Origin of the sequence: Cytobacillus sp. T106, assembly GCF_040492155.1 — a bacterium.
Taxonomy (GTDB): Bacteria; Bacillota; Bacilli; order Bacillales; family Cytobacillaceae; genus Bacillus_AB; species Bacillus_AB infantis.
In genome coordinates, this window is the sequence record NZ_JBEUMK010000006.1 from 171,655 (window position 1) to 226,691 (window position 55,037).

The 55,037-nt window shown below is 45.3% G+C and carries 64 protein-coding genes and 2 riboswitches (1 of these 66 running past the window's edge); of the genes, 56 read left to right on the top strand and 8 right to left on the bottom strand.

All coding sequences use genetic code 11. From position 1 onward, the window contains the following. The 18 genes from ABU165_RS13460 to ABU165_RS13545 form a co-directional block, all read left to right on the top strand. Nucleotides 1-600, top strand: partial view of an MFS transporter gene (locus tag ABU165_RS13460; RefSeq protein ID WP_318060414.1) — the 3' portion only. It extends 588 nt beyond the left edge of the window; 600 of the gene's 1,188 nt are visible here — the last part of the coding sequence; the start codon falls outside the window, past its left edge; it ends in the stop codon at nt 598-600. Between the two features lie 74 nt (nt 601-674). Then, nucleotides 675-1,064 (top strand): CidA/LrgA family protein, encoded by a 390-nt coding sequence (locus ABU165_RS13465; RefSeq protein WP_224950687.1) that lies wholly within the window; start codon nt 675-677, stop codon nt 1,062-1,064. Next, nucleotides 1,042-1,734 (top strand): LrgB family protein, encoded by a 693-nt coding sequence (locus ABU165_RS13470; protein ID WP_318060350.1) that lies wholly within the window; start codon nt 1,042-1,044, stop codon nt 1,732-1,734. The genes ABU165_RS13465 and ABU165_RS13470 overlap by 23 nt, the downstream gene beginning before the upstream one ends. A gap of 75 nt (nt 1,735-1,809) precedes the next feature. Next, nucleotides 1,810-2,013 carry a ChaB family protein gene (locus ABU165_RS13475; RefSeq protein WP_009793247.1) on the top strand — a complete coding sequence of 68 codons (204 nt, stop codon included), beginning with the start codon at nt 1,810-1,812 and terminating at the stop codon, nt 2,011-2,013. Between the two features lie 102 nt (nt 2,014-2,115). Further along, complete coding sequence (locus tag ABU165_RS13480) at nt 2,116-2,547, top strand: DUF4362 domain-containing protein (RefSeq protein WP_318060349.1); 432 nt, start codon at nt 2,116-2,118, stop codon at nt 2,545-2,547. Nucleotides 2,548-2,634: 87 nt separating this feature from the next. Further along, a complete protein-coding gene (locus tag ABU165_RS13485; protein ID WP_318060348.1) occupies nt 2,635-4,215 on the top strand; it encodes an ATP-binding protein in 1,581 nt (526 codons plus the stop codon). A gap of 14 nt (nt 4,216-4,229) precedes the next feature. Beyond that, nucleotides 4,230-4,907, top strand: a complete 678-nt coding sequence (locus ABU165_RS13490; protein WP_094767739.1) for a response regulator — start codon at nt 4,230-4,232, stop codon at nt 4,905-4,907. A 201-nt stretch (nt 4,908-5,108) separates the two neighbouring features. Continuing rightward, nucleotides 5,109-6,113, top strand: coding sequence for a tripartite tricarboxylate transporter substrate binding protein (locus tag ABU165_RS13495; protein ID WP_129612614.1), 1,005 nt, complete (start codon nt 5,109-5,111; stop codon nt 6,111-6,113). Nucleotides 6,114-6,127: 14 nt separating this feature from the next. Next, complete coding sequence (locus tag ABU165_RS13500) at nt 6,128-6,586, top strand: tripartite tricarboxylate transporter TctB family protein (RefSeq protein WP_318060347.1); 459 nt, start codon at nt 6,128-6,130, stop codon at nt 6,584-6,586. Between the two features lie 12 nt (nt 6,587-6,598). After that, complete coding sequence (locus tag ABU165_RS13505) at nt 6,599-8,107, top strand: tripartite tricarboxylate transporter permease (protein WP_318060346.1); 1,509 nt, start codon at nt 6,599-6,601, stop codon at nt 8,105-8,107. Nucleotides 8,108-8,309: 202 nt separating this feature from the next. Beyond that, nucleotides 8,310-8,579 (top strand): 30S ribosomal protein S14, encoded by a 270-nt coding sequence (gene rpsN, locus ABU165_RS13510; RefSeq protein ID WP_148949286.1) that lies wholly within the window; start codon nt 8,310-8,312, stop codon nt 8,577-8,579. Nucleotides 8,580-8,624: 45 nt separating this feature from the next. Further along, complete coding sequence (locus ABU165_RS13515) at nt 8,625-8,966, top strand: hypothetical protein (protein ID WP_148949287.1); 342 nt, start codon at nt 8,625-8,627, stop codon at nt 8,964-8,966. A gap of 321 nt (nt 8,967-9,287) precedes the next feature. Continuing rightward, nucleotides 9,288-11,063, top strand: a complete 1,776-nt coding sequence (ggt, locus tag ABU165_RS13520) for a gamma-glutamyltransferase (protein ID WP_094767736.1) — start codon at nt 9,288-9,290, stop codon at nt 11,061-11,063. A gap of 64 nt (nt 11,064-11,127) precedes the next feature. After that, a complete protein-coding gene (locus tag ABU165_RS13525) occupies nt 11,128-11,424 on the top strand; it encodes a hypothetical protein (RefSeq protein WP_248138751.1) in 297 nt (98 codons plus the stop codon). A gap of 832 nt (nt 11,425-12,256) precedes the next feature. After that, the gene (locus ABU165_RS13530; protein ID WP_022544008.1) at nt 12,257-13,123 is read left to right on the top strand and encodes an ABC transporter permease subunit; all 867 of its coding nucleotides are present in this window, start codon (nt 12,257-12,259) and stop codon (nt 13,121-13,123) included. Next, on the top strand, nt 13,120-14,031 hold the full coding sequence (locus tag ABU165_RS13535) for an ABC transporter permease (protein ID WP_009793263.1): 912 nt from the start codon (nt 13,120-13,122) through the stop codon (nt 14,029-14,031). The genes ABU165_RS13530 and ABU165_RS13535 overlap by 4 nt, the downstream gene beginning before the upstream one ends. 114 nt (nt 14,032-14,145) lie before the next feature. Next, on the top strand, nt 14,146-14,724 hold the full coding sequence (locus tag ABU165_RS13540; protein WP_224950674.1) for a TetR/AcrR family transcriptional regulator: 579 nt from the start codon (nt 14,146-14,148) through the stop codon (nt 14,722-14,724). Nucleotides 14,725-14,754: 30 nt separating this feature from the next. Continuing rightward, a complete protein-coding gene (locus ABU165_RS13545; RefSeq protein ID WP_396349976.1) occupies nt 14,755-16,215 on the top strand; it encodes a DHA2 family efflux MFS transporter permease subunit in 1,461 nt (486 codons plus the stop codon). Between the two features lie 209 nt (nt 16,216-16,424). Here ABU165_RS13545 and ABU165_RS13550 read toward each other — a convergent pair whose 3' ends face one another. Next, nucleotides 16,425-16,673 (bottom strand): YueH family protein, encoded by a 249-nt coding sequence (locus ABU165_RS13550; RefSeq protein WP_101548457.1) that lies wholly within the window; start codon nt 16,671-16,673, stop codon nt 16,425-16,427. 158 nt (nt 16,674-16,831) lie between these two features. Here ABU165_RS13550 and ABU165_RS13555 point away from each other — a divergent pair, with 158 nt between their 5' ends. From ABU165_RS13555 to ABU165_RS13565, 3 genes are all read left to right on the top strand, one after another. Further along, nucleotides 16,832-17,080, top strand: a complete 249-nt coding sequence (locus ABU165_RS13555; protein ID WP_009793267.1) for a hypothetical protein — start codon at nt 16,832-16,834, stop codon at nt 17,078-17,080. A gap of 2 nt (nt 17,081-17,082) precedes the next feature. Next, on the top strand, nt 17,083-17,358 hold the full coding sequence (locus ABU165_RS13560; protein ID WP_353762668.1) for a hypothetical protein: 276 nt from the start codon (nt 17,083-17,085) through the stop codon (nt 17,356-17,358). Nucleotides 17,359-17,471: 113 nt separating this feature from the next. Continuing rightward, nucleotides 17,472-17,669, top strand: a complete 198-nt coding sequence (locus ABU165_RS13565; RefSeq protein WP_318060345.1) for a hypothetical protein — start codon at nt 17,472-17,474, stop codon at nt 17,667-17,669. Between the two features lies 1 nt (nt 17,670). Here the strand turns inward: ABU165_RS13565 and ABU165_RS13570 are convergent, their stop codons facing one another. Continuing rightward, nucleotides 17,671-17,898: a hypothetical protein gene (locus ABU165_RS13570; RefSeq protein WP_318060344.1), complete on the bottom strand. Its 228-nt coding sequence runs from the start codon at nt 17,896-17,898 to the stop codon at nt 17,671-17,673. Between the two features lie 82 nt (nt 17,899-17,980). Between ABU165_RS13570 and ABU165_RS13575 the strand changes: the two genes are divergently transcribed. From ABU165_RS13575 to ABU165_RS13590, 4 genes are all read left to right on the top strand, one after another. Continuing rightward, nucleotides 17,981-18,379 carry a hypothetical protein gene (locus ABU165_RS13575; RefSeq protein WP_009793271.1) on the top strand — a complete coding sequence of 133 codons (399 nt, stop codon included), beginning with the start codon at nt 17,981-17,983 and terminating at the stop codon, nt 18,377-18,379. Beyond that, nucleotides 18,379-18,711: a hypothetical protein gene (locus tag ABU165_RS13580; protein ID WP_009793272.1), complete on the top strand. Its 333-nt coding sequence runs from the start codon at nt 18,379-18,381 to the stop codon at nt 18,709-18,711. Before ABU165_RS13575 ends, ABU165_RS13580 begins: the two co-directional genes overlap by 1 nt. Before the next feature lie 84 nt (nt 18,712-18,795). Next, nucleotides 18,796-19,545, top strand: coding sequence for a hypothetical protein (locus tag ABU165_RS13585; RefSeq protein ID WP_318060413.1), 750 nt, complete (start codon nt 18,796-18,798; stop codon nt 19,543-19,545). A gap of 32 nt (nt 19,546-19,577) precedes the next feature. Beyond that, on the top strand, nt 19,578-20,045 hold the full coding sequence (locus ABU165_RS13590) for a GNAT family N-acetyltransferase (protein WP_353762669.1): 468 nt from the start codon (nt 19,578-19,580) through the stop codon (nt 20,043-20,045). A 56-nt stretch (nt 20,046-20,101) separates the two neighbouring features. Here ABU165_RS13590 and asnA read toward each other — a convergent pair whose 3' ends face one another. Next, entirely contained in the window at nt 20,102-21,085 is a 984-nt protein-coding gene (gene asnA, locus ABU165_RS13595) for an aspartate--ammonia ligase (protein ID WP_318060412.1), read from the bottom strand. Between the two features lie 215 nt (nt 21,086-21,300). On the opposite strand from asnA, the gene ABU165_RS13600 reads away from it, so the two are divergent. Further along, nucleotides 21,301-22,146 (top strand): manganese catalase, encoded by an 846-nt coding sequence (locus ABU165_RS13600; RefSeq protein WP_094767729.1) that lies wholly within the window; start codon nt 21,301-21,303, stop codon nt 22,144-22,146. Between the two features lie 74 nt (nt 22,147-22,220). Here ABU165_RS13600 and ABU165_RS13605 read toward each other — a convergent pair whose 3' ends face one another. Beyond that, nucleotides 22,221-22,487, bottom strand: a complete 267-nt coding sequence (locus ABU165_RS13605) for a hypothetical protein (protein WP_022544003.1) — start codon at nt 22,485-22,487, stop codon at nt 22,221-22,223. 222 nt (nt 22,488-22,709) lie between these two features. Here ABU165_RS13605 and ABU165_RS13610 point away from each other — a divergent pair, with 222 nt between their 5' ends. The 14 genes from ABU165_RS13610 to ABU165_RS13675 all read left to right on the top strand — a co-directional run bounded on the left by ABU165_RS13610 (nt 22,710) and on the right by ABU165_RS13675 (nt 33,793). Beyond that, nucleotides 22,710-23,315, top strand: coding sequence for a DedA family protein (locus tag ABU165_RS13610; protein ID WP_009793279.1), 606 nt, complete (start codon nt 22,710-22,712; stop codon nt 23,313-23,315). 56 nt (nt 23,316-23,371) lie between these two features. Then, a riboswitch (TPP riboswitch) is annotated at nt 23,372-23,482 on the top strand. A 236-nt stretch (nt 23,483-23,718) separates the two neighbouring features. Continuing rightward, a riboswitch (TPP riboswitch) is annotated at nt 23,719-23,829 on the top strand. Between the two features lie 78 nt (nt 23,830-23,907). Beyond that, nucleotides 23,908-24,459, top strand: coding sequence for an energy coupling factor transporter S component ThiW (thiW, locus tag ABU165_RS13615; protein ID WP_009793281.1), 552 nt, complete (start codon nt 23,908-23,910; stop codon nt 24,457-24,459). Then, complete coding sequence (locus ABU165_RS13620) at nt 24,425-25,780, top strand: solute carrier family 23 protein (RefSeq protein ID WP_318060342.1); 1,356 nt, start codon at nt 24,425-24,427, stop codon at nt 25,778-25,780. The genes thiW and ABU165_RS13620 overlap by 35 nt, the downstream gene beginning before the upstream one ends. Next, a complete protein-coding gene (locus tag ABU165_RS13625) occupies nt 25,743-26,846 on the top strand; it encodes a LuxE/PaaK family acyltransferase (RefSeq protein WP_009793283.1) in 1,104 nt (367 codons plus the stop codon). Before ABU165_RS13620 ends, ABU165_RS13625 begins: the two co-directional genes overlap by 38 nt. Next, complete coding sequence (locus tag ABU165_RS13630) at nt 26,809-28,302, top strand: acyl-CoA reductase (RefSeq protein ID WP_318060341.1); 1,494 nt, start codon at nt 26,809-26,811, stop codon at nt 28,300-28,302. The genes ABU165_RS13625 and ABU165_RS13630 overlap by 38 nt, the downstream gene beginning before the upstream one ends. Nucleotides 28,303-28,313: 11 nt before the next feature. Beyond that, nucleotides 28,314-29,084 carry a 3-oxoacyl-ACP reductase gene (locus tag ABU165_RS13635; RefSeq protein ID WP_009793285.1) on the top strand — a complete coding sequence of 257 codons (771 nt, stop codon included), beginning with the start codon at nt 28,314-28,316 and terminating at the stop codon, nt 29,082-29,084. A gap of 74 nt (nt 29,085-29,158) precedes the next feature. After that, nucleotides 29,159-29,422 (top strand): hypothetical protein, encoded by a 264-nt coding sequence (locus ABU165_RS13640; RefSeq protein WP_009793286.1) that lies wholly within the window; start codon nt 29,159-29,161, stop codon nt 29,420-29,422. A gap of 15 nt (nt 29,423-29,437) precedes the next feature. Further along, nucleotides 29,438-29,599, top strand: a complete 162-nt coding sequence (locus ABU165_RS13645) for a hypothetical protein (RefSeq protein WP_022544001.1) — start codon at nt 29,438-29,440, stop codon at nt 29,597-29,599. 349 nt (nt 29,600-29,948) lie between these two features. Further along, nucleotides 29,949-31,310: an MATE family efflux transporter gene (locus tag ABU165_RS13650; protein ID WP_009793289.1), complete on the top strand. Its 1,362-nt coding sequence runs from the start codon at nt 29,949-29,951 to the stop codon at nt 31,308-31,310. Between the two features lie 14 nt (nt 31,311-31,324). Beyond that, on the top strand, nt 31,325-31,534 hold the full coding sequence (locus tag ABU165_RS13655; RefSeq protein WP_318060340.1) for a hypothetical protein: 210 nt from the start codon (nt 31,325-31,327) through the stop codon (nt 31,532-31,534). A 14-nt stretch (nt 31,535-31,548) separates the two neighbouring features. Continuing rightward, a complete protein-coding gene (locus ABU165_RS13660; RefSeq protein WP_318060339.1) occupies nt 31,549-31,824 on the top strand; it encodes a GNAT family N-acetyltransferase in 276 nt (91 codons plus the stop codon). 234 nt (nt 31,825-32,058) lie between these two features. Beyond that, entirely contained in the window at nt 32,059-32,328 is a 270-nt protein-coding gene (locus tag ABU165_RS13665) for a hypothetical protein (protein ID WP_050767296.1), read from the top strand. A gap of 118 nt (nt 32,329-32,446) precedes the next feature. Next, nucleotides 32,447-33,067, top strand: coding sequence for a YdcF family protein (locus ABU165_RS13670; RefSeq protein WP_318060338.1), 621 nt, complete (start codon nt 32,447-32,449; stop codon nt 33,065-33,067). Nucleotides 33,068-33,082: 15 nt separating this feature from the next. Continuing rightward, nucleotides 33,083-33,793 (top strand): Type 1 glutamine amidotransferase-like domain-containing protein, encoded by a 711-nt coding sequence (locus ABU165_RS13675; RefSeq protein WP_035402266.1) that lies wholly within the window; start codon nt 33,083-33,085, stop codon nt 33,791-33,793. 305 nt (nt 33,794-34,098) lie between these two features. On the opposite strand, the gene ABU165_RS13680 is transcribed toward ABU165_RS13675, so the two are convergent. Beyond that, nucleotides 34,099-34,689 (bottom strand): YhcN/YlaJ family sporulation lipoprotein, encoded by a 591-nt coding sequence (locus ABU165_RS13680; protein ID WP_318060337.1) that lies wholly within the window; start codon nt 34,687-34,689, stop codon nt 34,099-34,101. Nucleotides 34,690-34,858: 169 nt separating this feature from the next. On the opposite strand from ABU165_RS13680, the gene ABU165_RS13685 reads away from it, so the two are divergent. The 6 genes from ABU165_RS13685 (at nt 34,859) to ABU165_RS13710 (ending at nt 41,276) form a co-directional block, all read left to right on the top strand. Beyond that, nucleotides 34,859-35,071, top strand: coding sequence for a helix-turn-helix transcriptional regulator (locus tag ABU165_RS13685; RefSeq protein ID WP_009793295.1), 213 nt, complete (start codon nt 34,859-34,861; stop codon nt 35,069-35,071). Further along, on the top strand, nt 35,068-35,538 hold the full coding sequence (locus ABU165_RS13690) for a hypothetical protein (RefSeq protein ID WP_094767719.1): 471 nt from the start codon (nt 35,068-35,070) through the stop codon (nt 35,536-35,538). The genes ABU165_RS13685 and ABU165_RS13690 overlap by 4 nt, the downstream gene beginning before the upstream one ends. 129 nt (nt 35,539-35,667) lie before the next feature. Then, the gene (locus ABU165_RS13695) at nt 35,668-36,234 is read left to right on the top strand and encodes an RNA polymerase sigma factor (RefSeq protein WP_318060336.1); all 567 of its coding nucleotides are present in this window, start codon (nt 35,668-35,670) and stop codon (nt 36,232-36,234) included. Then, nucleotides 36,212-37,816: a DUF4179 domain-containing protein gene (locus ABU165_RS13700; RefSeq protein ID WP_318060335.1), complete on the top strand. Its 1,605-nt coding sequence runs from the start codon at nt 36,212-36,214 to the stop codon at nt 37,814-37,816. The genes ABU165_RS13695 and ABU165_RS13700 overlap by 23 nt, the downstream gene beginning before the upstream one ends. Nucleotides 37,817-38,352: 536 nt before the next feature. Further along, nucleotides 38,353-39,612 (top strand): hypothetical protein, encoded by a 1,260-nt coding sequence (locus ABU165_RS13705; RefSeq protein ID WP_318060334.1) that lies wholly within the window; start codon nt 38,353-38,355, stop codon nt 39,610-39,612. Between the two features lie 1,418 nt (nt 39,613-41,030). Continuing rightward, nucleotides 41,031-41,276, top strand: a complete 246-nt coding sequence (locus ABU165_RS13710) for a hypothetical protein (protein WP_318060332.1) — start codon at nt 41,031-41,033, stop codon at nt 41,274-41,276. Between the two features lie 97 nt (nt 41,277-41,373). Here ABU165_RS13710 and ABU165_RS13715 read toward each other — a convergent pair whose 3' ends face one another. Continuing rightward, the gene (locus tag ABU165_RS13715; RefSeq protein WP_009793305.1) at nt 41,374-41,718 is read right to left on the bottom strand and encodes a YlbF/YmcA family competence regulator; all 345 of its coding nucleotides are present in this window, start codon (nt 41,716-41,718) and stop codon (nt 41,374-41,376) included. Between the two features lie 141 nt (nt 41,719-41,859). On the opposite strand from ABU165_RS13715, the gene ABU165_RS13720 reads away from it, so the two are divergent. The 4 genes from ABU165_RS13720 (at nt 41,860) to ABU165_RS13735 (ending at nt 46,446) form a co-directional block, all read left to right on the top strand. Continuing rightward, nucleotides 41,860-42,693, top strand: coding sequence for an alpha/beta fold hydrolase (locus tag ABU165_RS13720; RefSeq protein ID WP_318060331.1), 834 nt, complete (start codon nt 41,860-41,862; stop codon nt 42,691-42,693). After that, entirely contained in the window at nt 42,693-43,577 is an 885-nt protein-coding gene (locus ABU165_RS13725; protein ID WP_318060330.1) for a GNAT family N-acetyltransferase, read from the top strand. Before ABU165_RS13720 ends, ABU165_RS13725 begins: the two co-directional genes overlap by 1 nt. A gap of 13 nt (nt 43,578-43,590) precedes the next feature. Continuing rightward, entirely contained in the window at nt 43,591-44,601 is a 1,011-nt protein-coding gene (locus ABU165_RS13730; protein ID WP_318060329.1) for an SDR family oxidoreductase, read from the top strand. Between the two features lie 156 nt (nt 44,602-44,757). Beyond that, the gene (locus tag ABU165_RS13735) at nt 44,758-46,446 is read left to right on the top strand and encodes a methyl-accepting chemotaxis protein (RefSeq protein ID WP_129612630.1); all 1,689 of its coding nucleotides are present in this window, start codon (nt 44,758-44,760) and stop codon (nt 46,444-46,446) included. Between the two features lie 37 nt (nt 46,447-46,483). Here the strand turns inward: ABU165_RS13735 and ABU165_RS13740 are convergent, their stop codons facing one another. Beyond that, nucleotides 46,484-46,819 carry a hypothetical protein gene (locus ABU165_RS13740; RefSeq protein WP_009793310.1) on the bottom strand — a complete coding sequence of 112 codons (336 nt, stop codon included), beginning with the start codon at nt 46,817-46,819 and terminating at the stop codon, nt 46,484-46,486. Between the two features lie 850 nt (nt 46,820-47,669). Here ABU165_RS13740 and ABU165_RS13745 point away from each other — a divergent pair. From ABU165_RS13745 to ABU165_RS13760, 4 genes are read left to right on the top strand one after another with little or no spacing between them, the layout of a single operon-like run. Continuing rightward, nucleotides 47,670-48,386, top strand: a complete 717-nt coding sequence (locus ABU165_RS13745; RefSeq protein WP_129612633.1) for a response regulator transcription factor — start codon at nt 47,670-47,672, stop codon at nt 48,384-48,386. Further along, nucleotides 48,376-49,851, top strand: a complete 1,476-nt coding sequence (locus ABU165_RS13750; RefSeq protein ID WP_129612634.1) for a HAMP domain-containing sensor histidine kinase — start codon at nt 48,376-48,378, stop codon at nt 49,849-49,851. The genes ABU165_RS13745 and ABU165_RS13750 overlap by 11 nt, the downstream gene beginning before the upstream one ends. Continuing rightward, the gene (locus tag ABU165_RS13755) at nt 49,841-50,902 is read left to right on the top strand and encodes a LolA family protein (protein WP_009793314.1); all 1,062 of its coding nucleotides are present in this window, start codon (nt 49,841-49,843) and stop codon (nt 50,900-50,902) included. The genes ABU165_RS13750 and ABU165_RS13755 overlap by 11 nt, the downstream gene beginning before the upstream one ends. Nucleotides 50,903-50,914: 12 nt before the next feature. After that, on the top strand, nt 50,915-52,618 hold the full coding sequence (locus ABU165_RS13760) for a M56 family metallopeptidase (protein ID WP_129612635.1): 1,704 nt from the start codon (nt 50,915-50,917) through the stop codon (nt 52,616-52,618). A gap of 57 nt (nt 52,619-52,675) precedes the next feature. On the opposite strand, the gene ABU165_RS13765 is transcribed toward ABU165_RS13760, so the two are convergent. Continuing rightward, nucleotides 52,676-53,449, bottom strand: a complete 774-nt coding sequence (locus ABU165_RS13765) for a class I SAM-dependent methyltransferase (protein ID WP_318060327.1) — start codon at nt 53,447-53,449, stop codon at nt 52,676-52,678. A gap of 157 nt (nt 53,450-53,606) precedes the next feature. Between ABU165_RS13765 and ABU165_RS13770 the strand changes: the two genes are divergently transcribed. Both ABU165_RS13770 and ABU165_RS13775 read left to right on the top strand, forming a co-directional pair. Further along, nucleotides 53,607-53,921, top strand: coding sequence for a PadR family transcriptional regulator (locus ABU165_RS13770; RefSeq protein WP_022543992.1), 315 nt, complete (start codon nt 53,607-53,609; stop codon nt 53,919-53,921). A gap of 12 nt (nt 53,922-53,933) precedes the next feature. Further along, a complete protein-coding gene (locus ABU165_RS13775; RefSeq protein WP_009793318.1) occupies nt 53,934-54,563 on the top strand; it encodes a DUF2812 domain-containing protein in 630 nt (209 codons plus the stop codon). Nucleotides 54,564-55,037 lie beyond the last annotated feature (474 nt).

The window sequence follows — 55,037 nt, forward strand, 5'->3', positions numbered from 1 at the left end:
GCAGCAGCAGGGAAAAAGATGAAGCTGTCGGACTTCTTTGAACGGAAGACAGTGCCCATCGGATTCGTTGCTTTTACATTATCTTTTGTCTATTCGAGCGTCATTTCCTTCATCTCGGTGTATGCGAGAGAGCTGGACCTCGTCCAGGCAGCAAGCTATTTCTTTGTCGTTTATGCCGCAGCGTTATTGCTTTCCCGCCCATTTACCGGAAGATGGTTTGATCAGTTCGGTGAAAATAAAGTGATTTATCCGTGCATCCTCTTCTTTGGAATCGGCGTCTGGATGCTGAGTCAGGCATCATCAAGCTTCCAGCTCCTGCTTTCAGGAGCATTTGTCGGCATCGGTTTTGGCACGCTGGTGTCGTGTTTTCAAACCATTGCAGTGGAATCGGCTCCCGCAGGCAGAAAGGGGACGGCAACCGCGACTTTCTTTGTCTTTTTTGACGGAGGCTTTGCCATTGGCTCTTTTATCCTCGGAACTGCTGCGGCCCATTCAGGCTACAGCTATATTTACATGATAGGAACAGTGATTGTCTTGATTGCTGCAGTCCTTTACTTGATCCTCCATGGAAGGAAAGCCGTCCGACGGCTGAATGTATAGAATAAAATTCTAAGCAATTTTGCACTTTTTCCTCTATTATGGATAGTAGATTATCTAGTGGGGGAAGGGTTAGAATGGTGAAAAATGCACTTATCTTTTTATGGCAGCTTTTTTTGCTGTGGATGATTTACGCCGTTTCAGATTTTATCATTGAAATTCTTCACCTGCCCCTTCCTGCAAGCGTACTTGGCATGATGATTTTATTCATCCTCCTGCTGACCGGTGCCGTAAAGGTAAGCCAGATCGAAAAGGGGGCAGCATTCCTAAACCGGCACCTGGCTTTCTTTTTTATCCCGATAGCTGTCGGGCTGATGAGTTACGGGGGACTGATTCGGACGAGCGGCTGGCAGCTTCTCATAATGATTATCGGCAGTACCGTCATCGGGCTAATCATAACTTCCGGCCTGGCAGCTTATTTTTCAGGGAAGGGGGCGGAAAAGGGTGAGCGGGATCACACTCATTAGCATCCTTTTGACGATCATCGTCTATATCGGGGCAAAGGCGCTTTCTGCCCGGCTGCTTTCCCCATTTGCCACGCCTGTTTTTACAGCTACACTTATCATGATCCTTCTGCTGCTTGCCGGAAGGATTACGTATGAAGAATACACGCCGGCTAAAAATATCATGACCTTCATGCTTGGTCCTGCCACTGTCGCTCTTGCCGTTCCTCTGTATCATAACCGGAGGGTGATCAGGGAAAGATTAATGCCTGCTGTCATCGGTCTTACAGCTGGAACCTTATCGACCATCACATCGGCCGTACTGCTGGCAAAAGTGCTTGGTCTCCCGGAAAAAATCCAGGCGACCTCTGCCGTGAAAGCGATCACGACTCCGGTCGCAATCGAAGCTGCCAAAATAATCGGAGGTGACCCGCCGCTTGCAGCTGTTTTCGTCATCTCGGCCGGTATCTTTGGGGCTGTCATGGGCTCTGTTATTCTATCTTTTCTAAGAATCAGCGATCCTTTCGCTAGAGGGCTTGGCATCGGAACAGTGGCCCACGGGATCGGCACAAGCCAGGCAGCAATAGAAGACCCTGTGCAGGGAGCAGTCTCCAGCGCAGCCATGGGTTTCTCGGCTATTCTTACTTCTTTGGTCATTCCATGGTTTTATCCGTTCCTCCAGTTCCTGCTATGATTTCAACTTCTGGTGTTTAAGAAAATGCCATTCAGGAAAAATACCTAACAGGACAAGAGAAGAGGAGGAATCACTATGCCATACGATAAACTAAGCGAACTGCCGGATTCCGTCAAAGACAATCTGCCGCATCACGCCCAGGAAATCTTCAAGGAAGCCTTCAACTCAGCAAGTGAAGAATACGACGAAGAAGAAACAGCCTTCAAGGTGGCGTGGAGTGCGGTGAAGAAAAAGTATGAGAAAGACGATGATGATAACTGGGTGGAGAAGGAAGAATAGGAAAGAGGCTTGATCCTGGTGACAGGGTCGAGCTTTTTTCATTTAATAGACAAGCTTTCAAATGGTATAATCTGAGATAATATATATTTGGAGGGCTGCTTTTTGAAAAAACTCTTCCCCCTTTACATATTGGTTTCTCTCATCCTCCTGGCCTGCCAAACCCAGGAGGAACCTGCACCTAAACTCCCAGACTACAAGCCTTCAGAAGATGATATTGTCTCCATGCACGGAGAAATCCAGAACCTGGACCGGTTTAATTCCTTTATCGTCCATGTACAGCAAGGGCGTAAAGATACCATCAGGGTGGTAAGTTATACAGAAGAAGGCGCCCCGATCCTTCATGATCTTGAATATGATGGGCAAGTCATTCATTCTATTCTTGATACACGAAGAGATGGTTTTGGAGCGGGAATGATTGAAGAAAGAGAATGCAAGTCTGTTGATATAGAAAAAGGGAAAAAGCAGTCAAATTATACCCTTACCGGCTGCGGGTTGAAAAAAGAAGATTACAGTATTTTGATAATCTCGAAATAAAGCGAGTCCAGTTTTCACCAATACATATGACACTCTATTTGAAATTGACTATTATAATAGAAGACAAACAGTTCGGGGTGCCAGCTTATGAGAAAAAAGAAAGCGGTTACGATGCGCACGAAGATTATCGTATTGATTGTATGGCTAATAGCGGGAGTCATTGTGCTTTTGTCCGGGCTATACGCTTATGTAGAATTTGAACAGACAGAGGAAAGTATGGGCAAGCAGGCCCTTTATGTGGCGCTGGCGGTTTCTCATATGCCTGGGGTAAGGGACGCTTTTGGAGAGGATAATCCCTCAGAAAAAATCCAGCCGCTGGCAGAGAGAATCAGGGAGGATATTGATGCTGAATTTATCGTTATAGGAAATGCGGACAGCATTCGCTATTCACATCCGGATGCCGGAAAGATTGGCGGGCGGATGGTTGGTGAAGATAATGAGCGGGCCCTCGAACAGGGAGAAGCATATGTGTCAAAAGCTACTGGGACGCTTGGACCTTCAATTAGAGGGAAGGCGCCAATAGTGGATGACAATGGGGATATTGCAGGCATAGTATCAGTAGGTTTCCTGATGGATGATATCGAGGAGGAGGCTTTAAGCAGGCTGAAGAAAATCGGGCTCATCTCTTTTGGAGCCATTCTCCTTGGAGTAGCAGGAGGGACACTGCTTGCTAGAGATATCCGGAAAGATATGATGGGTCTGGAGCCGCATGAAATTGCCTCCTTATACCATGAAAGGAGTGCAATCCTTGATTCGGTGAAAGAAGGGATCATTGCTGTGAATCGTTATGGTGTCATCACGATGATGAATCCATCTGCCCGGCGGATTCTCGCTCTAGATGAAGACGGAGTAAATAAGAGAATCGCTGATGTTATCAAGGGGACGGGCATGAATAAGGTTTTGGAAACAGGTGTGCCCGAAAAAGATGTGGAAGTACTCCTCGAGGAAAAACCAGTCGTTGTGAACCGGACGCCTATCGTTGAGAACGATGAGGTTATTGGGGCGGTCGCCAGCTTCAGGGACAAAACCGAAATTAATGAGATGCTTAATACTTTATCAGAAGTGAGGCAATATTCTGAGGACCTTCGCGCCCAGACGCATGAATTTACAAATAAATTATATGTGCTGTCCGGCATGATGCAGCTGGGTCAGTATGAGGAAGCGGTCCGTATGATTCAGGAGGAATCAGGTGCCCATGATCAGCAAAATCACATTCTGTTCGAGCAGATCAGGGACAGCAGCCTGCAGGCAGTCCTGCTGGGAAAATTGGCGAAAGCCTCTGAAAAGAAGGTAAGCTTTACGATTGATGACAGCTCGGCGGTTGAACCGCTGCCGGAAAGAATGACGGTTACCCATTTGATTACGATCATCGGCAATCTGATTGATAATGCCATAGAAGCGACAGAAGGGATGGCGGACAGGCGTCTTTCTTTTTTTGCTACAGATATCGGTAATGACATTGTCTTTGAAGTGGAAGATAATGGAGGTGGAATCTTGCCTGAGGATGAGCAGCGGATTTTTGAAAAAGGCTTCTCGACAAAAGAAAAGGACGGCAGGGGATATGGGCTTGCTCTCGTCAGCCAGGCAGTCGGGGAACTGGATGGAACGATTGAAATGAAGACTGGAGAGGCGGGGACGATTTTCACTGTTTTCCTGCCAAAAATATAAGAGGATGAGAAAGAATGATCAAAGCGATTATAGCAGAAGATGATTACCGGGTGGCTGCCATCCATGAACAATTCATAGAAAAATTATACGGCATCGAGTGTATTGGAAAAGCATTGAATGCTGCAGAAGCACTGGAACTGCTCGAGGAAAAGGAAGCAGATCTGCTGATTATGGATATCTATATGCCGGACGAGCTTGGAAGCAGCCTTCTGCCTAAAATAAGACAATGCTTTCCCAATCTTGAAGTGATCATGATTACCGCATCCAATGAAAAACAGATGGTAGAGGAGTCCTTGAGATACGGAGTGATCGATTATATGATCAAGCCGGTAACCTTTGAACGTTTCACGGAAGCAATCCGCAAAGTGAACAAAAAAAGAGATTTACTCGAATGCCGGGAAAGTGAACTGACGCAAGAAGCAATCGATCATTATTTAAGCAGCAGTTCAGCGGCAGTAATAGCTTCCGAAAAGATGCCTAAAGGAATCGATTCACTCACTTTAAAAAAAGTGAAAGAAATTCTGGACGGTATGAAGCAAGGCGTTAATGCAGAAGAACTTGGAAAGGAAATGGGCGCTTCAAGGACGACTGCCCGCAGATACCTGGAATACCTGGTAGCCTCCGATGAAGCAAAAGCTGAGCTGGAATATGGAATTGTCGGAAGGCCCGAGAGAAAATATTATCGATTATAGTCTATAGTTTATAATAGCTGCACCCCATGTTAGCTGATGAGGGTGCAGCTTTTTTGTGTTCTCAACCCCGTGAACAAAATGAACAAAAAGCTCGCAAAGTTCTTAACGCTCAATACTTGTTTAATAGATACAAACTTTTCTGATTTTTTTACAATAACAAAAAAGAAAACGTTTTCACTCGTGGAAAGGAGCAAAAGTTTGATGAAAAAAATGATTCTGGCAGCAGCACTGCTGCTCTGCATGGTGATGATGTCAGCCTGCTCGAGCAAGGAAGCTGCAGGCATTTATAAGGATGGCAAATGGATGCCAAGCAAGCCGATCGAAGTGGTGGCTACGGCTGGAGCCGGCGGAGGCTGGGATACCACAGCCCGCATGGTTGCCCAGACGCTAGAAAAGGACGGGCTTATTGATCAAAGGATGCCTGTCATCAATAAACCGGGCGGAGGGGGAGCCGTCGGCTGGGCGTATATGATGAAAAAGGAAGGCAACCCTCATAATATATTTGTCTCGTCTCCGCCTATTATTCTTGTACCACTTAATGGGCAGTCAAAATACGGAGTAGACGACTTTACCCCGCTGTCCAATCTGATTGCCGACTATGCAGCCTTTGCTGTCAGGGCTGATGCAAAATGGGATGATCTGAATGATTTGTTTGATGATATGAAAAAAGATCCTTCCAAAATCTCGGTGGTTGGCGTTTCATCTCCAGGAAGCATGGATCATATCCAATTTATCAAGATTGCCAAAGCCGCCGGTGTGGATGTGACTAAAATCAAATATGTTTCAGACCAGGATGGCGGAGCACTGACACAGCTCCTCAACGGAAGTGTTGACGTTTATTCTGCCGGTACTTCTGAAACAATCGAGCAGGTGCGTGCCGGAAAGATAAAAGTGCTGGGAGTAACTTCTCCGGAAAGATTGAAGGGCGATACACTCGAGGATTTCCCGACAGCCATTGAGCAGGGCATCAATGAAACCTTTGTGAACTGGAGGGGCTTCTTTGGGCCTCCTAATATGGATGAAAAGCAAATTCAGTATTACGAAGAAAGGCTAAAAGAGCTGAATGATTCGCCGGAGTGGAAAAAGATCCGCGAGAAATATGGCTGGAATGAGCTCTATATGGACAGCGGCGAATACAAGGAGTTTCTAAAGAAGGAAAACGATGAATTGTATAAACTGCTTGATGAGCTGAAGCTGATCAGATAAAGGGGGAATCATACATGCTCAAGCCAATCAATCGAAAAATTGGCCTTGTATTAATAGGATTTGGACTGTTTTACCTTATTTTGAGCTTCAGGCTGCCTGAGTATCCGTATGCGGCAATTGATGCAGACTTTGTGCCAAAATCTCTGGGCTTTCTGCTTCTCCTGCTGTCTGTCCTGCTGTTTTTTTCCAGGAAGGCGGAGACGGAAGAAGAAAAGAAAAAGCGGAAGATACCGGAAGGCGAAGCAAGGACATTGCTTACTGTCTGCGCGTTTATATTGGTTTATATCTTCTTTTTTGAAATGGTCGGCTTTGTAGTCATGACGGCTCTTTTCATATTTATCACAACCTGGTATTTGGGCTATAAGAAAAAATGGACAAACGCAATCGTTTCGGTCGTCTTCTCGCTGTCCATTTACATGATGTTCAATTATCTGCTGCAAATCTCACTGCCGGCAGGCATTCTGCCATTTTAAAGGAGGGATCTTATGGGTTCGTTTGAAGGATTATTATCAGGGTTTCAGGTTGCACTGAGCCTGCAGGGGATCTTATTTGTATTCCTCGGTGTTTTCATCGGTACATTCATCGGCATGATGCCGGGCCTTGGCCCAATCAGTGCGATTGCCATCATGATCCCGGTCACCTATAATATGGACCCAGCCATTGCGCTGATGATGATGGCAGGAGTCTATTATGGAGCGATCTTCGGCGGATCGTCCTCTTCGATCCTGCTGAATGCACCGGGAGTATCGGGGACGGTTGCTACCGCATTTGATGGCTATCCGATGGCCCAGCAGGGGAAGGCGGGCAAGGCGCTGGCCATTGCCGCCATTGCATCGTTCTTTGGCGGGACAGTCAGCGTTGTTCTATTGATGCTGTTTTCCCCGCTTCTTTCGTCGGTTGCCGTTTCATTTGGCCCCGTCGAATACTTCGCTTTGATGCTTTTGGGACTGACGGCCATTTCCAGCTTGTCAGAAGGATCCACACTAAAGGCTTTTATCTCGGCCACTCTCGGCGTCATTGTCGTGACTATCGGAATCGACGGGCAGACAGGCACAGCCCGTTTCACCTTTGACAACGCCTATCTGCTGGAAGGCATCGATTTCCTTATCCTCGCTCTTGGGCTTTTTGCCCTGGCAGAGGTTTGTACATTGATATTTAATAGGAAGAATACTTCTTCATCGGAAAATGAGAACATCGGCAGCCTGAAAATTACCAGGGAAGACTTCCAGGAGATGAAGGGACCGATGGCCCGCCAATCGGTACTGGGTTTCATCCTCGGGGTCCTTCCTGGAGCAGGGGCGACTATCGCTTCTTTCATCGGCTATATTACAGAAAAAAAGCTTGCGAAAAAGCCGGAAGAATTCGGGAAAGGCTCCATCAGGGGACTGGCTGCTCCGGAAACAGCCAATAATGCAGCAACCGGAGGAGCTTTCGTCCCTCTTTTGAGCCTCGGTATTCCGGGATCCGGGACAACTGCAGTCCTGCTGGGGGCCTTCCTGGTGCTGGGCATCCAGCCGGGACCCCTGCTGGTTCAGGATCACCCGGATGTATTCTGGGGCATTATTGCGAGCATGTATATCGGCAATGTGTTTCTTTTGATTTTGAATCTGCCCCTTGTGCCGTATATAGCTAAGGTGCTCACAATTCCGAGGCCGATGCTGATTTCACTCGTTATAACTTTCAGTATGGTAGGCGTATATGCCTTGAGCTTCAACACGTTTGATTTGTACCTGCTTCTGATCTTCGGCATCATTGGATTTCTTATGAGAATTTTCTCTTTCCCGGCGGCACCTTTTATCCTTGCCTTTATCCTGGGCGGAATGATGGAGCAGGCACTGAGGCAGACACTGACTATCTCAGACGGCAGTCTGGCTATCCTGCTGGATCGCCCAATCGGCCTGACGCTCATGATCATAGCTGTTCTTGTTATGATTGTGCCGCTTTTCAGGAGAAAAAAGAAGTCTGGTTCGTCTAAAGGATCACATGCTGCATAGTGAGGAGGGAGCTGTCTTTTGGCAGCTTCTTTTTGTTTTCGAGCAGGCGGGTTTACACGAAAGGCTGATTCATGGTACGATATGTTTTGTTATAGATAGTAATGGTTACGATTTATCCTTTTCTGATCTCGCTGTTCTATCTTTATTTTATCTTGTTTAAATCGTAATTGTTACGTATTAATTCATGGAGGTATTCGTTAAAATGGCTAAAAAATCAAAAGTAGCAAAAGAGAGAAAGCGGCAGGAGATGGTCGCTAAATATGCTGAGATCCGCAGGGAACTGAAGGAGAAGGGCGATTATGAGGCACTGAGAAGGCTGCCGCGCGATTCATCCCCAACCCGATTGAAGAATCGCTGTGAGGTGACAGGCCGTCCTCGCGGATACCTGCGCAAATTTAAAATGTCCCGGATCGCTTTCCGTGAATATTCTCATAAAGGGCAAATCCCCGGAGTCAAAAAAGCAAGCTGGTAATATGATAAACTAAAGGAACAAATCTTACATGGCGGGGTGTTTAGCATGAATGAAAGACTCGTCGATATAATCATAAGAGAGATTGTCTCGGGGCTGCCCCATGAAGACCGGGATCTCTACCAATATGTCACAAACATAGAGGACCGTCTTGCACAGCAGTCCGAAACCTCCGACCAGTTCATGAGCCTCCTGGTCAAGCACTCCCCGCATAAACAGGCGGCAGAAAAGTTCAGCCTGGGAGTGACGGAAACCTATCAAAGGATGCAAATGATCGAGCGGGAGATTAACAAGCTGGTTGAAGAACGGAGAACCAGAATGAAGTGGATTGACCTTACAGATAGGCTGGATGCCGATGGGCAAAGACAGCTGTTTTTGTTTATTTCTTGATGAAAGAGCCTGAGTGGGCTCTTTTTTTCGTATGTAGGGAACGTGGCGGAATGCGGCGTGTGGTTTATTAGCAAGTTTTTCGTTTTATTAGCAAGAAAGTGATTTTATTAGCAGCTTTTCGGATATATTAGCAAGTTTTACATTTTATTAGCAAGTATTGGGATATATTAGCAACTTCGGATTTTTCAATGCCATTAGGCCCAACTTACATAGAATTTGTATGGGTAAAAATATTTAAAATTCTAAATATTCAGCCGCAAATTTGCCAATCCAGCCTTCCTTCTTTTAAGTTAGAAATGAACCAACAATAGGAGGGATAAGATGAAAAAAGCCGCCAGTGTTTTATTTGTGTATTTGTCGAGTTTTATATTGGTATTCGCTCCTCTTGCTGCTGCAGATGCAAAGCATAAACAGGACCCTTATGAAAAATATGGCGAAGTTGCTGTAGGTGAGGATGGCATGGTCGCCACAGCCCATCCGCTTGCTTCAGAAATTGGGGCTAATGTATTGAAGAAAGGCGGAAACGCCGTTGACGCTGCTGTGGCAATTCAGTTTGCCCTCAATGTAACTGAGCCGATGATGTCAGGCATCGGAGGCGGCGGATTCATGATGGTGTATGATGGAAAAACGAAAGAAACAACGATCATCAATAGCCGTGAGCGTGCCCCGGCCGGAGCAGAGCCGGATATGTTCCTCGATGGAAAGGGAAAGCCGATTCCCTTTGCAGAACGATCTTCGGGCGGAACAGCAGTCGGTGTACCGGGAACCTTGAAAGGCCTTGAAAAAGCACTGGATATGTGGGGAACCATCCCTATGAAGAAATTGATCCAGCCTTCTATTAAACTGGCTGATAAAGGTTTTCCAATCGATCCGGTACTGGCAGCGGCAATAGAAGATAATAAAGAAAAGCTGTCCCGGTCAGCAGCTGCTGAAGTGTTTCTCCCAGGAGGCGAGCCGCTGGAAGAAGGCGACATCCTGGTCCAGAAAGATCTAGCCAAAGCGTTTAAGCTAATTAGGAAAGATGGAAGCGAGGCGCTTTACGAAGGGCCGATTGGGGATGCCCTTGCCAAGACTGTCCAGGATTTCGGCGGATCAATGGTGAAGGACGATTTAGAAAAATATGAAGCAGCAATAGACAAGCCTGTGTGGGGGGAATATCAAGGCTATCAGATTGCCAGCATGCCTCCGCCAAGCTCAGGCGGTGTCTTCCTCCTGCAAATGCTCAAAATACTGGACGACTTCGACCTTTCCCAATATCCAGTCCGCTCCTGGGAAAAATATCACCTCATGTCAGAAGCCATGCATCTTGCCTATGCAGACCGGGCAGCTTATGCGGGGGACCCGGAATTCGTTGAGGTTCCAGTTAAAGGACTTCTGGATAAGGACTATATTAAAGAACGGCAGCAGTTAATATCGCTTGATGAAATGAATACAAAGCCTGAAGCTGGGGACCCATGGAAGTATGAAAGCGGGAAACCTGATTACAGTGCAGCAGCTCAGCCTGCAGACAGACAATATGGGGAAACCACCCATTTTACGGTAGCAGACCGGTGGGGGAATGTGGTTTCCTATACAACAACAATTGAGCAGGTTTTTGGTACAGGCATCATGGTGCCGGGCTTTGGAGTGATGCTGAATAACGAACTGACTGATTTTGATGCTGTGCCTGGAGGGGCAAATGAGGTCCAGCCTAATAAGCGCCCGCTCAGCAGCATGACTCCCACGATCGTCTTTGAAAATGACAAGCCGGTACTGACAGTCGGATCACCGGGAGGACCGACCATCATAACCTCTGTCCTGCAAACGATCATCCATGCAATAGAGTACGATATGGAACTGAAAGCTGCAGTTGAAGAACCGAGGATCTATACGAATAACCCATCGTCCTACCGGTTTGAAGAAGGGGTGCCAGTTTCTGCCCTGCAGAGGCTGAAGGAAATGGGCCATCGATTCGGCGAGAAACCAGAAACGATAGGCAATGTCCAAAGCATCCTGATTGATCACAAACAGGGAATATTCAAGGGAGTGGCCGACTCCAGCAGAAGCGGAGCAGCGATTGGAGTTGACCTGAAAGGAAAAGGGAAGAAGAAGCATTAGATACTAAAGGGCTGCGGAAATTCCGCAGCCTTTTTCTGGTAAAATAGGTAACGAGGTGATATTTATGAGCGGATTTATCCATATGGAGGATGAGGAAATCATCTATCATGTTTACAATTTGAACTGGCATCTTCCTGAAGAAACTCAAAAAGAAGCGGCTGATATCTTATTACAGCTCCCCGCAGACAAAGTCCGCATGATTATCCCAAAGTATGGCAAAGCCTGCTGGGAAAATGGAGTAGCAGTCATAAGGAAAATAGGCTATCCAAGAAATGAAAACGCGCTGCAGCGGCTGGAGGTCTCCTGCAGGACAGGAACTGGCCTGGTGCCCTCGACTCAATTGAGGTTTTCAGGGACTTAGGAAAAGAAATCAGTTCTCCCTATATTGAAAGGGAATGCGAAGAAGCAATCAGATGCAGGGATCATGACTGGCTGGAGCACCTTTACTATGCGGTAGAAAGTCTGGGCCTGGAGCTTGAGGATTTTCGGAACGGGGAGACTTACGAAGAGATGCGGAAGCGGGCAGAGGAGCTTCGGGAAATATAGGTTGTTAACATTTGAGACACTCTGATGGTGGGGGAAACGTGGCAGAGTGCCTCTGGAGGGAAATATGAGTCACTTTGATGGTGGGGAAAGCCTGGCAGGGCACTTCAAGAGGAAGATATGAGTCACTCTGATGGAGAGAGAACAGAGCAGAGTGCCTCAAGTGGAGGATATGAGTCACTCTGGAGGTGGTGAAAGCCGCACAGAGTGACTCAAGAGGAAGATATGAGTCACCCTGGTGGTGGAGAAAGCCGAACAGAGTGACTCAAGAAGAGGATATGAGTCACTCTGATGGGGATAAAGCAGGTCAGAGTGCCTCAAGTGGAGAATATGAGTCAGTCTGAAGGTGGTGAAAGCAGCACAGAGTGCCTCAAGGGGAAGATGAGTTACTCTGATGGGGGTGAAAGCTGAACAGAGTAACTCAAGAAGCAGACATGAGTCACTCAGACTACGAAAAAACAATTAGTGCTTCAAGTGAATTACATAAGGCAATCGCTTCAGCATATCAAGCAAAAATATTGTTCCTCAGTGCACTGCAGCCCTGATTCCCTATGTACCCGCTTAATCTTTTAACCTTCCTAAATTTCCTCCTGCCGCATCCTCCCTTGATATATAATAGAAACCGACTTTATACATAGGAAGGAGTACTTATGGCGACTATTTTTCGTAGCCTGACGAGTGTGGTGCTCATTATAATTCTGGCAGTGCTTCCTCTCGGGTTCCATAATGGAGATGCGAAGGTGGTATTCAGTATCATCCCGATGATTGACGAAATCAGGGATTTTATTCAAGGGCTGAAGTCAGGGGAATCCTGGCTATATTTGCAGGGAGAGCGGGAAAGGCCGCTCCTTGAGGATTTGATCCCATATTGGCTGTCTTCCTTTCTCTATCTGACTGTAAGTGCGGTGATTGCTGTCATTCTGTCCGTTTTATTTGGTGTGTTTTTATGGGAAAAAGGAGGCAGGTTGCTGAATGCGGTTCTCGGTTTCACTGGAATGCTCCCTGATTTTATTCTTGTTCTGCTTTTGCAGCTGCTGACGGTATTTGTGCACAAAGAAACCGGAATAAAGACAGTAAAGGTGGCTTCTTCTTCCATGAGTGAGCCGGCTATATTTCTGCCTATATTTACTCTTGTTATCATTCCCTTGTTTTATCTGCTTCGCTCCTTGTCAGAGCGGAGCCATGAAGTTAAAGGAGAAGATTACATACTGGCTGCGAAAGCTAAGGGCTTACGAAAGGGGAGTATCTATCTCTTTCATGTATTCCTAAATGTGCTTCCTTTCTTGAAAGCAGATCTTCACAAGATTTTAAGCATCATGCTTGGGAATCTTTTCATTATTGAATACTTATATAACACAAGGGGAATCACAGCGCTGTTGTTTGTCCAGCAGATTCAATTTGGGTATCAATATAATCTGGTTATCTTTAGCTTGTTAAGCCTTCTTTTACTATATCTCGTTTCTTTATATACTTTAAAGCTATTATTATGGCTGATTGAAAGGGGGCTGCAGAGATGAAAAAAAGGAGGAATCTTCCACTAGCCGCAGGTTTATTGATGCTTGCCTTCTTCCTGCTGGCCGCACTAGCCGGGCCTGAGATTGCACCCTATGGTGTAAACGAATCAAAAAAGATCGACCATATCATAGATGAAGAAGGTAACAGGAAATTAGTAAGTTCGCCTTTTCCGCCTTCTGCGCAGCATCCTTTTGGGACGGATAAATGGGGTTATGACATCTTGACCCTCCTGCTGCATGGTGCTAAATATACTATTTTTACTGTGTTGGGTGTGGCCCTTCTGCGGCTGGTGATTGGAGCAGCGTTAGGAATCTTTCAGGGGATCCGGACAAAAAAAGGGGTACTTAACAACATTTCCTTGTTCAGCGGGATCCCTATATTTATCTTCATCTATTTCATCATGCTCGGCATCAATATTGAACCCAAGCTTTCACCGCTTCAGCTTACCCTTATACAAGGGGCCCTATTGACCATACTTGGCATTAATGGGGTTTACAATGTTATTTTCAATAAGACGCTTGAGCTTAAAAAAATGGCTTATGTGGAGGCAGCAAGGACGCTTGGAGGCAATAGTTCGCATCTTTCTCGCAAGCATATCATTCCATCATTGCGGGCTGATTTCTCGGCGATTTTTGTAAATGAATGCATCCAGGTTCTGCACATCATCGGACAGCTGGGAATCTTTAATTTATTCCTGGGCGGAACGGAAAAGCAGTATTTTCCTACCATTTATTTATCAATAACCAATGAGTGGTCAGGCCTTATCGGACAGTCGCGTTCTTTCCTTTACCACTCCCAGTGGATCATTATCTTCCCTCTTGCAGCTTATGTTCTCCTGCTGGTAGCGTTCTATCTGCTGTCTGCAGGATTAAAGGATAGGAAAAAACTTAACAGGCCAACTCATATATAACAGAGCACATTCAAAAAAATGTGCTTTTTCAGTTTTGTTTTGTTGACTTTCCTCATGAATTCCCATAAATTTATCTAGACCGGTTGTTATAATTTTTCCGAAAGGAGAATGAATTTGGAGGGTAAGCGAAAGACACGAGAGTCAATTTTGTGTGCGGCATCGAATCTATTCAAGTGCCAGGGGTATAATGGCACCGGATTGAATCAAATTATAGAGGTAAGCGGGGCTCCCAAAGGGTCAATTTATTATCATTTTCCAGGCGGCAAAGAGGAGATTGCAGTGGAAGCTGTTAAGCATGTTGGAAATGAAATAAAAACGATGATAAAGAAAGAGCTGGCATCTTCTGAAGATGCGGCAGCAGCCTTCCGCTATCATGCCGAAAAAATTGCTTCATACTTTGATGTGCCCCTGAGCCATGAAAATAGCGGCCTGCACATCGGACTGATTGCTTCGGAAACGGCTCTGACGAGTGAGCCAATCCGGCAGGCCTGTCAGGAAACTTACAAGGAATGGCAATCGCTGTACAAAGAAAAACTGCTGCTTTCCGGATTTTCTGAGGAGAGGTCGAAGGAGCTGGCCCTGCTTGTGAGCTCTATGATTGAAGGGGCGGTCATGCTTTCTAACACCTATGGAAATGGCAAGCCGCTGCGGAATATAGCTGAACATTTTACATATGTATTCAGAGTCCAGTAAAGCAGCGCAGAAGTTGAGAGGAGAATCATTGTGCAAAGTACTAACCAAGGCGCAGCCGCGCCGAATGCATTAAAGGATATCAAAGCGGTTCCTATTATTATTTCTTTCCTGATAGCAGGATTTATCGGCCTGTTCAGTGAAACCGCCCTGAATATGGCAATCAGGGATCTAATTGTGATTTTTGAAACGGATGCAGCTACCGTTCAATGGCTGACAACAGGGTATTTATTGACCCTTGGGATATTGGTGCCGATTTCAGGATTGCTCCTGCAATGGTTTACGACGAGGCAGCTATTTGCAGTATCGCTTGTATTCTCAATCATTGGAACATTCATTGCAGCAATTGCGCCTGTGTTCAGCATCCTGATGCTCGCTCGTGTCATCCAGGCAATCGGAACAGCGCTTCTGCTGCCGCTTATGTTCAATACAATTCTTGTCATCATACCACCGCATAAGCGGGGAGGGGCGATGGGGATCATCGGTCTGGTCATTATGTTCGCTCCTGCAATCGGACCGACGATATCAGGATTGATTCTGCAGAATCTGACATGGCATTGGATTTTCTGGATCTCATTGCCGTTCTTTGTTCTTGCTCTTATTTTTGGACTATTTTATATGCAGAATGTTTCCAGCCCTACCAAGCCAAAGATCGATCTGCTGTCCATCCTTTTATCAACGATCGGTTTCGGTGGAATCGTATTCGGATTCAGCAGTGCCGGTGAAGGAGAAGGCGGATGGGGGAGCCCGAAAGTTATCCTTGCTCTTGTGCTTGGAGTAGTCGGTTTGATTCTCTTCTGTATCCGCCAGACAAAGATGAAGCAGCCTATGATCAATCTTCGCACCTTTTCATACCCTATGTTCAATTTAGGCCTGCTGATGGTGCTGATCGCAATGATGGTCATATTATCTTCAATGATCATGCTTCCTCTCTACTTGCAGAATTCACTTCTGCTGACTACATTTGCGGCTGGGCTGGTTTTGCTGCCCGGAGGAGTGGTCAATGGAATCCTGTCCCCTGTAATGGGACGCTTGTTCGATAAATATGGTCCCACATGGCTGGTCCGCGGCGGTCTTGTGATTGTCACAATCGTCATGTTTGCGTTCTCCGGAATTACAAATGATACGTCAGCCGGATATATTGTAATGCTGCATATCTTCATGATGGTTGGTATTGCGATGGTATTCATGCCGGCTCAGACAAATGGCCTCAATGAACTGCCGCCAGAACTTTATCCAGACGGAACGGCTATCATGAATACACTTCAGCAGGTAGCCGGTGCGATTGGGACGGCTGTCGCGATTTCCATCATGACAGCGGGCCAAAAGAGCTATATGGAAGAAGCTGCAAACCCGCAGGATTCTTCTCTGCTGCCGCTATCATTGACAGCAGGCATCCAGGATGCTTTTATATTTGCCATTTGTGTGGCCATCTTGGGATTGATTGCTTCATTCTTTATTAAGCGTGTCAAGGTTGAGCATCAGGAAAATTAAATAGCGTAAAGCCCGGGCTATGTTCCGGGCTTTATTCTTTAGCAATCGTAGCAGATAAAAAATGGAATATGAAAAAGCACGGATATCCTCTTCCGTGCTTTCTTTATGGGTTTTTTAGCAAAAAAAGAGAATGTAGGGTAGGATCGAGGGGCTTTATGATGTTTATACACCTAACAGAGTCACTCTGCCAGGCGGTTTGAAAAAGAGAATCAGATATGTTTTTCTGCTTCTTTAATAATGGCGGCAGCAAGCTCTTCTGTGTTCCCTTCAAACATATGAAAATTCAGTGACGACTGGAGATGATTAAATTGTTCTTTCAATTCATCCAGCTGGCTGATTTCAGCTGACCAGCTGATGGAAGGGATGGATATAATGAATCGTTTGTCTTCTGTTATATTCAGGAAGACCTCGGCATACTTGTTTCCGGAAATGGTAATTTTCTCGTAAGAAGTTATCAAATTGGTCATCCTTCCCTTATGAGCCGTTTCATCCATTATAACATCATTTGGATGCAGAATCGAATATTCGTGGTGAAGCTTCTGTAAAAGCCTGAGTGCCCGTGGCACACAAACCGATCTAATCATGCATATAGTGGCATTACAAGCAGAAAGGAGGGATGGAATTGCCTGTTTCGGTTATTTTTAATCAGGTTAATGTTATTAGCATGTCATCCAATTCCATCATTTCCACGGGGCAGAACAGCCAGCCGGACTGGAACGCTCAAGGGAAATTGAATACTGGAAACGGGGTATATATCAACGCTGCCTCTCTTGGCAACTTCAGTTTTGTCAATGATCCGGATGTTGCAGATACGCCGATTGCCCAGCCGGAAAACATCAATCCTCAGCCTGTCTCCCAGATATAATGATGAAGTCAGCTTTACAGAATATCTCAATAAAATTCAATAACATTAATATAACCTCCATGGCGGCCAATTCCGGCATCTTTACGGGAGACAATACACAATCCGGATGGCAGGTGAACAGGAAGGATAATACAGGCTTCGGGTTGGTGACTGGAAGCCAGAACGTCTCAGCCTATAATGTCAATATTGTTGATGACAGCGATTTTATGGATGCCTTCTTTTACCGGATTGAAGGTGAGGAAGAACAAGGGCAAGAACATGACAGTCAGGATCTTTAAGCCATTTCCTATGGCTTTTTATTTTTCCTGAAAAAGCTTTACAGGATGAAGGTCATATTTTCCTTGCCGGCAAAATAAGAATATGAAAAAGGCGGCTTTGAAGATGAGGTGGGATGTTGGCCAATATCAGATTTAAAACGATAAAAGTGAATCAGATCCAAAACAGTTCCGGGATATTTTATGGACAGAATACACCAGTATACTGGCAGCATACCGGTAAAATCTCAGAAGGATTTGGCAAAGTGGCGGGAAAATGGAATAAAATCAGCCGGAATTATACACGGGTGGCACGAAGCAAAGAGGGTTCTTAGCCTATTTATAGCTTTCTTTTCCCTTTTGGCCTTCTGGCTGGACAAGGTGGAGATTTCCCGAAATCTTATTGAGATCTCCCGCTATAGAGCCAAAGCCTGAGGTGCCATTCATATCGGAGGACCAATTCTTCTGTCTGTTTCTGCCCATGAATACGCCAGAGCTGTCAGTGATTTGTCCGATGAAAATATCGTCAAAATGGATTTTTGCTGGTCCAATCATTTTTTTCATCCGTGCCCCTCCCGGTTTTTATGCCTCTTATACCATATGCCTTCAAAAGCAGAAGATGTGACACTAAAAAGGATGAACTCTTATGCAATTGGATGACAAAGCTCTGATTACCATACTGGGAAAATTGAATGGCCGCCTTGCTGATATGGAGGGCCGTTTGAAAGAGCTTGAAAAAGAAAAGTCCAGCGGGCATAACATCCACTTGGAGATAAATGAAGTGAATATAGAGAGTTTCCAGCTGGATCAGCTTTCTTATTTTCTCGACAGGATTGATGTTAAAAGCCTGAGCGGGATGATGAATCTCGGAAACAGCTTTTACACACCAGCAAACAAACAGAAGCCGCAGACCGGGAAAAAAGGAAATGCAAGAGGGACTAAAACAGCAGAAAAAAACAGCGATGATGCCCGCATTCGTATCCTTGTCAACGGAAAAGAGACTCCATATGCTCTGGAAAGCACCACGGGAACGGAGGAACTGTGATGAGATATTTTTCTCCTTTGTTTAAAATCAACAGCATTCACATAGGATCCATCGAGGATGCCTCATGCGTCAACTTCGGAAACAGCTTTCCATCAGGCTTTACCAGCCTGAAGAAACATAATCAGGGATTCGGCAATGTATTGGGAGACCATAATGATATTCATGATATCATGTCCCGGCTGGAAGAGAAGGATGTAACCGAAGTGTTTCACAAGAACGGAGGAGAAGAGATTCCCGAATGGATAGGGAAACTTCTGCAGGAAGATGGGGAAGAAGAAAATATGGGGATGGATGAAGAAGAAAACGACGGTTTTAGTGAAACTGGCCAATAGCCGGTTTTTTTATTTTGAATGTAAAAGGAAATCCTTCATTGATTGTCGAAATAAGCAAACGGACAATTAGGGGAGAGTGGCATGATGAAAGCACCTGAAAGCATTTTGTCAGTATGGAAAAGATTCGACAGCTTTCCGATGGAGACGCTTACAAAACTATGGCTGCACCATAAAGGGATAGGGCAAAGGGAAGTTTCTCAGATGAAAGAGCACCGTGAGGAGTTTGGGATCACTGGAAACTGCTTTGATCTTGCCCTGTGGCTGCTTGATGAGTTTGATAAAGAAGGAATCAGGGCCTATCCTGTCGGCAGTAGCTTGCATACGAAAAAGGCGCATGCCGCCGTTGTAGCCGAGGATGATAAAGGCAGCCGCTTTTTATGCGACCTTGGCGACCAGTGGCTGCAGCCGGTACTGATTGATAGAGACACGACAGTTCCGCAAAAAGGGTGTTTTCCGGCGGCAGGCATTGAGATTAAAAGCAGCGGCAATGCAGCAGAATTCACCTATCATAGGCCGGGCGGGAAGCAGTCAATGCAGACGTATCATCTGGAGCCGGTCGACAGGGATGAATTTTGGATAGCTGCGGGGCATTCAAGCCGCCAAATACACCCTATACCGCTCTTGGAATGCCGCGTTCCCATAACAGGTGAAACGGCCCATTGGGAGTTTTATGATTGGAAAAGTTTTCTCAGCACAGAAAATGGGCTGGTATATGACCCTCCGCTTGAAGAGCTTGATGCATGGGCGGAACGGATTTACGAAAAGACAGGCTTTTGTAAGATTTTTCTTAAAGAATCATTGGAGCTTTATAAGACGCTTGGAGAGGTAAATTAACAACATGGTGACTGTTGCCAATGGGGGATATGATGGATATCAGACTTGCGGAAGTAACGGAAGAAAACTTCTTTGATGTAATCAATCTTAAATCAGATGAAGTGCAGGAAACACGAATCCAGATTTATGAAAGGTGGGTCGGATCGAATGCCTTTTTCCTTGGCGCCTGCCAGGTGTTTGGGTATACGCCAAGAGCTATTTACGATGGCAGCAATTTGATCGGGTTTGCTTCATATGGATTCAGGAAGGAAACAGAGTGGTATGAATTGGTCAGTTTAATGATCGGCCATCAGTATCAGGGCCAAGGATACAGCGGTCCCGTCCTGAAGGCCGTCATTGAGGAGATGGCAGAGTCCATGGAGTGCAGTGAAATTTATATCACTGTGATCCATAACAATGACAAAGCGATAAAAATGTACGAAAAAGCCGGCTTCGTCCCAACCGGAGAGGTAGAGGAAGGGCATCATCCAGAGCCGGTTTATTGTTTGAAGCTGAAATAGCAGTAGTGACAGGCACCTATACCAGTTGGCTGACTGGTATAGGTGCCTGTCACCGTTTATAAAAGAGGGATATTGGCATCCTGGCATTCTTTCCTGATCCTGCTGTTCCAGACGGATGCCTGAACTTCGCCTATATGGGCTTTTTTTAGCAGGAACATGCATAATCTTGACTGGCCAATTCCTCCGCCGATTGTGAAAGGAAGCTTGCCGTCCAAGAGTGCCTTGTGGAAAGGAAGCTCAAGTCTTTCCTCATTTCCGCACTCCTTGAGCTGGCTTCTGAGTGATTTTTCATCAACCCGTATTCCCATGGATGAAATTTCAATGCTTCTGTTCAGCGGTGCGTACCAGAAGATCAGATCGCCATTCAGGCTCCAATCATCATAATCCGGGGAACGGCTGTCATGCTTGCTGCCTGAAAGCAGAGAGCCGCCGATATTCATGATGAAGACGGCACCAAGCTTTTCTGCTATCCTGTCTTCACGCTGTTTTGCAGGGAGATCGGGAAACATGTCTTCTAGTTGCTGTGACGTAATAAAGCATATTTGTTCTGGCAAAACTGGCACCAAATGCGAGCAGGAATAGAAAAGCTTTTTTTCTGTTTCCTTTATGCTTTCATAAATGGAAACTACTTCAGCCTTAAGTGTCTGCTTGTTTCTTTTATTTTTCGGGATGACCTTTTCCCAATCCCATTGGTCTACATAAATGGAATGCAGCTGATCGAGCTCTTCGTCCTTTCTGATTGCCCGCATGTCGGTATACAAGCCTTCTCCTTCTGAAAAACCGTACCGGGCAAGGGCCATTCTTTTCCACTTTGCCAGTGACTGGACAACTTCTAAAGTTTCCGCGAGGTCTTTGGCCTCAATTGTGGCCATCCTCTCGACCCCATTAAGATTATCATTGATGCCGGTCCTGCTTTCAAGAAGCAGCGGCGCTGAAACCTTTGTAAGGTTCAGCCTTTCAGAGAGCTCTTTCTCGAAGCAGTCTTTCACATTTTTCAATGCTTTTTCGGTGTCAATTAAATTCAATACAGGTGCATACAAATGAGGGACAGGCAGTCGGTTATTCATGACGGGCACCTCCGTTTTCACTTTTCTTGCCATGTATATAGGCCGCTTCATACTTTATGTCAGGAAATTTCATTTGTTCCTGTACCAATTTAATGAATGTCAGAGTATGATTTGTCAAAATGCAAGCATGTTTCCCGGCCAATTGGTAAAGCTATCCTTGATACTAAAAGACAAGAGAGGTGACCAGCATGTTTTACCATGTAAAAGAACTTCAATACAATGCAAAGCCTGAAAAACCGGATGCGGTCTATGCGAGAAAGCTGCAGGAAATCCTTGGCGGGCAATTCGGTGAAATCAGCGTTATGATCCAATACCTTTTCCAGGGATGGAATTGCCGGGCTGACCAAAAGTACCGCGATATGCTGCTCGATATCGGAACTGAGGAAATTGCACATGTCGAAATGCTTTCTACAATGATTGCGCAGCTGCTTGATAAAGCGCCTGTTAAAGAACAGGAAGAAGCAGCACAGGATCCAATCATCAGGGCTGCAATGGGCGGAATGAACGTGCAGCACGCGATTGTTTCCGGTCTTGGTGCGAAGCCGGACGACAGCATGGGATATCCTTGGACAGCCCGCTATACAGTGGCAAGCGGGAATCTGCTGGCTGACTTCCGCGCGAACCTTAATGCCGAATCACAAGGACGCCTTCAGGCGGTCCGTCTTTATGAAATGACAGAAGACCGCGGGGTCAGAGACATGCTGTCTTTCCTGATTGCCCGTGACACTATGCACCAAAACCAATGGCTCGCAGCAATCTCAGAGCTTGAAGCACGGGACGGCAAGGTTGTGCCAGGCACATTCAACCGCCAGCAGGAAAAGCAGGAAGTATCTTATTCCTTCATGAACTGCTCAAAAGGGACAGACAGTGCAGAAGGCCGATGGGCAAAAGGGCCGAGCATGGATGGACAGGGGCAGTTCGAATATATTGAAAACCCGGAGCCGATGGGGCAGATACCAATTTTGGCGCCAGGCCCGATTTATATTCATGGAACAATGCCGTCTGGACAGACACCGCCTCCATCCCAATTTTAATTACGCATAAAAGAGAAGATCCGCCCCTAATCACTGGCGGATCTTTTTTCGGCTCAGGTAAGTTCTTAACAAAATTAAAAATGTACCTTCAGCAGCTTTAGCTTGCGATCTATGACAACGTAAAAATAAGCGGCAGGACTTTTTGCAGGCTGGGATGATTTCATTTTCCTCATCAGTACCCTTAATGATTCTACAGCAGCAGGCAATATAGCTTCCTCGTCATTTCCCAACCCGTTTTTTTTAGCAGCAAGGAGTACTTTATTCCACAATTCTGCAGATGCTTCATCATCCTCCATAAGATAACGTGCCATGCAGGCAAAAGCATCAGGGATAGCTTTCATGGACATCCTCCTCATTAAGAGTCTCCATAAAACATATGCACTTCAAGAACGAATGTTCTTGTTTTTGGTCTTGTGCAAGTTATTGTTTGATTATTTTTCAGGATGAGTTATTCTAATTTCATCTGAATGGCCTGAACTTATAGGAAATCTCCTTTTCCTGAAGGGATGGAATCAGAATTTAACGTTAATTAACTGATATGCTTTTTCGTCTTGGGAGGTATTATGGAGAACTGGATTAAAGATGTGATTGAACAATTCGGATATGCAGGAATTTTCCTGCTGATTGCGCTTGAGAACATTTTTCCCCCTATCCCGTCTGAAATTATATTGACATTTGGCGGCTTCATGACGGCACAAACAAATATTACTGTTATTGGAACGATTGCAGCGGCTACCCTTGGCTCGACAGTGGGCGCTGCTTTGCTATACGGGGCGGGCCTTTTACTGAGCCGAAACAGGTTTGAGAGAATGATAGACAGGTGGGGAGGCATACTCCGCCTGAAAAAGGCTGATTTAGATAAAGCTTTTGGATGGTTTGACCGCTACGGTTATTGGACAATTCTGATATGCCGGATGATCCCGCTGGTAAGAAGCCTGATTTCCATTCCTGCCGGGATGGCAAAAATGAACTTTCCGCTGTTTCTGCTATTTACAGTCATCGGCACATTGATCTGGAATACAATCCTTGTAAATATTGGAGCGGCCTTTGGTGATTCATGGGAAACGGCAGTGGGGTATCTGGATATGTATTCTAATGTGGTGTATATGCTGATTGCGGCGGCTGTTATTGGCGCAGCTTTCTTTTTGATCAGGCGCAGGAAGAAATAAACATTGTCTTTACTTTTGACAGTAACAAAGTTATGATGATTCTTAATTGGATATTGTGTGACTGCTAGGGGTGTCCGCACAGGCGGGCTGAGAGGAAAACCGATGTTTTTTAACCCTTTGGACCTGAACTGGATCATGCCAGCGTAGGAAAGTAGAATGAGCAACAGTACTTTTTTTATGTGTGCAAAAGCCTGGTCCTTCTTTCATATGGGGACCGGGCTTTTTTAGTGGGGATCAAAAGAGCAGTAATCGTAAAATTGATTGGAAGCCTATATCAGTTCCTTCTTGATAGATTCCTTTACCAGCAGGAATTAACGGTAAAATGGCCGGCACTTCATTTTAAAAACTCTAAGCCAGGCCGTTAAAGGTCTAAACAGCCTTATATCCAAGATAAGTTAATACATAAAAGCACTGGGGGAGCCGGAGGAGTCCGGCTGAGAGTGGGCCTTTTCCGGCCCTGACCCTTATACCTGATCCGGGTTATGCCGGCGGAGGGAAGTGCTGGATTTTATGCTGCGGCTGGCAAAGAGCCGGCATGTTAACCCCTCCGCCTCCATTCCCTCAGTGCAAATTAGCATGGAGGGATTTTTGTATGGGTAAAACACAAAGATTAACTGCTGCTGCAATGATGGCTGCAGTGGGAACGCTGTCAGGCAGCATGCTGTATATTCCGCTTGGCTTTACAAAAGTATTCCCGGTCCAGCATCTGCTGAATGTGCTGTCAGCCGTATTGCTTGGCCCTTATTACACCGTGGCACAGGCGTTATGTATATCGCTGCTCAGGAATCTAATGGGAACCGGCTCAGTATTTGCTTTTCCAGGGAGCATGGCAGGTGCGCTGCTTGCAGCGCTTCTCTACAGCAGGACAAAAAAGCTGTCGATGGCCTTTACTGGGGAAGTGATTGGCACCGGCATCATCGGTGCGCTCCTTTCATATCCGCTTGCCACCATGATCATGGGGCAGAAGGCCGCACTATTCGGCTTTATTCCGCTCTTTATCTTCAGTTCGACTGCCGGAGCCCTACTGGGAATCATTATTTTGGCCATTCTGAAGAAAAAACGGACACCGATTTTCGAACAGGTCAATTTAAAGGATGAGGAGAATGAAGATGGACGAAAGAAGAACAGAATCCAGCACGGATGAGATATTAATAGGATTGGAAGAAAAGCTTCCGCCGGGAAAAACCGTTTTATATGGGCTCCAGCACGTTTTTGTCTCGAATGTCTGGCTGGATCCCATCTTTGTGGCAGCTATGATCGGACTGCCATTTGCATTATCGGCTAATATGGTGAACAGCATCTTCATTGCAGCCGGTATTGTCACCTTTATACAGGCGACAAAGCTGGTCCGCCTGCCGATCATTCAGGGACCGTCAGCTGCATTTGATGCAATTATGATTTCAGCCGGCAAGGCGAATGGGCTTGCTGCAGCAACCGGGGGCATCCTGGTGAGTGCCGCCATTGTGTTCCTTTTATCAATAACCGGGGTGCTTGGGCGCTTGAGGGCCCTGTTCACACCAGTCATCTCCGGGACCGTCATTTTCTTAGTCGGGATCTCGCTTGCCGGGTTCACTTTGCATGAATTTCTGGGAGGCTCTCCGGGTGATGAAGGGTTTGCCAGTCCATCAACCCTGCTGCTGTCGATAACAACAGCTTTGATTGTCCTTGGCCTTTCTTTGTTCGGAAAAGGCCTTTGGAAGTCTTTTTCGTTTTTGATTGCTTTGATTGCAGGCGATGCACTTGCTTTTTCGCTGGGAAAAGCTGATTTTGCCATGATCAAGGAAAGTGCATGGTTTGGCCTTCCACAGTTGCTTCCGTATGGACTTACATTTGAATGGGCAGCCTTCCTGACCTTTTTCATTGCGTATCTTGTGGCTGTAATAGAGGCAATGGGCGTTTATCAGGCGTCCTCTGCGATGCTGAAAACGGAGCTGACAGCCAAAAGGATCCGCGGCGGTTTTGCGGGAGAGTCGGCGGGCTCTTTTGTGTCAGCGTTGATCGGCGGATTTCCGACGACAGCTTATGCGCAGAATGTCGGCCTGCTGCGTTTGACCGGGGTTGGCTCAAGATACCCGGTCATGGCTGCTGCTGTCATCTTCCTGGTGCTCGGGCTTGTGCCTAAAGCGGGCGAACTCCTGGCTCTGACGCCGGCCCCGGTTGTCGGCGGAATCTTCCTGCCGGCTGCCGCAACGCTGGTGTTCACAGGGATCTCGATTCTGGCAAAGGCGGAAGCTACTCAAATCAACTATATGATTGTCGGGCTTTCCATGCTGCTGGCCATATCACTGCCTTCATATGCTGTGAATGCGTCAGGAATTGCAGGGACATTCCTGACGAACAGCATCTTAATCGGAGCATTCACTAGCATCTTTCTTCAGCTGTCTTTAGTCAATCTCCCAAATCTGTTTAAGAAAGGAGCGGCAAGTGATGAAAAAAGAATCGATCAGTTTGATAGCGGAAATTAAAGATTTTATCGAAGCAGGGAAAGATTCTGATGAGAGGTTTGGCAGACTGGCGCTTAAACTTTTCAGCTATCAGTATGAGAATAACTTATTTTATAAAAACTTTTGCCAGGCTAAAAGGAAGACTCCCTTTACAGTGCACACATGGGAAGAAATTCCCCCTATGCCGGTTCATGGTTTTAAAGATCTGACACTAACCTGCGAACCGGCTGAAGAGGCGGAGGCAGTCTTTATGACCAGTGGGACGACCAATCCTGATGCTAAGGGTAAGAACTTTCATCCGGATTTATCCTTGTGGGATCTCTCCATGAAAGGCCCTTTCAAAAACTTTGTACTGCCTGACCGGGAAAAGATGGCCATTTTTGTACTGTCACCATCAGATGAGTATAACAAAAACTCTTCCCTTTCCCGCTACCTTACCAATGCTGTCTTTTATTACGGCAATGAGTACAGCCGCTTCTTTCACAATGGAGAAGGCCTTGACTTTCAGAGAGCAGCAGAGTCGCTCGGCATGATGTCAGAAAGGGGAGAACCTGTACTGATCATGGGGGCAACATATGCTTATGTTCATTTTTTTGATTTTTTGAAAGAAAATAATCAGTCATTTTTAATGCATGAGGGCAGCAGGATTTTTGATACCGGCGGGTTCAAAGGCCAGGCAAAGGAAATAAGCCCGGAAGAAATGGCTGAACATTATGTACGTTTCTTTGGAATAGAAAAGGATCTGCAGATAAACATGTACGGCATGACGGAGCTCAGCTCTCAGATCTATGACCAGAATATTCATTCAAGGTTTGCGGGAAAACAGGCAATAACCGATAAGAGCGGGCCGGTCTGGCTGAAGACGAGAGTGCTGGACCCAGCCACTTTTGAACCGGTAAAAGAAGGAGAGACGGGAGTGCTTGCCCACTATGACCTGGCGAACTGGAATTCCTGCCTGGCCGTCCTGACGGAAGATCTTGGTATGAAAACGGAGCATGGATTCAGGCTGCTCGGGAGAGTAAAGGGTTCTGAGGCAAGAGGCTGCTCCATTGCAGCCGACCAGCTTCTCTCAAAGGGCGGCCGGTAAGATGGCGGAAACAGTCGATATCTTCCATTTGCCGTCATCAATCAAGCCAGCTGTTGTAAAAGAGAAGATTTATAACGCGGAAGGAGAAACTTTCTCGCTTAGATATCCCGAACTCAGCGGCGAAGAAATGAAACATACAATTGAAGCTGTACTGGAAAAACGCAGCCAATACCTCAAAGATTTGCCGGTTTCAAGCATAGTCAGCACAATTGATGCAGCGGTCCAGCTATGGCTGAATCCTGATTTTCATCTGAGAAAGTTAGCCGAAAAGCTTCTTCCTGCCGTCACCGGCTATGACAGTGAAATGATCCGGCTGGAGCTGAAAAGGTATATGAGGACATTCCGAAAAAAAGAGCTCTTTCGCTTCCTGGAAGAAGAATTTGATTCTCCGGGAATGCTGGATGAATTCCGGCCAAGAAAGTCCGGCGGGCTCAGCCGGGCTTATGGGCCAGATCTGATTTTCCATGTGTTTTCAGGCAATGTTCCTGGTGTCCAGCTATGGAGCCTGATCATGGGGTTTCTCATGAAATCTGCACACCTTGGAAAAACTTCTTTTTCTGAGCCCGTCCTGCCGGTTTTATTTCTGAAATCCCTGGCAGAAATAGATGAAAATCTTGCAGAGGCCGCAGCGGTTCTTCCATGGCATGGCGGGAATTCCGAAATGGAAGCGCCGGCTCTTGAATCAGCCCAAGCTGTTATTGTATATGGATCAGACAAAACAGTGAATAGCATTAAAAAGAGGCTTCCTGAAGGGAAGCGCCTTCTGGCATACGGGCATAAAATCAGTATCAGCATGATCGGAAAAGAAGCTTTGACTCCTGATCTGTATGCGAGGACAGCCCGCAGGCTTGCGGAAGACATTTGCATCTATGACCAGCAGGGCTGTCTCTCTCCGCAATCCGTTTACATAGAAGAAGGAGGGACGGTTGAGCCCCGGCGTTTCGCCCAGCTGCTCGGCTCAGAGCTTGCCCGGTACGAAAAAAAGCGGCGCCGGTCCGTCCTGTCAGAAGAAGAGCACCTGTCAATCCAAAGAACAAGGGGAAAATATGAACTGGAAAAACTGAAAGGCAGCAGAACCGCAGTTTATAAAGATGGAATGAATACAGGCTGGACAGTGGTTTTTCAGGAAGGAAGCGGTTTTGAAGCATCTCCCTTAAATAGATTTGTTCATATTTTTTCTGTCCAGGAACTTGAAGGATGCATAGGCAATCTTCAGCCCTATAAAAAGTATATGCAGTCATGCGGGCTGGCGGTCCTGCCTGATAGACTAATGGATATAAGCGCCAAACTCGGTGAGGCCGGAATCAGCAGAATCTGCCCGGTCGGGGAGATGAACAGGGCAAAGCCGGGCTGGCATCATGACGGAAGCTTCAATCTGCTGTCGCTTGCAAGAGTCATAGATATTGAAAGAAATGCAGAAGAAGATATGGAACGCTATGATCCGGATGTTGAATAGGAGGGGAAATCATGCTTGTAAAAAACAAAGTGGTCCTTGTTACCGGTGCGAGCAGGGGAATCGGCAGAGCAATTAGCAGGAAGATGGGTTCGGAGGGAGCTTTAGTCATCCTTAACTATCTTTCCAGCAGGGAGGCCGCCGAGTCGGCCGCAAAGGAAATAAGGGAGTCGGGCGGCCACGCTGCTGCCATGCAGGCAGATGTGACTGATGAAGAGGAGGTCAAAAGGATGATGAACGATATTATCGAGAGTTATGGGGGCATCGATGCGGTCATTAATAATGCCTTAAGCCATTATTCTTTTAATCCCAAGGAACGCAAGGCAGCCTGGGAGCTTGAGTGGGACGACTATAACCGTCAGTGGGAAGGAAGTGTCCGCGGCGCTTATAATGTATGCAGGGCAGCCATTCCCTATATGAAAGAGCAGATGAGCGGTAATATTGTAAATATTGTGAGCAACCTTGTAAGTTTTCCAGTGATTCCCTATCACGACTATACAACCGCCAAGTCAGGCTTGCTCGGGTTTACCAGGAATCTCGCGAAGGAGCTTGGCTGTTTTGGAATCACCGTCAATGCAGTTGCCCCAGGGCTGACCTATCCGACCGATTCGAGCGCCGGGACAAAGGAGGATGTAAGGAACAGTATTATTGAACTCACTCCGATGCAGCGCCTTGCAGCACCGGAGGATATTGCAGATGCTGCCCTTTATTTCGCATCCCCGCTCTCAAGCTTTGTGACAGGGCAGTGCCTGTATGTCGATGGCGGCCTGGTCATGGGCGGGTGAAACTTTTTCATATCTTGTCCGTATAATAGTTAGAGGACATATAATCAAGATCTTGTTAGAAAGAGGGGAAATCTATGATTCCGATCCTGCTGACTATTATACTCGTTATAAGTCTGCCTTTTTCTATATCAATTTTAATGAAAAAAAGAAAAGAAGCAGGCGTTACCGGCTTCAAAAGTGCCCTTACCTCGATCTGCTTTTTCCTGATTGCCATAGTCAATCTTATTTCGTACTGGATGGGCTGGCTTGGGATTTTCAACTGGATGATGGCCCTTATCCTGCTGCTGGCCGGAGCCTATTTCACAAAATATCTGCAGCCGGCGGGAACCGGGAATTAGCAGGGGGGAAGGTATATGGAATGGAAGAAATATTCACGATTGGCCCCGTGGGCACTGCTTGCGAGTATAGGCATGCTCTTGTATGCTCCTTTCCGCAGCTTTGCCATACTGCCAATATTGGTTATGTGGGTTGTCTATTATTTGTGGATTTATGTTGAGAATAAGAACAGTCATTAGCAATAGTCTGCAGCAGCAGGCTTTTTTGCTTATAAATGAGGGCTGTTGATTTCCGTTCCAGGCACTTCGCTTTCCGCGGGGCGGCGCTGAGCCTCCTCTTCGCTTCGCTCATGCGGGGTCTCAGCCCTGCCGCTGCCTCCCGCAGGAGTCTGAGTGCCCTCCACTCCAATCAACAGGCTGCTATAATTTGATTGGGAAGAGCTATCCATAAATGGTAAAAGCTTTTACAGCCAGCATCCTGCCCTTCCTTTCTACAGGAGATTTTCTAACAATTACATTTTTTCCGCCCGCTGATGCTTTGTTTGGCTTATAATTATCCTTGTGACTTTTATTACCAAGGAGTACCATCATGAATCAGACTTTTACAGTAAAAGAAAAAATCAAACAGATCCTCATATTATTGATTCCCATCTTGATTACGCAGCTTGGGATGTTTTCAATGGTTTTCTTTAATACCATTATGTCCGGTAAATACAGTGCTTCCGATCTTGCAGGGGTTGCTATTGGGTCATCGATTTGGAATCCTGTTTTTACAGGGCTGAGCGGAATTCTCCTGGCTGTTTCGCCGATCGCGGCGCAGCGGTTTGGCGAGAAAAAGCATGGAGAAGTAGCGGCAGTTGTCAAGAACGGCATGTATCTGGCAATCATGATTGCACTGGCTGTCATTGCGGCGGGTTTTTTCCTGATAGGACCCATCTTGGACCGGATGGATCTGGAGAGCGGTGTTGAACAGACGGCAAGAGGTTATTTGATTGGATTAAGCTTTGGAATCATTCCTCTTTTCTTATTCAATGTTCTGCGCTCGTTCATTTATGCTCTCGGGAAGACACGGGTCGTTATGGTCATTCTTCTCTGTGCGCTTCCTGTTAACTTCTTCCTGAACTTTGTCCTGATCTTTGGATTCTGGGGCTTTCCTGAGCTTGGCGGGGCAGGGGGAGGCTATGCTACTGCTGCCACCTATTGGGTAATACTAGCGCTGACGATTTTCATTATCAGGACACAGCAGCCGTTTGCAGTGTATAAGGTGTTTTCCAATTTGGAAGACTTCTCATGGTCCCAATGCAAGGAAATCTTAAAAATCGGTGTTCCGATGGGTCTGTCGATCTTTTTTGAAACAAGCATGTTTGCGGTGGTGACGATTCTGTTAAGCCGTTTCAGTGTGGAGACGCTTGCCTCCTATCAGTCGGCACTCAATATCGTTTCCTTCCTTTATATGATTCCGATCAGCATTTCGATGGCACAGACTGTGCTGGTCGGCTATGAGGTGGGGGCAAAGAGGAATAGAGATGCAAAGGCGTACAGCTGGATCGGCATTTATTTGTCGGTTGTCATTGCACTTGTCACTGGCCTTCTTGTTGTCCTTTTCCGCTATCAGGTTGCAGGCTTTTACTCCAATGATGCAGCAGTAATATCCCTGACGGCACATTTCCTGATTTATGCTTTGTTCTTCCAGATTTCAGATGCCATCCAGGCAACTGCCCAGGCAGCGCTAAGAGGCTATAAGGATGTTAATCTTGCATTCATCATCACGCTTATTGCCTATTGGCTGATCTGCCTGCCGCTCGGATATGGGCTGGCCCATTATACCAGCCTCGGTGCCCCGGGATATTGGATCGGACTTACCGCCGGTCTTTTGGCAGCGGGCATATGCCTGTCAGCAAGGCTGATTTATATCCAAAAGAAAAAATTCGCTCCGGCCGAAGGGGTATAATTGGAGGAAATGACATGATGATCCGAAAGCTTGTACCAGAGGATGGAGAAGCTTTTGCCGAGCTTATTAAAGATGTGGAAAATGAATCGTCATATATGCTGTATGGGCCAGGGGAACGGAATGTTTCCGCAGACATTCAAAAAAAGATGATCGAGGCGCTTTCCAGCCGGGATAATGAGCCATTTTCGCAGCTGAAGAAGACGGCCGTCTGGCGGGGTATTTAATTGTCAATGGCGGAATGGCCGGCAGGGTGCGCCACTCTGCTGCCCTCGTTATAGGCATTAAAAAAGACTTTCGGGGTCAAGGAATCGGCTACAGTCTTTTTCAGAAGCTTGACAGCTGGGCGAAGGAAGCCAGCCTGTACAGATTGGAGCTTTCAGTGGTCAGTGAAAATGAAAATGCGCTTGCGTTATATAAAAAAGCAGGATTCGAAGTTGAAGGTGTTAAGAAAAACTCCTTACTCATAGATGGGAACTATCATGATGAATATATAATGGCAAAGCTTTTAAAATAAGTTCTGGCAAGAACCTGTCTTTTCAGCAGGTTCTTATTTAATTTGTCCTGAATAAGGAATTTATAATTTTTGCCTCCAATCCTGGGTAAATGTCTATTCAACGAGGCCTTCTCTGACATATTCTAGACTGAAACCTATACGATGAGGGGGCTTTGACATCATTGTTGCTGCCCCTCATATGGAAAAAAAAGATAGAATATGAGAGGAGAAGGCATGATGAATCAACAGCAGTTTATGTATCGCCCTGAAGCAGCAGCTTCTCATGGAGATTTGAGCCGCTTTGGCTTTGGCCGTCCAGGCTTTGGCAGATTCGGCTTCGGCCGCCCGTTTGGATTCGGGTTTGGCCGTCCGTTTGGATTTGGGTTCGGACGTCCATTTGGCTTTGGGTTCGGTTTCCCATTCCTGGGAGGGTTAGCAGGAGGCCTGCTATTGGGAAGCGCCCTCGCCGGACCGTATGGATACGGCTATCCTTACCCTTATCCGCCTTACCCATACTATTATTAAAAATGGTTTAAGGCGGGAGGCGGAAAAGCAGCCCGCCTTTCTTACATAAAATATAAATATGACAGGAATTTCAGAGAGGCTGGAGAATAATATACTTGTGAGTAAAGAGGGGCAATCCATGAAAACACTAATATCAAAGCTTGATTTCAATCAGTTATCAGACAGGCAGATTGGGGATCTTCTTTATAAAAATATCGCGGATGATAAAAAATCGGGAGAATGCATATTCGTCCTGGGAAGCAGCAAGGCTGCTGAATACAGACTGCCAAAGGCGCTCGAGCTGTATAACAGCGGCAGGGCAGGCAAGCTGCTTTTTTCCGGCGGCGTAGTCTGGGTACCGTCCCGGCTATGCGAGGCAGAACTTTTAAAAGAGAAAGCTCTGGCACTTGGTATCCCGGCAGCAGATATTTTAATAGAAAATCAATCTCTCCACACAAAGGAAAATGTGCTTGCTTCACTGCTGGTCCTTGACCGGGAGTTCAATCTCCACAAAATAAAAAGGATATTGGTTGTGACAGCTTCCTGCCATATAAGAAGGGCATATCTGGCCATGAAAACCTATATGCCGGACTGGATAGAATACTCGCTTTGCCCTGTGGACGACATCCATACAATAGAAGGGAACTGGCAGCTTTCAGAAGCAGGCAGGCTGAGGGCAAAGCGGGAAGCGGAAAAACTGATCTACTATGTTAAACAAGGCATCATCATAGACACTGAGGTTGAGATTTCAGATTCTTAAAGAGAGGAAATGAAAATGAGGCAGATCATCGCAATGGGAGGAGGAGGATTTTCCATGGAACCTGAAAACCTTCTTCTTGATCAATATATCATTGGGCAGTCGCAAAATAAGAAACCAAAAATATGCTTTCTGCCAACGGCAAGCGGAGACCAGCAAAACTATATAGACCGATTTTATGAAGCATTCGAAAAAATGGAGTGCATACCGGCCCATCTGTCGCTGTTTGAGCCAAACTTCAATGATGCTGAAGAATTTTTGCTTGGACAGGATATCATCTACGTTGGAGGCGGGAATACCCGCAATATGATGATTCTTTGGAAAGAATGGGGACTGGATAAGCTTCTGTTGAAATGCTATCAAAAAGCAATCATTTTGGCCGGCATAAGCGCAGGAAGCATCTGCTGGTTTGAAGAAGGCCTTACAGATCCTCTTAACGGACCGCTGTATCCCATTAAAGGTTTGGGCATCCTAAAAGGCAGCCATTGCCCGCACTATGACGGGGAGAATAAGAGAAAGCCAGCTTACAGAAAATATATCAGGGAAGCGCTCATGAAGCCGGGCTATGCGGCAGATGATGGGGCTGCACTTCATTTTGTGGATGGGTCGCTTTATCAAACGGTCTGCTCCAGAAGGAATGCCAGCGCTTATTATGTAGAAGTCAATGATAACAAAGCTGAAGAAACAAGACTCGATTGCATTTATCTGGCAGACCTTTCCTATACATGAGTGGTATCTTTTGATGGCCGTCATGCATTGAATGGGCCATGATCTATACATGAGTGGCTTCTTTTGAGGGTTGTCATGCATTGAAAGGCCCTGATCTATACATGATTGGCTTCTCTTAAGGGTCTTCATGCATTGATTAGGCCTCTTTCTATACATGAGTGGCTTCTTTTATATGCCATGATGCATCGACTGGCTCCTTTCCTATCTATCAGAGTGACTCAGTGCAAATAGGATATACTATTGTTTGAACCCTGCAGTATCAAATAAAATCGCCCGCTTCCTATTTGGAAACGGGCGATTTACTGTTATCGTGATTCAGGGAAAATTCTTTGCACTGTTTCGGAAAATTGATCAAATAATCCTCTTACAGGGTTACCATTCTGAATATCATCCCTATATCCGCGCATGCGTTCCATGAATTCAGGATTGCTTGAAACAAAAACTTCATTGATATTTTGATCTGCTGCCTGAACCTGATCGGAAACCTTCTTTTTCATTTCATCATTTACATCAGCATTTTCCCCATTTGCGAGCTTTACAGCTGCATATGCCTTGCTTCCGGCTGTAATGACTACCGCCTTATCAACTTCTTTCATGGCTTCAACTTTCTGCTGGGCATCTTCTGAATTGCGAAGATCATTCTGATCGCTGCCATTCTGTTCATCGCCGTTCTGCCCATTATCTTCCAGTCCATTGTTATACTGCTTGTTGTTATTTTGTTCGTCGTCCATTAAGTTATTGTCATTGTCAGTTGCATCGCTGTCGGTGACATTTCTCATGGATAATGTGCCGGATTGGCCGTCATTTCCATCCTGGCTGCCCTGGTTGGATGAGGCACAGCCGGTAATCAGCACAGACGCAGCAGCGCCTATTAAAAGCCATCTTAACTTTTTCATTCTAATACCTCCTAATTAATATTCATGAGTAATTTTTCCAAAAACATAAATGTTATACACTTTTTTTAGGTCAATGTTAAATGGGCTTTACATAATGTAAAGTCTTCTATACAATTGACTTAATTGATGTTAAGTTGACTTAACAAAGAGACGGTGAATGAGGTGCTTTATGGAAATTGGCAATTGTGTCAAAGAGCTGCGTGCCAGAAACAGCTGGACACAGGAAAAGCTGGCCCAGGCTTCAGGTGTGACGAGGCAAACAATCGCAGCGCTTGAAAAAGGGGATTATATCCCGTCCCTGCTGCTTGCCCTGAAGATATGCGAGGCATTCCAGCTGAAGATGGAAGAAGTATTTTGGCTATTAAAGGAGGAAGAGAAATGAAAACGAATCGGACAGTCTTATTAAATTTTGTTTTATATGCGTTATTTGCCTGGGCTATGATAGCAATGTACGATGCCCAGACCCAGTTTGCAGAGGTGCTGCGGAACCCTGAGCCGCCCTGGTCATTGACGATTAATATCACACCGGTTGCCGTTTTTTTGCTGATAGGGGGTTTGATCAGCTGGTTCCTTTACAGCAAGAACAAGAAAAAGCGGTCAAGTATCGGTGCTCTGCTTCTCCTACCGCCTGAGTTCGAGGAACAGGATGAACGGGAAAAAATGATGACTGCCAGAGCCTGCAGAAGCTCCTATATCTCCCTGTATTTTGCGGTGCCGTTTACTGCAGCCCTTATGCTTTTTTATCCAGTGCTCGAGGATAAGATCCCTTTCTACCCCATCCTGATCATTCTGCTGATCCCGGCCATCCAGATGCTTTCTTATTATCTGTCGATACGAAAAAGTCTGTGAAAAATAGTAAGGCGGCTGCAAATATCCTGCAGCTGCTATTTTTTTTGAAAAAAGATGAGATTTTTTTACATCTGTTTCCGTTATTATAGAAGAATCGGACAAAAGGACAGGAAGGAACGGGGGGTACATATGGAAGAGGAAGCATTTTGGATAAAGCAGGTGCTGGCCGGAAACAAGCAGGCTTACGGGCACATCATCAATAAATACAAAAACCCTTTGTACGCAACGATACTGAGGATGACAAAAAATCCGCAGGATGCTCAGGATCTGGTCCAGGAGGCATTTATCAAAATTTACAATCAGCTTGGCAAGTACGACCAGAAAGGGTCCTTCTCAAGCTGGCTTTACCGGGTGGCAGTGAATCACTGCATGGATGAATTCAGGAAGAAAAGCTCCCAAATCAAGCAGGCGGAAATAAACGAGGCCTCTGCCGTCAACACGAAGCACCCGGAAGTGATTCTTCTGAAAAAAGAGAAAAATAGGCAGGTGGAAAAGCTGATCAGCACACTGCCGGAGGATGAAAGGATTATTATACTCCTTCGCTATGCCAATGAATTGCCATATGAGGAAATTGCAGAAACGACAGGCATGCCCTTATCCATGGTCCGGAACAAGCTTCACAGGGCCAAAAAGAAAATGAGGGAAACAGTCAAAAAACAGGGAGGCTATTATAATGAATTGTCCAACGGCGGATAAAATCTCTCAATATACCGATCAGCTTTTAACCGAAAAGGAACAGTCTGAACTGAAAGGCCATATCGCAGGCTGTCCGTCTTGTGCTGAAGTTGCTGGTTTATTTGAACATGAAGCTGAATTCATGAAAGAAACCCTGCAGATGCCAAAGCTTCCCGACGATTTTGCAGATGTCATCATTGGGCAGCTTGAATCATACAGACCAAAAAGAAAGTTTGTCTCAGGGAAACGGATGGCCGCAGCGGCAGCCGGACTGCTCCTGGCTGCAGGAATCAGCACGGTCCCTGGCTTTGCAGACTGGGTCGGCGGGCTATTTTTCTCCAATGAGGTGGATGACGGTCTGAGGCTGGCATCTCAAGAGGGAATGGCGACCCGGGTGGATATTGCTGCAACAGATCAGAACACAACGTTCAAAATAGAGGATGTAGTCGCGGATACATCAAGAATTGCGCTTTCTTTTAAAGTATTGGATTCAAACGGCGAACCGCTTGATACCAGTATCAATATGGATGACACAGAAAACAGGATCGCAGCCTATGATCAAGACGGTAAAGAAATCGATGGCTACGGAATGCGCTGGACAGAGGGATCTGAGTATGGATTAATAGAATTTTCGCTGAGGGATCGGACCGGTCTAGAAGAGGTCTTGATTAAAGTCGATCTTAAGGAGCTGAACGGTAAGCAGGGGAACTGGAATGTTGAAGTGCCTGTTGACCTGAAGGAAAGGCAAAAATATACAAGCAGGCTTGCGCTCGACCAGCATAGCGCCGCTTTCAATGGTGTTTCAATTGATCTAAAAGAAGTGCAATTTGCTCCTTCTTCAAACGAGCTGATCTATGAGACATCATTCACGAAAAAGGAAAAAGCCGACGTGGAAACTAGGATTAAAGAGCTTGAAGAACAGTTTGGCAAAGAAAATGTCGGGATGTTCTCTGGATTCGGAACGGCGATTCAATATCATATTGTGGATGAAAAAAATGAAGCCGTTTATAAGCACAATACCTTCGATGAGGAGCAGGGCCATCCCAGCGATACAGGCTGGATATCAGGGTCTAGCAAAGATCTGGATGAACTTGGGGCAGTACGCTGGAATGAATCATTTATCCCGCAGAAAAATAAAAGCAGTTATACTCTTGTACTCGATGGCGTAATCAAAACCCTGCCAGCCGATTTTTCAATTAAAATTAAACCGGATGATCTCCGGAAGAAGCCAGTCAGCTTTGAATACGAAGGCAATCATATAACAATTAAAAAAGCAAAGAAGAAAAATGATTACTCGCTGCGTAAGTCACTGCTGCCAATTCAAAAGGAATCCTATTTCGAAATTGAAATGGAGGGCGGAAAAGAAGTGCCTTCCGCTGATTTTGGAGAATGGGTAATGACTGATGATAAAGGAAATGTCTATCCCCTATTTCACAGCGGTTCCATTTTAAACGAAAAAGACAAAAATGGACGTTTCAAAATTTCTCTGGATCTCAAAGCTTATGATCTGGAGAAAGAGCCGGAAGAATTAACTTTGCATCTCATTTCTGTGACCCGCTATTATAAAGCGGATGAAGAATGGAAAGTCCCTCTATTTAAATAGATCTTACCAGGAAAACAGGCTGAAAGATGCCTGTTTTTTTGCTCTCTTCGTGAAGACATTTTATAATATTGTATCTTAATCAGAGTGACCAGGAAGCCTTAAATTAAGGGGAGATTCTCCTGTTAGGCTGCTTAAAATGGACCGGTTGGGTGTTAATAAGCGGAAAATTTCCTGTTAAGTGGAGCGAAGTTGCCCATTTTCCTGCTTTTTGAGTAGATAGACGGAATTTCTCCGTCTATATGAGCCATTTTTTGAGTTTTTTCGGAATTAGGGGAAATTTCTCCGCCTATCTTTCAATCTTTTACTGTGCCTCATTCAGGGGCAGGAAGGCCCGCCCTTTTTTGCTGGGCGGGAAGAACCCGCCGCCTGAAAGAGAATTTCCTCAAGACCTATAAAGATGGCAAAATAGCAGCAATCAATGAGAAAAGAGCATTAATTCTTATTTAATCTAATAATGGAAAAATTTGCAACTTTTCGGAAGCCTATTCGTATATAAAGTAACTTGGTTTGGCTGTACAACTGTAGGGGGGATATTTATGGAAGGAAAAAGTACAAAGAGAAACACAAAATGGCAACGTCTCATTTTATGGGGATCCGCCGCAGTATTAATCATAATGGCGATGCTGTATTTTGATAGAGAAAAGGTTTTTAAAGAAGAAAAGCCTCCGATGCCGGTGATCACAGTTGGAGATACAGAGGTGCAGGCAATCATGGGTTCTTACCGGTGGAATGACGGACTGGTGGAGAAAGAGATGAAGGATATCTCTAAATCTTTGAAATATCAGGAGGTGCCGGTGAATGAGGAAATGAGGATTGAGTTTCCGGAAGGGGAGGAGCCGATTTATTTTAATAAAGGTTCTCAGGATTATAATGGCAAATTTATTGGCACTACTGATAGTAAAATCAACCATTATATGCCAAATGCTACTGGCCTGTCGACTATTAACATAAAGGCATATTGGAAAGATGGAAAGAGAGCTGATTATATAATTCCTTTAAAAACGAGCGAAGTCAAATTAAAAGAATATTATGCTAGATATTTTGGAACCTATTCTATTCTCATTGTTGATGAGGACACTCAATCTGCCGAACGTGCACAGCTTGATTTGCAAACCGAATTTTCTAATATGCTAATCTTTTATAACAAAGCTGACAAACAATTATTGCCTGAATTAAAAATTGACAATAGTAAAGCCTTCTTACTTTTTGACCACCAAAAGGAGATCGTACGCACAGATGACGTAGTAACTATGAAAAAATATATCAGGGAAAATATTATATTCAAAGAGGTTATAGAAGGAACAGTATCAGAAATAGATCACGATTTGGGATTTGTCACTATAAATGGAAGGCAGCTCATTATTGAGCCTGACCTGCTGGTCAGAACTGGCCAGGAAGTTAGTGTAAAAGCAAGAGACCTCATTTCAAAGTTTTACAGTCCAGTGATTGAAGAATTACAAGTATTGAGGGACAGTGATCAAATACTTAATGACCCAAAGTGGCTTTCCAAGAAACCTGGCAAATGGTCAATCCTTGCCATTGGAGATTCTAAATTTCTTCAACCGCTTAAAACACCACACAAAGAAGACTTGAAATTGGCCGGTTCTATAACAACACAAGAATCTCTCAAATTGAATAATGGAGAACAGCTAACCGGTCCTGCAATTTATATTTTTAATGATAAAGAGCTTATCTTTCAAACTAGCACTTATGATGAGCTTCTTAAATATTTATTTTCAAGAGAGGCGTTAGCATTTGCAATAGAACAGGCAAAGGTGTATAGAAGCGGAAAATAAGGAGCGATAAAATGAAAAAGGAATTTATCTTTAGAAAGCTCCAGCGCACCTAACGAAATAAAATGCAGTCAAAAAAGCAAAACCGCATGCAAACGGTTTAAAGCAGTTTGGTTCTTTTGAGGAATATCCTTCTTTTTTTATTAAGCGGACCGCTTCAACAGGAAACCGGCAAGGCTTATACAATGAAAGGTGAGCAGGTAAGCACATGGAGTATGCCCGCTTCCGAAATCCAACATAAAGTTAGGGAGTTTGAAGGTTTTAAAGGCATTTCCATTTATACACATCCCAAACCGGTTAAATATATTATAAAAACCTCTTTTAATTAGAAGCTGCATCAGCAGCAAGGATGATTGAAGAAGCACAAGCTTAATTAGTGCAGCAAATGATGAGGCACATAAAGAAGTCTACCAAATTGTTGTCCGGGGTAAGGAAAATGAGATTTTAGAAAGTAAGGAATATCCCTGATTAGGGAGTCATGAGTCTCCCTGATGGAGTGTGAAACTAGTCAGAGTGACTTAAAAGGAGAATATGAGTCACTCTGAAGGGGGAAAAGCTGGTTTGAGTGCCTCAAGAGGAGAATATGAGTCACTCTGATGGTGGGGAAAGCCGGTTAGAGTGTCTCAAGAGGAGAATATGAGTCACTCTGATGGTGGGGAAAGCCGGTTAGAGTGTCTCAAGAGGAGAATATGAGTCACTCTGATGGTGGGAAAAGACGGTTAGAGTGTCTCAAGAGGAGAATATGAGTCACTCTGATGGGGGAAAGCTGGTTAGAGTGATTCAAAATAAAGATATGAGTCACTCTTCCGGTCGGATAACCCGTTCAGAGTGCCTCAAGAGGAGAGAAATGAGTCACTCAAACAAAAAAGAAAGTCAAGAAGGCGCCTGAAATAAGGAGGAAGCAATAAATGAAGCTTAGAAAACTCATCCAGAGAAAATTGACTGCTTCGTTTGCTGTCTCAGCAGCGGTCTCCATATTGTTTGCTTTTTTGCTGTCAATGATTCTGAACCTGCCTCTGGACTTGGAACCGCCTTTCTTGGCTGGCTGCTTTTATTTATGCTGTATGCAGGAGCGATTGTCTTTTTTTACGGGAACCTTGTTTCGTTTCTGCTTGAAGTTTTGCAGAAACGGGTAGCTGTCCTGAGGAAAGACTGGCTTTATATCTTTCTCCACGGGCTTTTCGGATTGGCAAACGGGCTGCTTTTTCAGAATACGATTGCAGCATTATATGGTATGGGAGCCGCTCTTTTATACGCATTACTGGACAGGCGGATTTTCAGGGGAGAAGGCAGCTTCTTATTTATAGTACTTCCGCTTTTATGCGCCGGTTTGCTTTGGGGTTATCTTTTACTGATATCAGATCCTCAGCCCCCTTTCTGAGACGGAAGCGCTAGAGTTTGCTTCAATGGGAGAAGGTTCGATGGATGACCGCTTCCCCGAGAGAGAAGGAAAATGGGAAGGAGAGATTAAAGGATATCAGGTGGTAAAAGAAACGTCAGCAGAAAAAATAGGGAAAGAAAAATTCATTATTTCATATAAAGATCATGGGGAAAAGACGGTAAGTTCGGCTCATGGTATATTTCGAATGAAGTTGGCCGCCAATTTTACTGGCAAAGGAGTTGGAACAGAGGAGCGGCAATACTATAAAGAGGAGGGCAGGCCATAATTTTGCAAAGCTTGGACCTCATATAAAAGGAAAGCAAATTTGCTTTCCTTTTTTTAAATGAAAAGAGGGCTGATCTAAAAAGCTTATTGCTGCCGTTCTACACTCCGCTATAAATCTCATCCATCGGCCTGGCCAGCATCATATTCAGTTCCTGGATTGCCTTGAAGATTTGTTCTTCTGCCTGCAGATATGAAGCGGTTTTAGGATTTTGCATCAGACCGGATTCCAGCACCTGCAGTTTCTGGATATCAGCAGGACTCAGATTTTCTCCCCGGATCTGCTTTTCCTGCAGCAAGTGGTGGATGCTGCGGAAATCCTCGATCAGCTGCCTTGCTGCCGGGTCGGCATTGATTTCTGCTGCCAGCTTCCTCAACAGCTGATACTCCCTGCTTCCGCGAATAATGGTTTCCAATGCAGGCCCCTGCTCTAATAAAGCTTTCATTATTTCCCCTCCATTAGCCTAGATCATACAGCGTATGTACAAATGAAAAAAAAAGTTCGAATAACTAAAAATAACTGAATAAATTTCAGAATAGAATGATAATATTAAATAGACTAATTAGTTTATTTAGGGGGAATATCTGTGGGATCAGCTCTTGTTACGTTAAGAAATGAGTCTATTTTTGTAAAGCAAATGGGGGAAGGCGAACCAATCGTTTTTTTGCATGGGGGCCCGGGCGGGGAGCATGGCTTTTTTCTCCCCCATCTTGCCCCCTTGTCTTCACAATTCAAGCTGGTATTTTATGATCAGCGCGGCTGCGGCAAGTCTTCTTTTCGTGAAGAAGCCATTTATACTATGGGGGAAGAAGTTGAAACTTTAGAATCGTTAAGAGAGCATCTCAAAATTGACAAACTGAATCTTGTCGGTGAATCCTGGGGGTCGATGCTTGCCCTGTTATATGCTTCCAAGTATCCGGAAAACGTGAATAGGCTTTTTTTGACCGCCGCTGTCGGTGCCAAAACAGAAGGCTACGTAAATTTTGGCCGCCTGCTGATGGAAAGGCTCTCTGAAGCAGAGCTTGAGCGCTTCCATCAAGTTACAGAGGACTATAAAGAAGGCAAGGCAGCTGCAGCAGATATCTTTCAGATCATCGATCCATATTATTTGTTTGATAGTGCCAATCTTTCCAGGAAAACTCAGACGAAAAGCAATACTATTGTAAATTCACAGATCGGGGAAGATATTCTGCAAAATTACGAATCCAGCATCAATCCAGCTGCTCTGGCTGATATCCCTGTTATGGCAGCACAGGGTGTAAGGGATATACTGACCCCCGATATGCTGGAGGAGCTGCTGCTTTCCCTTATTCCCCATGCAGCAATAGAAGTGATACCTGAATGCGGGCACTGGACTGCGATTGAACAGCCGGCAATATTAATGGAAAAAATAATAGCTTTCTTCAAAGGAGAAAAGTAATGATTGAAATAAGGCGCTTGTCGGATTGCAGTATAAATGAAGCAGTGACGGCTTGGAACAAAGGGTTTGAAGGATATTTCTTTGATGCATCGACAACACCGGAAAAGTTTGTTGCACGGATGGCAGCTGAAGGACTGTCGCCGGATTTGTCTATTGTCGCTTTTGCGGAAGGAAAGCCGATCGGGATTGTAAAAAGCGGCATCCGGGAATTCAGGGGAAGGAAGATTGCCTGGAATGGCGGCACAGGTGTTGCTGCTGCCTGGCGCAGCAAAGGGGTCGGACGCATGCTGATTGATGAATCTATTAAAATATACAAAGAGGAAGGCGTCCAGCTTGCCACGCTTGAGGCAATCAGCGAGAACAGCAAGGCAATTGCCCTTTATGAAAAACTGGGCTACCAGAAAGCTGATAGTCTGGAATATTTGGAGCTGAAAGGCTGCCTGGAGCAAAATCCTGTCAGATTGAATAACCAGCATTCTTATCTGGCAGAGTATGTTTATCCCCAGGAGGCTTCCTCGCTGAGCTTCTACAAAGGAACTGCCCCATGGCAGACTTCCTGGCAGAATGCAAAGGATGGCGAGGCTCTGATTGCATTGGATAACGGAAGTGCAGCTGGCTATGCTGTCTTCCGAAAAGGTTTCACAGCTGAAGGAAGGCATGCTGCAACCACTTTGTTTCAAATTCAAGCTGACCCAGGAAGAAAAGATTGGCAGGAAATCATCACCTTTCTGCTGTCTGAAATTTTTGGGGACTTCAGTGATGAAATTCGAAGAGTCATACCTAACTTTCCTGTTGAGGGCAACAAAGAAACGTATGAACTTTTGTCAGATATAGGATTTACTCCTGCCGTAAAGCAGGTTTATATGATAAAAGAGTTATCATAATGGGGGCCATCAAATGAAGGTATTAATCATTGGCGGTACAAAATTTATGGGGCCGTATGTGATAGAAGAGCTTAATCAAAAAGGCCATAGTGTTGCAGTTTTTAACAGAGGGCAGACTGAAGTATCCATGCCGGAGGATATAATCCGCTTTAAGGGAGATATCAATGATATCACTCATCATAAAGATGAGCTAAGAGGCTTCCGTCCAGATATAGTCCTTGATATGATTCCGTTTACTGAAAAGCATGCTGAGACTGTGAGGGGAATTTTTGAGGGAACAGCAGACCGGCTTGTGGCCATCAGCAGTGCAGATGTGTACCGGAGTTTTGGCCGGCTGCTCGGAACGGAGCCGGGAGAACCGGTTCCTGCACCATCCAAAGAAGATTCTCCATTGAGGGAAAAGCTTTATCCCTATAGAGAAAATGTAAGTGAGGAACACTTTTATTATCATTATGACAAAATTCCCGTAGAAAAAGTCTATATGAAAAGCGAAAAGCTGAAAGGCACGGTCCTGAGGCTTCCAATGGTGTATGGGCCAGGTGACAGACAGCACAGACTTTATCAATATATTAAGAGAATGGCAGATAAGAGGCCGTATATATTATTAGATGAAGTTCACAGCCGGTGGAAGACCTGCAGGGGATATGTTGAGAATGTCGCCCATGCCATTGCAGCGGCTATCGAAAACCCCAAGGCTGCCGGAAAAATTTATAATGTCGCAGAAAATAATTTTTCGGAAAGAGAATGGGTCAGCAGGATTGCAGAAACGGTGGGCTGGCAAGGCTCAGTAGTGGAGGTGGAGGAAGGGCAGCTTCCCTTAGGCATAAATGCCAGGCAGAGTATTGATCTTTCATCCGATAAGATAAGAAATGAACTGGGCTATAAAGAACGCATTTCATTCGGGGAAGGGCTTCAAAAGACAATTGAATGGGAGCTTAACAATTCGCCTGCAGAACCAGCTGCGGAAAATTTTAATTATGATAAAGAAGATGAGATCATCAGGGAATTTGAAAAAAGAATCTAATAATGCAGGGAATGCAGAGGTCCGCACTGTTGAAAAACAGGCTTAGAATTTACTTCAATAACTGAATAGTTCGAATTCAGCACATTAACTGAAAAACCTGCAAAATCTGCCGATATGTCATATGAACGAGCTGACAACAGAGAGAGAGGGAGCTTAATGAGAATGACAATCGGGAGAAAGCTGTTTGCGGGGTTTTCTGGCGTGCTTATACTGCTGGCAGCGATGTCGGTGATCAGTATTACGCAAATTAAATCAATCGACAGCCAATATTCAGAGCTGATAGATGACCGGGCTGCAAAGCTAGTGAAAATCAAAGAGCTTAACATTAATATTGCAGAACAGCAGAGCAATCAGGGCAGCTACCTGGCACTTGGCGAAGAGAAGTATTTGAAGCAGTTTGAGGAAGGTCACTCTGCCTATTTAAAATTAAGCAAGGAGCTTCAATCCACAATCAAACGGGAAAAATCGAAGGAATTATTTAAGGACCTAAATAAACTTGAACTGCAATATTATCTTTTTTCCCAGTCTGTTTTTCAACTAAAGCAGCAGGGAGAAACGGAACAGCTGGAGATACTTGTATCCAAACAGCAGATCGTGGAGAATTTTAACAAAAAAGTTAAAGAGCTGTCCCTATACCAGGAAGAACTGATGGCAGATGGGCAGTCTGCTGTGTCTAAGGATTCCGCAGGGATTATGCTTGCCGTCTCCTTAATCGGATTTGCGGCCATCCTTATAGGCATCCTGGCCGCTATCCTGACAGGAAGAACCATTACCAGGCCTGTTAAGCTTCTTGCGGCTGAAGCAAAGGAAATTGCAGGCGGAAACCTGGCAGTCCGGAAGCTGAACGTCCGGAACAAAGATGAAATCGGCCTATTGGCAGATTCTTTTAATCTGATGGCACATAATTTGAGGAAAGTTATCCAAGATACTGCTGAAAATGCCGAACAGGTGGCAGCTTCGGCCGAACAGCTGACAGCAGGGGCAGAGCAGTCAGGGGCTGCAGGAAGACAGATTGCCGCTGCCATGAATAACGTGGCGTCAGGTTCTGATAAACAGGTGCAATCGGTAGAGCAGGCTTCTATTACAGTAGGGCGCATGTCTGCCGGTGTAAAGCAAATCGCAGATAATGCGGCTGCTGTTTCCGAGACTGCCGCTGGTGCAGTCAGCCTGTCAGCAGAGGGCGGCAAGGCGATCGGTTCTGCAATCGAACAAATGAGTTCTATTCATGAAACCTTTGCAGGGCTGGAAGAGGTTATTAAAAAGCTTGGACAGCGGTCACATGATATTACGCATATTATAGAGGCTATTACCGGGATAGCGGATCAGACCAATTTGCTTGCATTGAATGCAGCAATTGAAGCAGCGCGGGCTGGTGAGGCCGGAAAAGGATTTGCAGTAGTCGCCGACGAAGTCAGGAAGCTTGCCGAGCAGTCAGCAGATTCTGCGCAGCAAATATCCGGTATTATTGCCGCCATTCAGCGGGATACCGGAAAAGCCATTTCTTCGATGGCCGATGCAGGCAAGGAAGTCGAAAGGGGAATATCTGCAGTTGAGGAAGCAGGCGGGAGTTTTAAAGAGATTGGGGACTCTGTATCAGGGGTCACAGCACAGATCGAAGAGGTTTCAGCCGCCGTGCAGCAGCTTGCAGCAGGAGCCGAACATATTGTACGGGCGATCGATGATATAGCTGCTGCAGCCGAGGAGTCGGCTTCGAGCACCCAGGAGGTTTCTGCTTCAACCGAAGAACAGCTTGCATCCATGGATGAAATGTCAGAATCAGCTGCATCGCTCGCGAAAATGGCAGAAGAGCTTAATGAATCAGTAAGCAGGTTCAGATTGAATTAGTAAAGCAATTGGCATCGCGTCAGCGGTGCTTTTTTTCTTAACATCCTTTAATCGTGATGGAAATAGGTTCGGCGGCAGGAGTAATGGGCAGGTCATCGGATGAAGGGTCGAAAATAAAGGGGCTCGGGTTGTCATTATTAAAAAGGATCTGTTCAATGGCACCAGCTGCATAATCGATTGATTGAAAACTCAAGGTCCGCTGATTGAATACAGACTCAACAGGCACGGAAACCATCAGAGAATAACAGTAGCTTTCTTTTAGAAAACTGACCTCCATACGCAAATTCCGCTCCGTAAAGATATGGGTTATGTCACAATCCCTGTAATACATAAGATTCAGAAGCATATTCCGGATTTCTTTTTTTGTGGTCATCCTAATTCCTCCTATCCAGCAAGATGGGATGGGACTAAGAAAAGTCTGAAGGATCCCCTATTGAATTCTTACTCTAATACTAACAGGTAATTCCGCCACAATCGATAAGCATTTATGTCTATTTATGGCAGTGCTTGGCGGTATTTGGCAGATGTAGCTGAAACGCTACGGTATCTGGAGAAAAATGCAGGGGAATTGTGTGGAGAAGCTGGCTGACCGGTCAAGTCCAGGAAAATATTTTTTTACCGAAAAAAAGATGGTCCCATTGGGTGGGCCCATCTGCCGTCAATTAACAGCTGCATGAATGTGTATGGCAGAAAATCGTGCCGCAGCGTGTACAAATATCAGATTCAGAGGCTATTACCTTCTGACCGCATTCTCCGCATGCTGCTATTGGAGACACATGGATGCCATTATTAAAAAATATGTCCGCCTCAAGAGATTGAACCTGGTTTTTTTGTTCCACAGGAGAAAGGCATTGAAAATCAACATAATAATCTTCTGTTATAAGATTTTTCATTTTCTTGCTCCCCATATAAATTCCCTTGGCCAATCTGACGAGACTATAATTTCCGCCGCTACCTTTCATAATATATAATTCTCCCGGTTTCACTGAACCACTCCTTTATATACTACTTTCTGCAAAAAGGGGCGAATCCCTTTTTAAACAGAATTAATAGTGTTGTAATATATCAATATAATAATTAGAATAAAAGGTAAATGATGGTTTGAAATTGAACTGCTGGGAACGGGCCTGGCAGTTTTATTTTTTTTGAAATTATGAAGTGTTTATAAAGTTTTCTTAGATACATGTATCATTTTTTATAATGGACTGGAAGGGGAGGGACATATGGCAAAGCAAGCAAGACTGCTGCTCGTGGAGGATGATGGGCAGATTGCCAAAATCATTAGTGATTATTTACGGAAGGATGGTTTCAGTGTGGCATGGGCATCTACCGGAAAAGAGGGGCTGGAGGAATTTGCTGCAGAGGCCTTTGATCTTGTGCTTGTCGATCTAATGCTTCCTGAGCTGGACGGTTTCACGCTGCTGCGGACCATCCGGAAGACGCATGAAATTCCAATGCTGATCATCAGTGCAAGGTCAGAAGATGAAAGCAAGGTGAAAGGCTTTAACCTGGGAGCGGATGATTATATCACAAAGCCGTTCAGCCTTGAAGAGCTGAGTGCCAGAATTACCTCCCATTTACGCAGGTACAGAAGATATCAGGGAGTAAATGATACCAGCAAGGTGAATGTCTATCATAATGGCCTTTCAATCGACTTTTCTCAAAAAGCGGTTCACTTGGACGGTCAATTGCTGAATCTGACTGCAAAGGAATATGAGCTGCTGCATCTCCTGGCTAAAAATCCTTTTGAAACTTTTTCGAAAGAAGCTCTGCTTGAAATGATCTGGAAACAGGAGGATATTTCTGCAAGCAATACGGTAACCGTGCATATCAAAAGCCTGCGCAGCAAGCTGAAGGATACTTCCAGGTCAGCTGTTTTTATACAGACGGTTTGGGGTTCCGGCTACCGTTTCATTGGAGAAGATAAGGATGAAAATTAAAACCTGGCTCAGAATCAGTTATCTCGCCGTGATGCTGCTTCCTCTGCTGTTTCTTTTTCTGCTGTACTCGAGCATATCTGAGTGGGACAAACAAAGAGATATTACTGAATACATGGAAGTGCAGCAAACAATGCAGGAGCTCAGCCCCAAACTGGATAACAATGATCTTTATCAGATCCAGCCGGCCAGCCGGTACGAACAGATCAAACAGCTATCCAGCGATAAGCTCAAAATTTCTCTTTACCGCCCGGATGGAGTCTCTCTTTTTTCCTCCCTTGAAGACCTGTCAGTGAACAGGCTCCAGCAGAGGAGGCCGGAAGATCTGTATAAAGGGCTCCATGAAATGGAAAAAAACATGAGATCTTATGTGGTGAAAAAACCGGTATTTGCGGATGGCAACTTGATAGGGATTTATGAGGTCACCTTTGCCCGGCAGACCTGGATGAAAGGCGTTGAAAACCGCACCCTCCTTTATGGGGCATCATTAGCCGTCTTCCTGCTGGCAGTGTATGCGGCAGCAGCGCTCGTGATAAACCGAAAGCTGAATCGGCCCCTGCAGCGGCTTGAAAACCAGATGGAGCGTTTTGCCGGCGGAATGCCAATAGAAAAAGAACAGACTGCAGGAGATGAAATTGGTGCACTTTACGAAGGCTTTTATCAGATGAAAACTCAGCTGGAGAAGTCCCAGGAGGAAATCGTACAGCAGCAGAAGGAAAAGGAATTTATTTTAGCAGCATTGTCACATGATATGAAAACGCCGCTCACTGTTATCCAGGCTTATGCAGAAGCATTGACTGGCAGCCGGCCATTAAGTGCAGAGGAAAGCAGTGAATATAAAGAAATACTGCTGGAGAAGCTCGGCTACATGAAGCAGCTGATCGATGATCTCGCCCTTTATGCATCCCTGCAGACCGGCCAGAAAAAAATTGAACTGGCAGAGGTGGAAGGTGAAGAGTTTTTTGAATATCTATTGGCCGGATATGAAGAGCCCTGCCTAAAAAAAGGAATCAGTCTGCAAGTGGAAACAAAGGTCAGCGGGATATACAGCCTGAATGCAAGCCAAATGCTTAGGATAGCTGATAATCTAATGGCAAACGCCATCCGGCATACCGGTGAAGGCAGCACCATCCTGGCAGCTGCTGTCTCTGCAAATGAATCACTGCCTGAAGCTGTTTACTCTCCATTTAGAAATGAACTGGAAAAGTGGAGAAAAGGTGGAGCAGTACTTCTGGTACAAAATGAAGGAAGCTATATCCCGGAACAGCTGCAGAAGACTATCTTTCTCCCATTTGTCCAGGGTGAAGATTCAAGGGCTCGTGGAGGGAGCTCCGGTATCGGGCTGAGCATCAGCAAAATGCTGATGGAGCAGCATGAAGGAAAAATCAGTGTATGGTCCAGTGAAGGTGATGGAACCCTTTTTGCCTGCTGGATTAGAGAAAGGAAGGAAACCAAGAATGAGATTTAAAAAGATGATAACAGCAGCAGGTGCAGCGGTCATGATTCTATCAGGCTGCAGCGGAAGCATCAATGTTTCTTCAGATGAGATCGTTTCCAATGTACTGGAGTCCGGAAAAGAACCTGCAGCTTATTTTGGAAAAGGATCTTACAAGATTTATAGTGATGGTGAACTCACCGAGGATGCGTCTTTTGAAGAATATGCAGACAAAGACGGAAAAAGGAAAATCATCATGGAGAACAGCGGAGAAAATGGAATGCGGTTCATTGCCATCAATGACGGCAAACAGCTCATCAGCTATGAGGAAGGAAGCAATACGGCACAATCAATAGATATCAGTGGAGCTGAGCTTCCAGCTGCTATGACGCAAAAAGAGCAGATCACCGGTATGCTTGAAAATCTCAGCGGCACGCATTCATATGAAGTGGCCGGTGAAGAAGAGATGATCGGAAGGGATGTTTATCATTTGAAAATAAATGCCAAGTCAAAGGAAAACCTGCTTGGCGATATGGAATTCTGGGTTGACAAAAAAACATGGTTTCCGATAAAGTCAGTTTCCAATTCAGGGGATAACCGATCAGAAGTAATCTATGAAAGTGTTGATTTTTCCCCGGATTTTGCAGCTGATGAATTTAAGGCAAATCTGCCAGAAGATGTTGAGATCGTATCGATCGATTCCAGTATGGAAGCAACTGAGGGCACTGCAGAGCAGGCTGCAGAAAAGCTGGGCAGGCCAATCCTGATCCTGGAAGAAAGCTTAGAGAGAATTGAATGGACAGAGCTTGGCGGAGAATTGGCACGGACCGAGGTGACTGCCTATTATTCCAAAGACGATATACCGAGCTACAGCATTTCAACATTCCCGGTTCCTGAAGGAGAGGATATGGATCTTGGCGGAGAGGGAGTCACTGTAAGGAATACAGCTGGTTCTTTTGAGAAAGAACTCCGCATGATCAGCTGGGATGAAGAGGGACTCCGCTATGTGCTGATGATTGAACATCCTGATTTGAGCAAAGAGGAAGTCATTAAGGAACTTGAAGACATGGAGCCTGTCAGCTAAAGGAGGAGAATCATGCTGCCTAGTATAACTGAAATGATGTTCCCGATATTTTGGGGATTTGCCATTGCCGGAATCGGTCTGCTGATCGGGATTAATCACCGAAAATGGGCAGCTGCCGCTGAAATCCTGCTGGCTGCTGCTTCTATCGGCTGGATGATTTATAAAAATGGATTTCTGGATAGCCTTCTGCTGATTTCCCTTCTTTCCACTGCCTATTTCTCCCTTTTTCTGGCTGGAACCGGCTATAGAAAGTACAGGGAGCTGACAGAGGAGCTGGGCCGGATTGAAGCTGAAGAATGGATGGTCAGCCGGAATGCAGCAAGAATCTGGACTGATATTCTGATCAGCCTGGCCGTCTTTCTGGGTGCCATTTTGTTTTTGATATTTGGTCCTGAGGCCAGTCCGCTTAAGGTATTTCTCCTTTTCGGCCTAATAGCTGCCGGGGCAGAACTGGGAAAACGTGTAATAGTCTTTGTTACTTTAAGAATCTATTTTTCAGAAGAAAACAATATGCTGTTCATTGTTTCCAGGCTCGATTGCAGAGAGCTGCCTCTGTATGCTTTGAAAGAATACAGGGAAGAAGGAGCGGCAGATATTCTGAGGCTTCACCCCCTGCTGACTCTATTTACTTCAAACAGCGATTTTACAACTAGTCTGGGGCAAGTTCAGCGTTTAGGGTCTGCAAATGAAACGATCTACCTCAATATAGCCGATACAGACAGGCTGAAAGAAATGATCAGCTGCTATCCGGAATGTCAAACAGGAAAAGAAGCTGCAGCTGTTCTTCCTCTTTACCACTGGAAAAATTTGAAGCGGCTGGCGGGAAAGCTTTACTATGCGGTCACAGTCAAAGGAATCTCAGCATACACATCGATCATTCTTATCCTCTATTTCCTGGAGGCGAATTCCTGGGCCATTGCAGCCTCAGCTTTCCTGTATTGGCTCATCAATTTATACCTGTCTGATAGAGTTTTGAAAATAGCGATGGATGCAAAGGAAATTCAAAATGCAGAAATCAGGCAGATGGCTGAGAGGATTTTTGCAAAGGCGGGGATTCCGGGAGTAAAGGTATATGAAACTGATTCTCCGCAATATAATGGCCTTGCCACTGGCATGAATATTGGACGCGGGATGGTAACAATAACAACAGCCACATTATCTTTGCCCCCATCAAGCATAGAAAGCATTCTTGCCCATGAAGCCATACATGTTAAGAAGCGGGATGTACTCTGGTCGCAAATCTGGAGGATTGCCTATTTTTTGATGCTGGCATTATGTGCATGGCTTCTTTTAGACAGGGTTCCTGATATTACTGAATATCCTGTTCCGGTTTTTATTGGCGTCTGGCTCCTCATGATGTTTCTGCCTATCTATCAATCTTTTATTTCCCAGTGGATGGAAGTAAGAGCAGACCAGCTCGGGGCACAGCTTCTTGAGGGAGGCTATAGCCAAATGGCTGGCGGCCTTGCTGATCTGGCAGAAAGGCAGGATCATGAAGTCAATCAGTCAGCCGAATACCGTGCAGCAAAAGATGAAAAAAGGAGAGTCATCTCCTCGCTTGAACGCGACAAGCTTATATGGCGCCTCATTGAATTTCAGTTCATGCCCCATCCGCCTATGTATTGGCGTGTGCAAACCTTGAAAAACAGCTCTTCCCCTAAAGGGATGATCAAGAGATGGGCCGCAGACAGGATGAGGGAGTCTTTTTCAAGATAAGGTATGAATGACCTGTGCTTTCTTTAGGGAGAGAACAGGTCATTTTTTTTCCTTGCTTTAAACAGCTGCCCGGACAATATATCTGGAATGAGTAATGGCCAATCCTCTGGAAGCTGCATACTGATTGAAAATCCTGGTGATTTCAGAGCCGTATTTTTCCTTAACGAATGCTGTTATAGATGGCAGCTGTCCGAAACAGGCCAGTTTGATGACGTCCTGCGGTGACTTGAGATATTCAATACTGGTCACCTCTTCAATTGTCGCTTTCGTAAAATTGGAATTCTCTGCACGATTCTCCAGTCCTTTTAGAATGGGAGTACCCGTTTTTTCTTCAAATAGAACCGGAAACAACCCAGGCAATTCCCGGCCCTGACTGTCGCCCGGATGAAGGCCCAGGATATGCCCGCCGTCTTTCACCGCTCTCTTTAAAAGAGGGTAAGCAGAAGTGGGGCCTTTTCTAATATAGGCAAAATCAAACTCCTTATTGGCAAATGGCAGGCCGCTTTTTGTATTTGCATTGATAAAAGATACATTAGGCTTCCGCTGTCGATGCCCTTCCATGATGAACGCCTCTGATCCATCAACCCCCACAATTTCCTTGGCAAATGAGGCAAAGTGCATGGTAAAACGGCCTTCCCCGCACCCCACGTCAAGAACTTTCTGATTGACCGACAATTCTTCAGCCTCGCTGTCAAATATAGATTCTCCATTCGGCTCATTAATGAATGAATCCCAAGGATACAGATATTTTCCTTCCAATTTGCCGAGCTGTTCATACCATTCGATTGAATGTGGTGCCAGCCAGCCCTGAATAGAAGTGAGTTTTGTCAATTTGTTTCCTCCTTTCTGTCAGTCACTAAGTATGTTTTCTGCAGGTTGTGGTGGTTTTCCTGTTTTATGGAAAAATAGGTAAGTATACAGTTGAATTATTCAGTTTGACTGTATAAAATAAAACTATACAGTTGAACTGATTAAAGAGGAGGGCAATATGAAAAGAGATAAGCATCTCCCGCTTACAGAAACGGTTTATTATATTTTATTATCATTGCTCGAACCGGCACACGGCTACATTATCCTTCAGAAGGTAGAAGAGCTGAGCGGCGGGGAAGTCAGGATGGCTGCAGGTACATTGTATGGAGCATTGGAAAATCTGCAGAAGCTGAAATTCATTCAGCCTGTTAAAAGCGATGACAGCAGGCGGAAGGTATTCGTCATCAGCGAAAAAGGAAAGGAAATGCTGCTCCTGGATTATCAAAGAATGCAGCACATGACCAGGATCACGGAGGAAGCGTTAAAAGAATAGGAGGAGAACAGAATGAGGAAGTTCAAATGGTTCTTTGATTTTGATAAAGAAGCGCTTTGGCTTAATAAGATGGCAGGCAAAGGATTTCTGCTTGAGTCCAAGACATTTGGATACCGGTTCCGCAAAGCAAAACCAGTAAGAGCTAATTATAAAATAGATTTCAGGCAATTTTCCTCGCAGGGCGACTTCGATGATTACCTGATGCTCTTTAGGGACAGCGGATGGGAACATATATCTGGAACTAAAACCTCAGGATCGCAGTACTTTATACAAGCTTCATCTGAAGCTGAAGCAGATATCTTCTCAGATGCCGATTCAAAAGCTGGGCGGTACAAGCGCATGTCAAAGATGTATCTCACTTTGTTTTGGACTTTCCTGCCTATCCTGACCGCTCTGATCGTTACAGACGCGATAGAACCGATGGCTTTGCTGAATATCAAAGAGCTTTATTTTACACCGGGATTATGGGAAAAAGAAGGCGCCCGCTTCTGGTCAGCGTTTCTATTCGAGACCCCCTTCGCACTGATGAGAGGAGCCTCCTGGCTGGTTCTTCCGGCCATGCTCATCTTATATCTCGTATTCAGTGCAAAAGCGGAGCGCCTGTACCGGGAAACGAAGGATTCGGGAACCTTGAAGTATTAAGGAGAAGCGTTGTCCAAGTCATTATGGAAGTGCTGAGACCGCTTGCGGAAGGCAGGGTAGCGAGGGCGGAAGGAGGAAATGTAAGGGGAATTTTATAAGAAAGAGGGATAGTGATTACAAGCGGAGGGGCTGGAACCACTATTTGATGTAAATGGGAAAATAGTGGTCCCAGCCGGAGTAGCTGGAACCACTATTTGCTGTAAATAGAAAAATAATGGTCCTAGCCGGAGTAGCTGGAACCGCTATATGATGTAAATAGAAAAATAATGGTCCTAGCCGGAGTAGCTGGAACCGCTATTTGCTGTAAATAGAAAAATAATGGTCCTAGCCGAAGAAGCTGGAACCACTATTTGCTGTAAATGGGAAAATAGTGGTCCCAGCCGGAGTAGCTGGAACCGCTATTTGCTGTAAATAGAAAAATAGTGGTCCTAGCCGGAGTAGCTGGAACCACTATTTGCTGTAAATAGAAAAATA

What these genes read in the sequence shown, in the direction of transcription:
- ABU165_RS13755 (WP_009793314.1), top strand. Translation starts at nt 49,841, where the DNA reads ATGAGATTTAAAAAGATGATAACAGCAGCAGGTGCAGCGGTCATGATT.
- ABU165_RS13575 (WP_009793271.1), top strand. Translation starts at nt 17,981, where the DNA reads ATGCAATTGGATGACAAAGCTCTGATTACCATACTGGGAAAATTGAAT.
- ABU165_RS13610 (WP_009793279.1), top strand. Translation starts at nt 22,710, where the DNA reads ATGGAGAACTGGATTAAAGATGTGATTGAACAATTCGGATATGCAGGA.
- ABU165_RS13465 (WP_224950687.1), top strand. Translation starts at nt 675, where the DNA reads ATGGTGAAAAATGCACTTATCTTTTTATGGCAGCTTTTTTTGCTGTGG.
- ABU165_RS13645 (WP_022544001.1), top strand. Translation starts at nt 29,438, where the DNA reads ATGGAATGGAAGAAATATTCACGATTGGCCCCGTGGGCACTGCTTGCG.
- ABU165_RS13625 (WP_009793283.1), top strand. Translation starts at nt 25,743, where the DNA reads ATGAAAAAAGAATCGATCAGTTTGATAGCGGAAATTAAAGATTTTATC.
- ABU165_RS13495 (WP_129612614.1), top strand. Translation starts at nt 5,109, where the DNA reads ATGAAAAAAATGATTCTGGCAGCAGCACTGCTGCTCTGCATGGTGATG.
- ABU165_RS13605 (WP_022544003.1), bottom strand. Translation starts at nt 22,487, where the DNA reads ATGAAAGCTATCCCTGATGCTTTTGCCTGCATGGCACGTTATCTTATG.
- ABU165_RS13705 (WP_318060334.1), top strand. Translation starts at nt 38,353, where the DNA reads ATGGAAGGAAAAAGTACAAAGAGAAACACAAAATGGCAACGTCTCATT.
- ABU165_RS13490 (WP_094767739.1), top strand. Translation starts at nt 4,230, where the DNA reads ATGATCAAAGCGATTATAGCAGAAGATGATTACCGGGTGGCTGCCATC.
- rpsN (WP_148949286.1), top strand. Translation starts at nt 8,310, where the DNA reads ATGGCTAAAAAATCAAAAGTAGCAAAAGAGAGAAAGCGGCAGGAGATG.
- ABU165_RS13485 (WP_318060348.1), top strand. Translation starts at nt 2,635, where the DNA reads ATGAGAAAAAAGAAAGCGGTTACGATGCGCACGAAGATTATCGTATTG.
- ABU165_RS13740 (WP_009793310.1), bottom strand. Translation starts at nt 46,819, where the DNA reads ATGACCACAAAAAAAGAAATCCGGAATATGCTTCTGAATCTTATGTAT.
- ABU165_RS13475 (WP_009793247.1), top strand. Translation starts at nt 1,810, where the DNA reads ATGCCATACGATAAACTAAGCGAACTGCCGGATTCCGTCAAAGACAAT.
- ABU165_RS13555 (WP_009793267.1), top strand. Translation starts at nt 16,832, where the DNA reads ATGGAATTGCCTGTTTCGGTTATTTTTAATCAGGTTAATGTTATTAGC.
- ABU165_RS13695 (WP_318060336.1), top strand. Translation starts at nt 35,668, where the DNA reads ATGGAAGAGGAAGCATTTTGGATAAAGCAGGTGCTGGCCGGAAACAAG.
- ggt (WP_094767736.1), top strand. Translation starts at nt 9,288, where the DNA reads ATGAAAAAAGCCGCCAGTGTTTTATTTGTGTATTTGTCGAGTTTTATA.
- ABU165_RS13690 (WP_094767719.1), top strand. Translation starts at nt 35,068, where the DNA reads ATGAAAACGAATCGGACAGTCTTATTAAATTTTGTTTTATATGCGTTA.
- ABU165_RS13700 (WP_318060335.1), top strand. Translation starts at nt 36,212, where the DNA reads ATGAATTGTCCAACGGCGGATAAAATCTCTCAATATACCGATCAGCTT.
- ABU165_RS13535 (WP_009793263.1), top strand. Translation starts at nt 13,120, where the DNA reads ATGAAAAAAAGGAGGAATCTTCCACTAGCCGCAGGTTTATTGATGCTT.
- ABU165_RS13750 (WP_129612634.1), top strand. Translation starts at nt 48,376, where the DNA reads ATGAAAATTAAAACCTGGCTCAGAATCAGTTATCTCGCCGTGATGCTG.
- ABU165_RS13660 (WP_318060339.1), top strand. Translation starts at nt 31,549, where the DNA reads ATGGCCGGCAGGGTGCGCCACTCTGCTGCCCTCGTTATAGGCATTAAA.
- ABU165_RS13675 (WP_035402266.1), top strand. Translation starts at nt 33,083, where the DNA reads ATGAGGCAGATCATCGCAATGGGAGGAGGAGGATTTTCCATGGAACCT.
- ABU165_RS13530 (WP_022544008.1), top strand. Translation starts at nt 12,257, where the DNA reads ATGGCGACTATTTTTCGTAGCCTGACGAGTGTGGTGCTCATTATAATT.
- ABU165_RS13505 (WP_318060346.1), top strand. Translation starts at nt 6,599, where the DNA reads ATGGGTTCGTTTGAAGGATTATTATCAGGGTTTCAGGTTGCACTGAGC.
- ABU165_RS13710 (WP_318060332.1), top strand. Translation starts at nt 41,031, where the DNA reads ATGGATGACCGCTTCCCCGAGAGAGAAGGAAAATGGGAAGGAGAGATT.
- ABU165_RS13500 (WP_318060347.1), top strand. Translation starts at nt 6,128, where the DNA reads ATGCTCAAGCCAATCAATCGAAAAATTGGCCTTGTATTAATAGGATTT.
- ABU165_RS13580 (WP_009793272.1), top strand. Translation starts at nt 18,379, where the DNA reads ATGAGATATTTTTCTCCTTTGTTTAAAATCAACAGCATTCACATAGGA.
- ABU165_RS13735 (WP_129612630.1), top strand. Translation starts at nt 44,758, where the DNA reads ATGAGAATGACAATCGGGAGAAAGCTGTTTGCGGGGTTTTCTGGCGTG.
- ABU165_RS13600 (WP_094767729.1), top strand. Translation starts at nt 21,301, where the DNA reads ATGTTTTACCATGTAAAAGAACTTCAATACAATGCAAAGCCTGAAAAA.
- ABU165_RS13670 (WP_318060338.1), top strand. Translation starts at nt 32,447, where the DNA reads ATGAAAACACTAATATCAAAGCTTGATTTCAATCAGTTATCAGACAGG.
- ABU165_RS13620 (WP_318060342.1), top strand. Translation starts at nt 24,425, where the DNA reads ATGGACGAAAGAAGAACAGAATCCAGCACGGATGAGATATTAATAGGA.
- ABU165_RS13685 (WP_009793295.1), top strand. Translation starts at nt 34,859, where the DNA reads ATGGAAATTGGCAATTGTGTCAAAGAGCTGCGTGCCAGAAACAGCTGG.
- thiW (WP_009793281.1), top strand. Translation starts at nt 23,908, where the DNA reads ATGGGTAAAACACAAAGATTAACTGCTGCTGCAATGATGGCTGCAGTG.
- ABU165_RS13635 (WP_009793285.1), top strand. Translation starts at nt 28,314, where the DNA reads ATGCTTGTAAAAAACAAAGTGGTCCTTGTTACCGGTGCGAGCAGGGGA.
- ABU165_RS13655 (WP_318060340.1), top strand. Translation starts at nt 31,325, where the DNA reads ATGATGATCCGAAAGCTTGTACCAGAGGATGGAGAAGCTTTTGCCGAG.
- ABU165_RS13665 (WP_050767296.1), top strand. Translation starts at nt 32,059, where the DNA reads ATGTATCGCCCTGAAGCAGCAGCTTCTCATGGAGATTTGAGCCGCTTT.
- ABU165_RS13590 (WP_353762669.1), top strand. Translation starts at nt 19,578, where the DNA reads ATGGATATCAGACTTGCGGAAGTAACGGAAGAAAACTTCTTTGATGTA.
- ABU165_RS13775 (WP_009793318.1), top strand. Translation starts at nt 53,934, where the DNA reads ATGAGGAAGTTCAAATGGTTCTTTGATTTTGATAAAGAAGCGCTTTGG.
- ABU165_RS13585 (WP_318060413.1), top strand. Translation starts at nt 18,796, where the DNA reads ATGAAAGCACCTGAAAGCATTTTGTCAGTATGGAAAAGATTCGACAGC.
- ABU165_RS13560 (WP_353762668.1), top strand. Translation starts at nt 17,083, where the DNA reads ATGAAGTCAGCTTTACAGAATATCTCAATAAAATTCAATAACATTAAT.
- ABU165_RS13715 (WP_009793305.1), bottom strand. Translation starts at nt 41,718, where the DNA reads ATGAAAGCTTTATTAGAGCAGGGGCCTGCATTGGAAACCATTATTCGC.
- ABU165_RS13525 (WP_248138751.1), top strand. Translation starts at nt 11,128, where the DNA reads ATGAGCGGATTTATCCATATGGAGGATGAGGAAATCATCTATCATGTT.
- ABU165_RS13770 (WP_022543992.1), top strand. Translation starts at nt 53,607, where the DNA reads ATGAAAAGAGATAAGCATCTCCCGCTTACAGAAACGGTTTATTATATT.
- ABU165_RS13565 (WP_318060345.1), top strand. Translation starts at nt 17,472, where the DNA reads ATGTTGGCCAATATCAGATTTAAAACGATAAAAGTGAATCAGATCCAA.
- ABU165_RS13570 (WP_318060344.1), bottom strand. Translation starts at nt 17,898, where the DNA reads ATGAAAAAAATGATTGGACCAGCAAAAATCCATTTTGACGATATTTTC.
- ABU165_RS13745 (WP_129612633.1), top strand. Translation starts at nt 47,670, where the DNA reads ATGGCAAAGCAAGCAAGACTGCTGCTCGTGGAGGATGATGGGCAGATT.
- ABU165_RS13760 (WP_129612635.1), top strand. Translation starts at nt 50,915, where the DNA reads ATGCTGCCTAGTATAACTGAAATGATGTTCCCGATATTTTGGGGATTT.
- ABU165_RS13730 (WP_318060329.1), top strand. Translation starts at nt 43,591, where the DNA reads ATGAAGGTATTAATCATTGGCGGTACAAAATTTATGGGGCCGTATGTG.
- ABU165_RS13640 (WP_009793286.1), top strand. Translation starts at nt 29,159, where the DNA reads ATGATTCCGATCCTGCTGACTATTATACTCGTTATAAGTCTGCCTTTT.
- ABU165_RS13650 (WP_009793289.1), top strand. Translation starts at nt 29,949, where the DNA reads ATGAATCAGACTTTTACAGTAAAAGAAAAAATCAAACAGATCCTCATA.
- ABU165_RS13515 (WP_148949287.1), top strand. Translation starts at nt 8,625, where the DNA reads ATGAATGAAAGACTCGTCGATATAATCATAAGAGAGATTGTCTCGGGG.
- ABU165_RS13680 (WP_318060337.1), bottom strand. Translation starts at nt 34,689, where the DNA reads ATGAAAAAGTTAAGATGGCTTTTAATAGGCGCTGCTGCGTCTGTGCTG.
- ABU165_RS13725 (WP_318060330.1), top strand. Translation starts at nt 42,693, where the DNA reads ATGATTGAAATAAGGCGCTTGTCGGATTGCAGTATAAATGAAGCAGTG.